50 protein-coding genes (2 of these 50 cut by a window edge) are annotated in these 57,098 nt (G+C 74.7%); 30 read left to right on the top strand and 20 right to left on the bottom strand.

Features of this window, described 5'->3' with window-relative positions; all coding sequences use genetic code 11:
* Positions 1 to 89, top strand: the 3' end of a protein-coding gene (locus KPL57_RS32380) for a hypothetical protein (protein WP_226354426.1). It extends 388 nt beyond the left edge of the window; the window shows 89 of its 477 coding nt (coding positions 389–477); its start codon lies beyond the left edge, outside the window; its stop codon occupies positions 87 to 89.
* A 669-nt stretch (positions 90 to 758) separates the two neighbouring features.
* Positions 759 to 1,994 (top strand): D-arabinono-1,4-lactone oxidase, encoded by a 1,236-nt coding sequence (locus tag KPL57_RS32375; protein ID WP_226354425.1) that lies wholly within the window; start codon positions 759 to 761, stop codon positions 1,992 to 1,994.
* 16 nt (positions 1,995 to 2,010) lie between these two features.
* Here KPL57_RS32375 and KPL57_RS32370 read toward each other — a convergent pair whose 3' ends face one another.
* Together KPL57_RS32370 and KPL57_RS32365 are read right to left on the bottom strand one after the other, a co-directional pair.
* Positions 2,011 to 3,336 carry an amidohydrolase family protein gene (locus KPL57_RS32370; protein ID WP_226354424.1) on the bottom strand — a complete coding sequence of 442 codons (1,326 nt, stop codon included), beginning with the start codon at positions 3,334 to 3,336 and terminating at the stop codon, positions 2,011 to 2,013.
* A 1-nt stretch (position 3,337) separates the two neighbouring features.
* Positions 3,338 to 3,982 (bottom strand): NYN domain-containing protein, encoded by a 645-nt coding sequence (locus tag KPL57_RS32365; protein ID WP_073576110.1) that lies wholly within the window; start codon positions 3,980 to 3,982, stop codon positions 3,338 to 3,340.
* Between the two features lie 67 nt (positions 3,983 to 4,049).
* Between KPL57_RS32365 and paaI the strand changes: the two genes are divergently transcribed.
* Positions 4,050 to 4,499, top strand: coding sequence for a hydroxyphenylacetyl-CoA thioesterase PaaI (gene paaI, locus KPL57_RS32360; protein WP_374203818.1), 450 nt, complete (start codon positions 4,050 to 4,052; stop codon positions 4,497 to 4,499).
* Positions 4,500 to 4,506: 7 nt separating this feature from the next.
* Here the strand turns inward: paaI and KPL57_RS32355 are convergent, their stop codons facing one another.
* The 4 genes from KPL57_RS32355 to KPL57_RS32340 form a co-directional block, all read right to left on the bottom strand.
* The gene (locus KPL57_RS32355) at positions 4,507 to 5,598 is read right to left on the bottom strand and encodes a nitric oxide synthase oxygenase (protein ID WP_308016892.1); all 1,092 of its coding nucleotides are present in this window, start codon (positions 5,596 to 5,598) and stop codon (positions 4,507 to 4,509) included.
* An 823-nt stretch (positions 5,599 to 6,421) separates the two neighbouring features.
* On the bottom strand, positions 6,422 to 7,234 hold the full coding sequence (gene trmB / locus KPL57_RS32350) for a tRNA (guanosine(46)-N7)-methyltransferase TrmB (RefSeq protein WP_226354423.1): 813 nt from the start codon (positions 7,232 to 7,234) through the stop codon (positions 6,422 to 6,424).
* Positions 7,227 to 8,225: a glycosyltransferase family 2 protein gene (locus KPL57_RS32345; RefSeq protein WP_226354422.1), complete on the bottom strand. Its 999-nt coding sequence runs from the start codon at positions 8,223 to 8,225 to the stop codon at positions 7,227 to 7,229. Before KPL57_RS32345 ends, trmB begins: the two co-directional genes overlap by 8 nt.
* 65 nt (positions 8,226 to 8,290) lie before the next feature.
* On the bottom strand, positions 8,291 to 9,256 hold the full coding sequence (locus tag KPL57_RS32340) for a glycosyltransferase family 2 protein (RefSeq protein WP_226354421.1): 966 nt from the start codon (positions 9,254 to 9,256) through the stop codon (positions 8,291 to 8,293).
* Positions 9,257 to 9,508: 252 nt separating this feature from the next.
* On the opposite strand from KPL57_RS32340, the gene KPL57_RS32335 reads away from it, so the two are divergent.
* Both KPL57_RS32335 and KPL57_RS32330 read left to right on the top strand, forming a co-directional pair.
* Positions 9,509 to 10,234, top strand: a complete 726-nt coding sequence (locus KPL57_RS32335) for a hypothetical protein (RefSeq protein WP_226354420.1) — start codon at positions 9,509 to 9,511, stop codon at positions 10,232 to 10,234.
* The gene (locus tag KPL57_RS32330; protein ID WP_226354419.1) at positions 10,224 to 10,502 is read left to right on the top strand and encodes a DUF6802 family protein; all 279 of its coding nucleotides are present in this window, start codon (positions 10,224 to 10,226) and stop codon (positions 10,500 to 10,502) included. The genes KPL57_RS32335 and KPL57_RS32330 overlap by 11 nt, the downstream gene beginning before the upstream one ends.
* 9 nt (positions 10,503 to 10,511) lie before the next feature.
* On the opposite strand, the gene KPL57_RS32325 is transcribed toward KPL57_RS32330, so the two are convergent.
* Together KPL57_RS32325 and KPL57_RS32320 are read right to left on the bottom strand one after the other, a co-directional pair.
* Entirely contained in the window at positions 10,512 to 10,964 is a 453-nt protein-coding gene (locus KPL57_RS32325; protein ID WP_226354418.1) for a hypothetical protein, read from the bottom strand.
* Positions 10,965 to 11,052: 88 nt separating this feature from the next.
* A complete protein-coding gene (locus KPL57_RS32320) occupies positions 11,053 to 11,637 on the bottom strand; it encodes a TetR/AcrR family transcriptional regulator (RefSeq protein WP_226354417.1) in 585 nt (194 codons plus the stop codon).
* Between the two features lie 148 nt (positions 11,638 to 11,785).
* On the opposite strand from KPL57_RS32320, the gene KPL57_RS32315 reads away from it, so the two are divergent.
* From KPL57_RS32315 to KPL57_RS32285, 7 genes are all read left to right on the top strand, one after another.
* Entirely contained in the window at positions 11,786 to 13,405 is a 1,620-nt protein-coding gene (locus tag KPL57_RS32315; RefSeq protein WP_226354416.1) for an MFS transporter, read from the top strand.
* Positions 13,406 to 13,609: 204 nt separating this feature from the next.
* The gene (locus KPL57_RS32310) at positions 13,610 to 13,963 is read left to right on the top strand and encodes a hypothetical protein (protein WP_226354415.1); all 354 of its coding nucleotides are present in this window, start codon (positions 13,610 to 13,612) and stop codon (positions 13,961 to 13,963) included.
* Positions 13,964 to 14,350: 387 nt separating this feature from the next.
* Positions 14,351 to 16,177, top strand: coding sequence for a phosphoenolpyruvate carboxykinase (GTP) (locus KPL57_RS32305; RefSeq protein ID WP_226354414.1), 1,827 nt, complete (start codon positions 14,351 to 14,353; stop codon positions 16,175 to 16,177).
* A 202-nt stretch (positions 16,178 to 16,379) separates the two neighbouring features.
* Positions 16,380 to 17,750, top strand: a complete 1,371-nt coding sequence (locus KPL57_RS32300) for an MFS transporter (RefSeq protein WP_226354413.1) — start codon at positions 16,380 to 16,382, stop codon at positions 17,748 to 17,750.
* Positions 17,751 to 17,935: 185 nt separating this feature from the next.
* Positions 17,936 to 20,110, top strand: coding sequence for a carbon starvation CstA family protein (locus KPL57_RS32295; RefSeq protein WP_226354412.1), 2,175 nt, complete (start codon positions 17,936 to 17,938; stop codon positions 20,108 to 20,110).
* Entirely contained in the window at positions 20,107 to 20,286 is a 180-nt protein-coding gene (locus KPL57_RS32290) for a YbdD/YjiX family protein (RefSeq protein ID WP_073576102.1), read from the top strand. Before KPL57_RS32295 ends, KPL57_RS32290 begins: the two co-directional genes overlap by 4 nt.
* A 347-nt stretch (positions 20,287 to 20,633) precedes the next feature.
* Positions 20,634 to 22,727 (top strand): hypothetical protein, encoded by a 2,094-nt coding sequence (locus KPL57_RS32285; protein ID WP_226354411.1) that lies wholly within the window; start codon positions 20,634 to 20,636, stop codon positions 22,725 to 22,727.
* 3 nt (positions 22,728 to 22,730) lie between these two features.
* Here the strand turns inward: KPL57_RS32285 and KPL57_RS32280 are convergent, their stop codons facing one another.
* Positions 22,731 to 23,069: a hypothetical protein gene (locus KPL57_RS32280; RefSeq protein ID WP_208822755.1), complete on the bottom strand. Its 339-nt coding sequence runs from the start codon at positions 23,067 to 23,069 to the stop codon at positions 22,731 to 22,733.
* Positions 23,070 to 23,191: 122 nt separating this feature from the next.
* Here KPL57_RS32280 and KPL57_RS32275 point away from each other — a divergent pair, with 122 nt between their 5' ends.
* The 6 genes from KPL57_RS32275 to KPL57_RS32250 all read left to right on the top strand — a co-directional run bounded on the left by KPL57_RS32275 (position 23,192) and on the right by KPL57_RS32250 (position 29,923).
* Positions 23,192 to 25,171, top strand: coding sequence for a serine hydrolase domain-containing protein (locus KPL57_RS32275; protein ID WP_226354410.1), 1,980 nt, complete (start codon positions 23,192 to 23,194; stop codon positions 25,169 to 25,171).
* Between the two features lie 35 nt (positions 25,172 to 25,206).
* Positions 25,207 to 26,520 (top strand): sensor histidine kinase, encoded by a 1,314-nt coding sequence (locus KPL57_RS32270; RefSeq protein ID WP_226354409.1) that lies wholly within the window; start codon positions 25,207 to 25,209, stop codon positions 26,518 to 26,520.
* Positions 26,517 to 27,176, top strand: a complete 660-nt coding sequence (locus KPL57_RS32265) for a response regulator transcription factor (protein ID WP_226354408.1) — start codon at positions 26,517 to 26,519, stop codon at positions 27,174 to 27,176. Before KPL57_RS32270 ends, KPL57_RS32265 begins: the two co-directional genes overlap by 4 nt.
* A 26-nt stretch (positions 27,177 to 27,202) precedes the next feature.
* Positions 27,203 to 27,784: a peroxidase-related enzyme gene (locus KPL57_RS32260; RefSeq protein ID WP_226354407.1), complete on the top strand. Its 582-nt coding sequence runs from the start codon at positions 27,203 to 27,205 to the stop codon at positions 27,782 to 27,784.
* A gap of 136 nt (positions 27,785 to 27,920) precedes the next feature.
* Complete coding sequence (locus tag KPL57_RS32255; RefSeq protein ID WP_226354406.1) at positions 27,921 to 29,384, top strand: hypothetical protein; 1,464 nt, start codon at positions 27,921 to 27,923, stop codon at positions 29,382 to 29,384.
* Positions 29,381 to 29,923, top strand: a complete 543-nt coding sequence (locus KPL57_RS32250) for an SCO family protein (protein ID WP_226354405.1) — start codon at positions 29,381 to 29,383, stop codon at positions 29,921 to 29,923. The genes KPL57_RS32255 and KPL57_RS32250 overlap by 4 nt, the downstream gene beginning before the upstream one ends.
* Here KPL57_RS32250 and KPL57_RS32245 read toward each other — a convergent pair.
* The 4 genes from KPL57_RS32245 to KPL57_RS32230 are packed head-to-tail and all read right to left on the bottom strand — an operon-like array spanning position 29,859 to position 33,460.
* The gene (locus tag KPL57_RS32245) at positions 29,859 to 30,812 is read right to left on the bottom strand and encodes an AraC family transcriptional regulator (RefSeq protein WP_226354404.1); all 954 of its coding nucleotides are present in this window, start codon (positions 30,810 to 30,812) and stop codon (positions 29,859 to 29,861) included. The two genes, KPL57_RS32250 and KPL57_RS32245, sit on opposite strands and share 65 nt — an antisense overlap.
* Positions 30,813 to 30,853: 41 nt before the next feature.
* Entirely contained in the window at positions 30,854 to 31,606 is a 753-nt protein-coding gene (locus KPL57_RS32240; RefSeq protein WP_226356612.1) for an amino acid ABC transporter ATP-binding protein, read from the bottom strand.
* A gap of 5 nt (positions 31,607 to 31,611) precedes the next feature.
* Positions 31,612 to 32,532: an amino acid ABC transporter permease gene (locus KPL57_RS32235; protein WP_226354403.1), complete on the bottom strand. Its 921-nt coding sequence runs from the start codon at positions 32,530 to 32,532 to the stop codon at positions 31,612 to 31,614.
* Positions 32,525 to 33,460, bottom strand: coding sequence for an ABC transporter substrate-binding protein (locus KPL57_RS32230; RefSeq protein WP_178373119.1), 936 nt, complete (start codon positions 33,458 to 33,460; stop codon positions 32,525 to 32,527). The genes KPL57_RS32235 and KPL57_RS32230 overlap by 8 nt, the downstream gene beginning before the upstream one ends.
* Positions 33,461 to 33,669: 209 nt before the next feature.
* Between KPL57_RS32230 and KPL57_RS70470 the strand changes: the two genes are divergently transcribed.
* From KPL57_RS70470 to KPL57_RS32200, 5 genes are all read left to right on the top strand, one after another.
* Positions 33,670 to 34,035 (top strand): antitoxin, encoded by a 366-nt coding sequence (locus KPL57_RS70470; protein WP_308016865.1) that lies wholly within the window; start codon positions 33,670 to 33,672, stop codon positions 34,033 to 34,035.
* 226 nt (positions 34,036 to 34,261) lie between these two features.
* Complete coding sequence (pdhA, locus tag KPL57_RS32220; RefSeq protein WP_226354402.1) at positions 34,262 to 35,449, top strand: pyruvate dehydrogenase (acetyl-transferring) E1 component subunit alpha; 1,188 nt, start codon at positions 34,262 to 34,264, stop codon at positions 35,447 to 35,449.
* Positions 35,450 to 35,464: 15 nt separating this feature from the next.
* Complete coding sequence (locus tag KPL57_RS32215) at positions 35,465 to 36,430, top strand: alpha-ketoacid dehydrogenase subunit beta (RefSeq protein WP_178373126.1); 966 nt, start codon at positions 35,465 to 35,467, stop codon at positions 36,428 to 36,430.
* Positions 36,431 to 36,439: 9 nt separating this feature from the next.
* Positions 36,440 to 38,350 carry a dihydrolipoamide acetyltransferase family protein gene (locus KPL57_RS32205; protein WP_374203817.1) on the top strand — a complete coding sequence of 637 codons (1,911 nt, stop codon included), beginning with the start codon at positions 36,440 to 36,442 and terminating at the stop codon, positions 38,348 to 38,350.
* Between the two features lie 91 nt (positions 38,351 to 38,441).
* On the top strand, positions 38,442 to 38,951 hold the full coding sequence (locus tag KPL57_RS32200) for an FxsA family protein (protein ID WP_226354401.1): 510 nt from the start codon (positions 38,442 to 38,444) through the stop codon (positions 38,949 to 38,951).
* A gap of 171 nt (positions 38,952 to 39,122) precedes the next feature.
* Here the strand turns inward: KPL57_RS32200 and KPL57_RS32195 are convergent, their stop codons facing one another.
* The gene (locus tag KPL57_RS32195; protein ID WP_179761509.1) at positions 39,123 to 39,302 is read right to left on the bottom strand and encodes a hypothetical protein; all 180 of its coding nucleotides are present in this window, start codon (positions 39,300 to 39,302) and stop codon (positions 39,123 to 39,125) included.
* Between the two features lie 263 nt (positions 39,303 to 39,565).
* Here KPL57_RS32195 and KPL57_RS32190 point away from each other — a divergent pair, with 263 nt between their 5' ends.
* From KPL57_RS32190 to KPL57_RS32175, 4 genes are all read left to right on the top strand, one after another.
* Entirely contained in the window at positions 39,566 to 40,756 is a 1,191-nt protein-coding gene (locus KPL57_RS32190; RefSeq protein WP_226354400.1) for an ATP-binding protein, read from the top strand.
* Between the two features lie 196 nt (positions 40,757 to 40,952).
* The gene (locus tag KPL57_RS32185) at positions 40,953 to 41,273 is read left to right on the top strand and encodes a co-chaperone GroES (protein WP_062398895.1); all 321 of its coding nucleotides are present in this window, start codon (positions 40,953 to 40,955) and stop codon (positions 41,271 to 41,273) included.
* A 125-nt stretch (positions 41,274 to 41,398) separates the two neighbouring features.
* Entirely contained in the window at positions 41,399 to 43,882 is a 2,484-nt protein-coding gene (locus KPL57_RS32180; protein WP_226354399.1) for a VanW family protein, read from the top strand.
* Between the two features lie 95 nt (positions 43,883 to 43,977).
* Entirely contained in the window at positions 43,978 to 44,403 is a 426-nt protein-coding gene (locus KPL57_RS32175) for a CBS domain-containing protein (protein ID WP_226354398.1), read from the top strand.
* A 66-nt stretch (positions 44,404 to 44,469) separates the two neighbouring features.
* On the opposite strand, the gene KPL57_RS32170 is transcribed toward KPL57_RS32175, so the two are convergent.
* On the bottom strand, positions 44,470 to 46,296 hold the full coding sequence (locus tag KPL57_RS32170) for an acyl-CoA dehydrogenase (RefSeq protein WP_226354397.1): 1,827 nt from the start codon (positions 46,294 to 46,296) through the stop codon (positions 44,470 to 44,472).
* A 254-nt stretch (positions 46,297 to 46,550) separates the two neighbouring features.
* Between KPL57_RS32170 and KPL57_RS32165 the strand changes: the two genes are divergently transcribed.
* A complete protein-coding gene (locus KPL57_RS32165) occupies positions 46,551 to 47,732 on the top strand; it encodes an N-acetylmuramoyl-L-alanine amidase (RefSeq protein WP_226354396.1) in 1,182 nt (393 codons plus the stop codon).
* A gap of 62 nt (positions 47,733 to 47,794) precedes the next feature.
* Positions 47,795 to 48,982 (top strand): class I SAM-dependent methyltransferase, encoded by a 1,188-nt coding sequence (locus KPL57_RS32160; RefSeq protein WP_226354395.1) that lies wholly within the window; start codon positions 47,795 to 47,797, stop codon positions 48,980 to 48,982.
* A gap of 32 nt (positions 48,983 to 49,014) precedes the next feature.
* On the opposite strand, the gene KPL57_RS32155 is transcribed toward KPL57_RS32160, so the two are convergent.
* Positions 49,015 to 49,647 carry a 2-C-methyl-D-erythritol 4-phosphate cytidylyltransferase gene (locus tag KPL57_RS32155; RefSeq protein ID WP_226354394.1) on the bottom strand — a complete coding sequence of 211 codons (633 nt, stop codon included), beginning with the start codon at positions 49,645 to 49,647 and terminating at the stop codon, positions 49,015 to 49,017.
* Between the two features lie 107 nt (positions 49,648 to 49,754).
* On the opposite strand from KPL57_RS32155, the gene KPL57_RS32150 reads away from it, so the two are divergent.
* On the top strand, positions 49,755 to 52,355 hold the full coding sequence (locus KPL57_RS32150; RefSeq protein ID WP_226354393.1) for a helix-turn-helix transcriptional regulator: 2,601 nt from the start codon (positions 49,755 to 49,757) through the stop codon (positions 52,353 to 52,355).
* A 3-nt stretch (positions 52,356 to 52,358) separates the two neighbouring features.
* Here the strand turns inward: KPL57_RS32150 and KPL57_RS32145 are convergent, their stop codons facing one another.
* The 4 genes from KPL57_RS32145 to KPL57_RS32130 all read right to left on the bottom strand — a co-directional run.
* Positions 52,359 to 53,837 (bottom strand): dynamin family protein, encoded by a 1,479-nt coding sequence (locus KPL57_RS32145; RefSeq protein ID WP_226354392.1) that lies wholly within the window; start codon positions 53,835 to 53,837, stop codon positions 52,359 to 52,361.
* Complete coding sequence (locus KPL57_RS32140; protein WP_226354391.1) at positions 53,834 to 55,663, bottom strand: dynamin family protein; 1,830 nt, start codon at positions 55,661 to 55,663, stop codon at positions 53,834 to 53,836. Before KPL57_RS32140 ends, KPL57_RS32145 begins: the two co-directional genes overlap by 4 nt.
* Positions 55,664 to 55,829: 166 nt before the next feature.
* Positions 55,830 to 56,621 carry an IniB N-terminal domain-containing protein gene (locus KPL57_RS32135; RefSeq protein ID WP_226354390.1) on the bottom strand — a complete coding sequence of 264 codons (792 nt, stop codon included), beginning with the start codon at positions 56,619 to 56,621 and terminating at the stop codon, positions 55,830 to 55,832.
* A gap of 123 nt (positions 56,622 to 56,744) precedes the next feature.
* Positions 56,745 to 57,098: the final stretch of a hypothetical protein gene (locus tag KPL57_RS32130; protein ID WP_226354389.1), read on the bottom strand. The gene runs 462 nt beyond the window's last position; only the last 354 of its 816 coding nucleotides appear in the window; its start codon lies beyond the right edge, outside the window — the gene reads right to left on this strand; its stop codon occupies positions 56,745 to 56,747.

Raw genomic sequence — 57,098 nt, 5'->3', positions numbered from 1 at the left:
GTCGCGACGCCGAGCGCGCCGCGGACCGGGCCGCGATCGCCCACCTGCTGGGCGGTGCCGGGCGGCACCGGCTGACCCGCACGGCCTGAGCGGCGTCCGAGCGACCGGACGGGCATCCGGCCCGGTCGCTCCGCCGGCACGGGCAGCGCGGTACGGCCGTTCGGCGCCCTTTCGGGACCGGATCGGCACGCGAGGCAACCACGACACCCCCGGAGCGTCCCGGGGAGTAGCCGCACGCCACAGGCGTACGGCCGCACGGCAGGACCGGTGGGGACCGGGAGCGCCGAGGACGCACCAGAACATCCCGCGGACACACCTTGGGACCGCGGGATGAGGTGACGACCGGCTGGGGAGCTGGGTCGTCAGCACGCAAGGCGAGGGCCGGGGCGATGGTCGGAGGGAGCCGACCACCGCACCCGGCCCTCGCGCGTGCGGAGGCCACCGGCGTGGCGCGCGCGACGCCGGTGACGCCGTCGGAGCCGACCGGAGCCGTGGGGAGCGCGGTTCCGGGCAGTACGACGGGGCCGAGTGCGGGACACCCTCGTCCCGGACTCGCGTGGCGACATGATCGCCACGGAGTGTGACCGTATCGGGCGGCCGTCCGGGTCACAAGAGGGCATTCGACGCAGCTTGCGCCGTCCCGTCCGGCACACCCGTCACCACGTTCACCGCTGTCCCACCGGACGGCCGTACGACGCGCCGCGACGCGTGCTCGAATCGTTCCGCACGGTGACCCACGGCGTTCTACCCTGCGAGGGATGAGCACCGATCCCGCCGCGACCGGCCCCCGGCGCACCGACCGCCCGCTCGACGAGGCCGGCGTCGTGACGGCCGTGCGACGGGCCGCGGAACGGGGCGCCACCGTCCGCCCCACCGGCGCCGGTGGCCGCGCCCCGGGACCCCTCGTCCGGACCGAGGACGTACTGCTCGACGTGTCCGCGCTGACCGGCGTCGTCGAGATCGGCGAGGACACCGTGCGGGTGCGGGCCGGGGAGACCGTCGCGGACCTCTGCGTCGCCCTCGCCGCCGCCGGCCGGGCGCTGGCCACCGTGCCCGACGCGCCCCGCGCCACCATCGGCGGCGCCACCGGGCTGGGCATGTACGGCGGCGCCCCCGCGGAGGGCTCGCTGTCCGACCAGGTCCGCGCCGTCCGGCTGGTCGACGGCCGCGGCACCGTCCGCGACGTCACCGGACCCGACCTCGACGCCGCCCGCTGCGGGCTCGGCGCACTGGGCATCGCGACCGCGCTGGAGCTCCGCACCGTCCCGCTCACCCGGCTGCAGGTGCACGAGCGCGCCGTCGGCATCGACGAGGTGCTCGGCGAGGACCTGCTCGGCGAGCACGCCTGGACCGAGTGCGACATCGCGGTCGGCCCGTCGGTGCACGCCGGGTCCGCGGTGCTGCGCTGGGCCGAGCCGGAGCCCGAGGCGACCGGTCCGGTCGAGCGCGCCGGCTGGGGGCAGGCGGTGTCGCGGCTGGCGTCGTCGTGGTGGTCCTCCGGGGTGGGGCTGCGGTCCGGGTGGCCGCCGCCGCAGCGCTGGGCGCCCGGGACGGCCGGGCCGCCGCACGAGGTCCTGCCGGACCCGCAGCCGTGGGACCCGGACCTGTCCGAGTGGGCCGTGCCGCGTGCCGCGCTCGGAACGGTCCTGCGTGAGCTGGGGGCCGCCGTCGCCGCGCGGGGGCGGGAGCTGCGTCCCGTGCGGGTGCGCACCGGACGGGCCGAGACCGGTCTGCTGCACCCGGCGTCCGGCCGGGACACCGCCTACCTGCGGCTGCGGACCCGCGGACCGGCCGAGGAGCCGGTCCGCCGGCTCGCGGGCGCGGTCTGCGAGGACGCCGACGGACGGCCCTGCTGGACCACCCGGCACGCCTGGGGGCCGGACGAGCTCGCCGTCGCCTACCCGGGGTGGGAGGCGTTCCGCGCCGTCCGCGACCGGTTCGACCCCGACCGCCGCTTCACCGACCCGCACCTCGCGGCCGTACTCGGCCGCTGACGGGGCGCGGGACCGCTCAGACCTGCCCGCGCAGCCGCGCCGAGATCGACCGCACCGCGGCGAGCGACGCCCGGCGGTCGGCCCGGGTCGGCTCGCCGGCGTCGATGACCTGCTCGCCGCCCACCCACACGTCGTGGACCAGGCGGGAGCCGCCCGCCCACACCAGGTTCGACACGAGTTGCGCGTCGTCCGACGGCGCGACGAACGCGGAGTCGTCGGTGTCGACGTGCACGACGTCCGCCCGCCGCCCGGCCTCCAGCGCGCCGAGGTCGTCGCGGCCGATCGCGTGCGCGGCGTCCGCGGTGCCCATGAGCAGCACGTCGGCGGCGGTGAGGGCGGCTGCGTCGTCGGCCCCGACCCGCGCCATCAGCCCGGCCAGCCGCGCCTGGTGCCAGAGGTCCAGGTCGTCGCAGGAGGCGGGACCGTCGGTGCCCAGTCCCACCCGGACCCCGGCCCGGCGCAGGTCCAGCAGCCGGGCGGTGCCCGCCGCGAGCTTCGCGTTCGAGCCGGGACAGTGCGCGACGGCGACGCCGTGCCGGGCGTAGACGGCGATGTCGTCGTCGGACAGGTGCACCGAGTGCGCGGCCAGCACCCGCCCGCCGAGCGCGCCGCCGGCGTCGAGCATCGCCGGGACGGAGCCGTGGGCCTCGCGCACGTGGGTGTCCTCGCCGCGGGACTCCGCGACGTGGGTGTGCACCAGCGCGCCGCGCTCGCGGGCGGCCGCGGCGACCGACTCCAGGGCGCCGGGCGGCAGTGTGTAGGCCGAGTGCGGGCCGTAGCCGAGCTCGATGCGGCCGTCGTCGTCGGGGATCACGCCGCGGGCGTCGATCCGGGCGGAGACGTCGTCGCGCATCTGCTCCCAGGTCCCGAGCCGGTCCCAGCCGGGCGCGGCGATGATCCCCGGGGTGAGCACGGCCCGCGAGCCCGCGGTGCGGACGGCGTCGGCCAGGGCGTCGGTGAAGAAGTACATCTCGACGCTGGTGGTGCAGCCGGTCCGCAGCAGGTCCAGGCACCCCGCGAGCATCCCGGTGTGCACGTCCTGTTCGGTCAGCAGGCCCTCCGCGGGCCACATGACCTCGGTCAGCCACGGCATCAGCGGCAGGTCGCCGCCCATCCCGCGCAGCAGCGACATGGGGGTGTGGCAGTGCGTGTTGACCATGCCGGGCATGAGCAGCCCGGGCAGCGGCCGCACCACGGCGTCGGTCGCCGGCGCGTCGGAGGCCGTGCCGAAGAACGCGATCCGGCCGGTGTCGTCGACGTCGAGGACCGCGTCGCGCACGACCGGGAAGCCGGGCGTGCAGGGCAGCGCGACCGGGGCGGTGAGCCGCTGGAGGACCGTCATGTCAGCGGCGGTCGAGCAGCGAGCGCAGCGACCGGAACGGCGGCAGCCAGGCGCCCTCGTCGGGCAGGGTCTCCAGGGAGACGCGCGGCAGCGGCTCGCGGAACACGCCGTCGATGTCCTCGAGGTCGAGGAACGACAGCGTCTCCGAGGCCAGCGCGAACCCGGCGTACTCGCGGAAGCCGATCACCGTGACGTCGGTGCCGACCTCGATGAGCTTCTCCAGCGGCTCCCGGAACGCCCGCCCGTCCCCCGAGGCGACGACGACGTGGCGCAGCCTGCCCTCGGCCGAGCGCATGCCGATGTGGGCGAGCATGTCGTCGTCGACGTCGGAGTCCTCGCTGGTCTTCGGCTTGGCGAAGACGGCGAAACCCACGTTGCGCAGGGCCTCGACCCAGGGCCGGACGATGTCGATGCTGCCCGGGGCGACGTTGGTGAACACACAGGCCTCGGCCTCGGCCTCGGGGCCGGCGAGGTCGAGCAGCCAGCGGCCGACGGCGTCGAACCGCGGGCGGTAGGCCGAGGTGGGGCGGGCACCGAGCAGCGAACCGAGGCTCATGTCCATGTTGGGCGCGTCCCACACCAGCAGCACGCGCTCCTGCGGGCCCGTCGGAACGCCGCGTCCGTGTTGCCCCGTCCCGCTGCTCATGCCGGGGAGCCTAGCCGCCGTCGCCCCGCCCGCCCGGCCCGGCGCCCACGCGGGTGAGACTGTCCCCATGGAGAACCCACCGGCCGCGCCGGACCAGGTCGCCGCCCGGACCGCCGCGATCATGCGCGACGGCGACCGGGCGAGCCGTGCGGCGGGCGTCGACGTCGTCGCGGTCGCCCCCGGACGGGCGACGGCGACGATGACCGTCCGCCCCGACCAGGTCAACGGGCACGGGGTCTGCCACGGCGGCTACCTGTTCCTGCTCGCTGACACCGCGATGGCCTACGCCTGCAACTCCCACGGCGTCTCCGCGCTGGCCAGCGGCGCCGACATCGCGTTCCTGCGCCCGGCCCGCGAGGGCGACGTCCTCACCGCCGAGGCCGTCGAGCGCGCCGCGAGCGGCCGGTCCGGGCTCTACGACGTGACCGTCCGCACCGCCGACGGGACGGTCGCCGCCGAGTTCCGGGGACGCACCCGGCAGGTGCCGGGCCTGAGCCCGGTCGCCGCCCGGCCCTGAACGGCCCTCAGCCCTGGTCGTCGCGGGGCCGCAGGCCGTGCGGCTCCAGGAACGCCGGCCGCAGCTCAGGGTCGGGCTCGTCGTAGTAGCGGTGGAAGACCGGGGTCTGCGAGCCCGACATCGGCGGCACGATCCAGCTCCAGTCGGCCGGGCAGCGCCGTCCCGCGGCCTCCTCCTTCGCCAGGAAGGTCATGAACCGCTCGGCCTCGCTGTGGTGGTCGGCCATGGTGACGCCGTCGGCGTCGAAGGAGTAGGTGACCGCGCGGACCAGCTCGACCATCGCCCGGTCCCGCCACATCGTGCGCACCGACCGGGTGTCGAGCCCGAGCCGCTTCGCGATCTCGGGCAGCAGGTCGTAGCGGTCGGTGTCGGCGAGGTTGCGGGCGCCGACCTCGGTGTCGAGGTACCAGCCGTTGAACGGGGCGGCCGGGTACACGACCCCGCCGATCTCCAGTGGCATGTTGCTGATGGCGGGCACCGAGTGCCAGCGCAGCCCGAGCCGGGCGAACCACGGGTGCTCGGGGTGGCGCAGCGGGACCTCGTGCACGGCGTCCGGCGGGACGTCGAACAGCCGGGACCGCCCGTCCGGGCCGGTGATCAGCAGCGGCAGCACGTCGAACCGGCCCGCCGGCTGTGGCCGCGGCCACCCCATCCCGACGACGTGGTCGGTGAAGTCGGCCTGCCCCGGGTCCCCGGTGACGGTGCCGTCGGGGTTGCGGTGCCCGGCGTAGCGGACGAGCTGGTCGTTGCGGATCCGCGGGCCGGGACGCCCCGGGGCGTCCGGCGCGAACACCGTCATCGTCGAGCGGATCTTCCCGCCGCGGGTGGCGGCGCGCAGGTGCCCGACGCTCTCCTGCGCGATGTCGGCCGGGTCGTGCAGGTGGCGCAGGTCGCGGACCTGCAGCGACTGCCAGTACAGGCGCCCGATGCAGCGCGCGGAGTTCCGCCACGCCACCCGGGTGCCGAAGACCAGCTCGTGCGTGGTGTGGGTGTAGGTGCCGACGCGGTCGATCTCGGCGCGGACCTGGCGCAGCCGCTCCGGCAGCGGGACGCCCGGCTCGGTCTCGGCGTACACCTGGCGCAGGAACTCCTCGGCCACGGCCGGGTCGACCGGGGCGGGGTCCCGCTCGTCGGCGACGCCGGGGGGCGGCGGGTGTCCGCCGGAGCGTCCGTGCCCGGTGACCGGGCAGCCACCGGTGCCCTCGGCCGGGGGCGCGACACGGCTCCCGGTCGACGGCGCGCTACGGCCCTCCACCGGCGGTGCGGTGCGGCCCTCCACCGGCGGTGCGGTGCGGTTCTCCCCCGGGGGCGCGACGCGGACGACCGTGGTCGCGGCGCCCGGGCCGTCGACCCGGGTGAGGAGGTGCTCGCGGCTGCCGGCGGCCGGGCGCTGCGATCCCGGGGCCGGGGTGGTGCCGGAGCCGGGGGTGGCTCCGGGGGCCTGGGCCGTTCCCGGGACCGGGGTCGCGACGGTCGCGCGCTCCGGCAGCGGCGTCGCGACCGTGGCCCGCTCGGCCGGGGCCTGCGGGTCCCGCAGCGGCCCGGACCCGCCCGGCCCCTGCTCCCGCGGCTGCCCCTGCTCCCGTGGCGGAGCCTGCCGCACCCGCGACCGGTCGACGACCGTCGTCGCCTCCACCCCGGGTCGCGCCACGGCGGTGGTGGCCTGCACGGGGCCTTCGACCGGACCGACGAGCGGGACCATCGACACCGACCGGCCGGACCGCTCCGCGCCGGACTCCCCGGACACCGGGCCGGGACCCTGACCCGGACCCGACGGGGCGCCCGGCGGCGGGCCCGTCATCGGGCGGGGCGTCGGGCTCGGCCGGAAGCCGGGCGGTCGGTCGACCGGCCGCTTCGGTGCCGCGGGAGCGGGGTGCGAGTTCTTGCCGTGCTCCACCGTCGTCACGGGCGTCCTTCGGGGGTCACTCGGGTGGGGATCCGGGTCGGGGATGCTCCCGACCGTAGTCGGTCACTCTCCGTGTGTCACCGGTGCCGGGGGCGTGGTCGGCGACGTACAGCAGGTCACGAACCGGTCGTCCCTCCAGCCGGGCCCGGTCCTCGAACTTGGTGACCGGACGCCACGACGGACGGTCCTGCCAGCCGTCCGGACGGAGCGGGAAGCGGTCGTCTGGGCGCAGCGACGGCTCCGCGGAGACCACCCGGCGCATCTGCTCGGCGTAGTGCGGCCAGTCGGTGGCCAGGTGCAGCAGCCCGCCCGGGCGCAGCCGTGACGCGGCCAGCGCGGCGAACTCCGGCTGGATCAACCGGCGCTTGTGGTGCCGCCGCTTGGGCCACGGGTCGGGGAAGAAGATGCGCAGCCCGTCCAGCGACGCGGGCGGGACGACCCGGGTCAGGAGCTCCACGGCGTCGCCGCGCAGCAGCCGCTGGTTGGACAGATCGCCCTGCTCGATCCGCATGAGCAGCTGGGCCAGGCCGGGCTCGAAGACCTCGACGGCCACGTGGTCGACCCCCGGCTCGGCCGTCGCGAGCGACGCCGTCGTCTCGCCCATGCCGGACCCGATCTCCAGCACGAGCGGCGCGGTCCGGCCGAACGTCGCCGCCGGGTCCCACACCCCGGACGCCACGACGTCGTCGACCTCGGAACCCCACGTCGACCACAGCCGGTCCCAGGCGGACTGCTGGCCCTCGGAGAGCCGGACACGCTGGTGGACGTAGGAGCGGATCCGGGTGTCGTGCGGGTGCGGGGTCTCCGGGGCGGTGGCCCGGTCAGGCACCGGTGTTCCGGCCCGCGGGCAGCCGCACGTGGGCGGTCGCGCCGGGCAGCCGGCCGCGGACGTAGCCGGCGGCGGTGACGCCGAAGCAGGCGACGATCGCGGCGGCGGAGGCGGCGTTGCGCTCCTTCGCCTCGCGGATCACGCCCGCGGGCAGCACCTTCATCGTGTAGCTGCTCTCGGTGGACAGCGAGTCCCCGGTCCCGACGACCTTGGACACGGCGGCCTTGGAGATCCCCTCGGCCCAGCCGCGGCGCAGCAGGTAGCGCCAGGAGACGCGGTCGTCGGACACCCGGTGGTCGACGGCGGCGCGCGGCTCGAACAGGATGCGCGGGTTCCGGCCGTCGGCGACGTAGGCCTGCCGGGCCCGGATGCAGAGCTCGGTCTCCTCGCAGCCCAGCGGGTTCTTGCCGATCCGGCCCATGTCCTCGGCGAACCCGCCGACGCGGGTGAACACCTCGGCGCGCAGGGACATGTTGCAGCCCATGAGGTTGCGCATCTCGGCGCGCTCGGTGGGCTGGCCGGTGTAGGTGCAGCCGACCACCCAGTCGAGCTCACCGGTGGCGTTCGGGTCCCCGGGGGCGGCACCGGGCAGCGTCCGCGGACGCCCGTCGGGCCACTTCGGGTGCGCGACCCCGCCGACGCCGATGACGTCCGGGTCCTCGTACGGGGCGAGGAGCGCCTGCAGCCAGCCGGGGCGGGCCGCGGCGTCGTCGTCGAGGAAGACGACGACCTCACCGGAGGCCAGCTCGACCGCGGTGTTGCGGGCGCCCGACAGGCCCTGCTTCTTGTCGTTCGCGACGACGACCACCCCGAGCGGCCCGAACTCGCGTTCGGCCCGCTCGCGCAGGCGTTCGTTGTGGTCGACGACGACGATCGTCTCCAGCGGGGTCACGTCCTGGTCGAGGACCGAGTCGACGGCGGCCTTGATGTCGAACCAGCGCTTCTCGGTGTAGACGCAGACGACCACGGTGGCGGTCGGCAGGGCGCTCACGGCGTTCGGGCTCCTCATGCTGCGGGATCCGGCGGGGGCGGCCGGAACGGGCGGCGCCGTGGGGCCTAGCGGGCGTACCCCGAGGCCTTGCGACGCTGCTCCATGCGACGGTGCTCGGCCATCAGGGTACGCAGCACGCGCGTGCCGTCGGCGAAGGTCCGCAGGTTGGTCTCGCCGAACATGCGCTCGCGCTCGACCGACGGCACCTCGGTGATCGTCAGGTCGGCGGCCGCGACGCGGCAGTTGAGCACGGTCTCGATCTCGAAACCGTCGCCCCAGAGCATCGAGCCGTCCTCGGGCTGCGGCGCCGCCGGGTCCGGGAGCTCGAGCTGCGGGAGCAGGTCGGCCCAGAAGGCGTTGTAGCCGTAGCAGAGGTCGGAGTACCGGGTGCCGAACAGCCGGTTCGCGACGGTGTTCAGGCCGGCGTTGCCGGACTTGCGCAGCAGCGTGATGTCGTCCGAGCCGCCGCCCTTGCAGAACCGGCTGCCCTTGGCGAAGTCGGCGCCCTTGACCAGCGCGTTCACGAAGGCCGGGATCTCGTTCGGGTCGGCCGAGCCGTCGGCGTCGAACATGACGATGACGTCACCGGTCGCGGCGGTGAAGCCGCAGGCCATCGCGTTGCCCTTGCCCTTGCGGGTCTGGGTGATGACGCGCGCCCAGGGCAGCGTGCGCCGTGCGACGGCGACCGTGTTGTCGGTCGAGTTGCCGTCGACGACGATGACCTCGTGCACGGCCGGGCGCACCGCGGCGATGGCCGGCAGCACGATCTCCAGGTTCCGGGCCTCGTTGCGGGTCGGCACGATCACCGACACCGCCGGGTTCGCGCTGCGGCGCGGAGCCGGGCGGGGCCGCGGGCGACGGAAGCCCTCGGGTCCCTCCGGCTGCGGCGCCAGCGGAGCGCGCCCGCCGGGTCGGGCAGGGCTCGCCGGGAACGGCGACTGTCCGGCACCGGCACCGTTCTGACGCCCGGGGCGCGCGGGGGCGCTCGCATCGGGCGTGACGGTCGGGCGGGCGGGCGTAACGGCGCTCACACTTCCTCCATACAGGTCCGCTTACTCGTCCAACGACGCGATCACGGTCCGGTTGCGGTTCTGGTGTCGGGCGTCTTCGGTATTGCCCGATCAGTGGACGTCCCTGGAGCCCGTGGGGTTGCCCCGGTCGGCTGATTCGTCCGTGTCCACGCTGCGGTTCAGCCTTGCCCATGAGAAGGGACGACGATCACCCGGGTCCGCTGCGCAGTCCTACGGATCCGTCCCGGACCGGTCCCTCCGACACTGTCCGGCATGGACCGGGAACCGCTGTCGGGCAGCATCGGACCGCCGCTGCGCACCGCGCTCGACCAGGCCCGCGCCGATCTTCTGGCGACGTTGTCGGTGCAGGTCGACGGCCTGGCGGCGGACGCGGCCCGGCGCGCGGGGCGGGCCGGCGACGTCCGGTGGTGGACGGCCGCGCTCGACGGTCCCGCCCGCACCCTCGACGACGCCTGGGCGCGCCGCAGCGGACCGGTCCTGCGCCGCCGTGCGGCCGCGGCCGCGCTACGACATCAGGGCGCACACGTGACGCATGTCACTCACGGTCCGTCACCGTCGTGTGGCGGGGCTCTCGTCGCCGCGGCGGCCCGGGCGCTCGCCGTCGCGCCGGGCCGGGAACGCGGGGCGTGGTCCGGGGCGGTCCTGTCCGGATCGGCGGTGTCGGTGCTGTCGCTCCTCGTGGCCGGCGCGCGGCTGCTCCCGGCCGCGGGCCCCGGGGTGCTGCCCGCCCTCGCCGGGCTCGTCCTGCTGGTGGGCGCGCTCGTCGCGGCCCGGGTGCGGACGGTCCGCTCCACCCGGGACCGTGCGCTGGCCCGGCGGGTGCGCGACGCGGTGCTCGTCGCCGCGGACCGCGAGCTGCTGCGGTGGATCTCGGACGCGGAGCGGTCGCCGACGGGGTGGGCCCTGCCGCAGCGGGCGCCGCACCCCATGCGCCCCACGGAGGAGCGCCCCACCGGGGAGCCGGCCCGTGCGTGCTGAGCCGCCGGTACCGGTCGGGAGCACGGTCCTGGCGGGCGCGGTGGTCGCGGCGGCGCTGCCCGTGCCCTGGTGGATGCGGGTGCCGCGGGCCCGCTCCGGCGTCGTGGGGTCGGTCCCGGTGTCCGGGCCCGCCGCCCGCGACGCCGACGGCGACGGCGTGGCGGAGACGCTCGTCGTCGACACGGTGCGAGGTCCGGAGTTCTGGACCGACCTCGACGGCGACGGTCTCGCCGACGCGGTGACCGGTCTTCCCGGCGACCCCGGTTGAGTCCCGGGGTCAGTCCTCGGGCTGGTCGGCCGGGGCGCGGCCCTCGCCGTCGGTGCTCGCGCCGCGCCGGAACCGGCCGACGCCGCGGCGCTGCTCGGCGATGGAGCGGTCGATGTCCGCGGACACCTTCTGCTGGCGGCGCCGCTCGCGGATGCGCAGCAGCACGAGCATCGAGACGCCGTAGGCGATCCCGACGATCAGCAGCACGGCGCCGATCTTGAACACGATCTGCTGCACGCCGGTGATGCTGTCGATGTCGATCACCGAGATCATGCCGAGGACGCCGAGGGTCAGCAGGTGGAACAGCACCACCAGCAGCCGGTTGATGGAGTGCGACGTCTCCGTGTTCTGGAAGACGTCCTCCAGGAACGGCTGCCCGGTGCGCAGCAGGATCTGGCCCACGACCACCGTGATCGCCACTCCGACCACGACCAGTGCGAGATAGCCGCCGGTTCCCTCCACAGTGGGCCCCTCCCCGTGCGTGTGCAGGGTTGGAGACTACCCCGCGCGACCGGTTCGACGCGCTCTGCGCGCGAGGTGTTCATCCGTTTCAGGAGCGGGCGGCGAGCAGCTCCCGCAGTGTGTCGAGCAGCTCGTCGGTCGACACCCCGCCGGTGAGCGGCGCGCCGGTCAGCGTGCGCAGGTAGAGGCCGTCCCCGACGAGCTGCACCAGCCAGGCCACGACCGGGTCGTGGATCTCTTCGCCGAGCGCGGCGAGCCCGTCGGCGTCGACGTCGGCCAGCGCGCTCCGTGCGGCCTCCCCGGAGGTGGTGCCGTCGGCGATGCGCAGGGTCGCGAGGTAGGTGCGGGTCAGCCCGACCGGCGAGGTGTTGCCCGGCATCGAGGTGCGCAGGTAGTAGGCCACGGTGCCCGCCGCGTCCGAGCGCATGAGCTCCGCGTCCCGGGCGCTGCGTTCGCGCAGCCGCTCCAGCAGGCCGCCGACCAGCGACTCCTTGGAGTTGAAGTGGTATAGCAGCCCGCCCTTGGACACCTCGGCCGCCGCCGCCACCGCGTCGAGGGTGGCGCCACCGGGCCCCTGCTCGATCAGCAGCGTCTCGTACGCGTCGAGGACCCGGTCGCGGGCCGAGCCCGGTCCCCGTGTCCCCGCGTTCCGTCGTTCGGAGTGGGACGCCATGGGCGAAGCCTAGTGCCCGTGCCCCGCCTCACAGTCCTGGCCGGGAATGGACTGTACCGTCTGGACGGTATAAAGATGTACCGTCCGGACGGTAAAGCTGCGTCCGGATCAGGGCACCACGGGACGACGAGTACGAGGGAGAACGGCGATGTCACGGCCGGAGGTCGGCGCAGGGGACGCGGCGATGGACAGGGGCGGGCCGGACGTGGCGCCGCGACCCGGGCCGCGCGCCTGGCTCGCGCTCGCGGTGCTCGCCATCCCCACGCTGCTGGTGTCGATCGACAACACGGTGCTCGGCGTGGCGCTGCCGGAGCTCTCGGCCGCGCTCCGCCCGGACGCGGCGACGCTGCTGTGGGTCGTCGACATCTACCCGCTGGTGCTCGCCGGCCTGCTGGTCACCATGGGCACCCTCGGCGACCGGATCGGCCGCCGCAGGCTGCTGATGATCGGCGTCGCCGGCTTCGGTGCGGTCTCGCTGCTCGCCGCGTTCGCCACCTCGGCCGCCCAGCTCGTCGCGGCGCGCGCCCTGCTCGGCGTGTTCGGCGCGATGCTGATGCCCTCCACGCTGGCGCTGCTGCGGTCGGTGTTCCTCGACCGGACCCACCGCAGGCTCGCGCTGGCGATCTGGGCGACCGGGTTCGCCGCGGGCGCGGCGCTCGGCCCGATCGTCGGCGGGCTGCTGCTCGAGCACTTCTGGTGGGGCTCGATCTTCGTGATGAGCGTGCCGCCGATGGCGCTGCTGCTCGTCGTCGCGCCGCTGGTGGTGCCCGAGTCGCGGGAGACCGAGCCGGGCCGGCTCGACCTGGTCGGTGTGGTGCTGTCGCTGCTGACGATGGGACCGCTGGTCCTGGCCCTCAAGCTGGCCGGGTCCGCGGGCGGGGTGACGCCCGCCGTCGTCGCGTCGGTGCTGGTGGGTGTCGGCTCCGGGGCCGCGTTCGTCGCCCACTACCGGCGACGCGTGCGGCGCGGCCTGGACCCGCTGATCGACCTGGAGCTGTTCGCCCGCCCCGTGCTCCGGCACAGCGCGCTGGCCAACGCCACCACCATGTTCGGGCTCACCGGGCTGCTGTTCTTCTCCGCCCAGTACCTCCAGCTGGTCGTCGGGTACTCGCCGCTGCAGGCGGGCCTGCTCCTGCTGCCGGGCTTCGTGGTGACGGTCGTGGCCGGGCTCGCCGCCGCGCGGCTGGCCCGCCGGTTCGCGTTGCACCAGCTCGTCGCGACCGGGCTCGCGCTCGTCCTGACCGGCTACGTGGTCTGTCTGTTCCTGCAGGTGGACTCGGCGGTCGTGCTGCTGATGACGGCCGCGGTGCTGATCGGCGCGGGGATCGGGCTGTCCGAGACCGTCACCAACGACGCGATCCTCGCCGCCGCCCCGCCGGAGAAGGCCGGCGCCGCGGCCGCGGTCTCCGAGACCGCCTACGAGGTCGGCGCGGTGCTCGGCACCGCGCTGGTCGGCGGGGTGCTGTCCGCGGTGTACCGGGCGGGTGTCGTGCTCCCCGACGGGACGCCGTCCTCGGCCGGGGAGACCCTCGGCGGGGCGGCGGACGTCGCGACGACGATGCCCGCCGACACCGCGGCGGCCCTGCTGGCCTCCGCGCGGGAGGCGTTCGTGCACGGGGTGGACGTCGCGTCCGGGGTGGCGGCGGTCGCCGTCGCGGTGGTGCTGGTGACGGCCGGGCTCGGTCTGCGCCGCGCGCACCGGGACGTCCTGGCGGCCGGTGCCTCCGCAGTGGACGCCGACGCCGGGCACGCGGTCGCGCGCCGCTGACCGCTCGTCGCGGGGTGTGAGCATCGGGTGACCACCCGTGACGGTCACGGGTGACCGTCCGGCCGCCCGGACGGGTGGTTCCGGCGACGCGCGGCCCCGTCGGACGCTCGTTCGGCGGATCCGGTGTGCCCCGGCTGGTTCACTACGGCTCGTCCGCGGCGACCGGTGCCGGTTGCCGGTGCCGACTCCACACGGGAGACAGCCGTGCCGTACGAGGTGGTCAGCGCCTACACCCTGGTGCTCGGGGAGCACCCCGGTGACTCCGTGGACCGCGACGCCGGGGATCCCGGCACCGAGGACCACGACGCCGTCCCGGCCCGCCCGGAGGTCTCGGTCCACACCACCGCCGAGGACGCCTGGCGTGCGCTCGACGCCGGCGTCCGTGAGCGCTGCGGGATGCGGCCCCGGCCGCGCCGGCGGATCGACCCGGACGCCGTCGTCCGGCTCGCCGACGCCTGGCGGGCCGGTGATCCCGGCACGCGCTACTGGCAGGTGACCGCGCACCGGCTGCCGATCATGGTCCCGGAGCTCGCGCGCGCCGTCGCCTCCGTGCGCTGACCACTTCCGTTCCTGAAAGCCCTAAGTGGGTTCCGGGAATGCGTTGAAACGGTCGCTTCCGGCCTGCGGGTGAATTTCCGCGACGCTTCTCCCGGAATGTGCGTGCCGATGTCACGGATCGTCGCCGAATCGGTCACCGGGAACAGGTTGCGTTCGTGTGACATGCCTGTCACCTGGGCGGACATTGCCGTCCTCCGTCGGCTACTGGATCGATTTACATGATCGGTGCTGTGCCTGACCTCTCAACTCCACCCATGGGTGGCGCACTATTTCGCAGGTAGCCTCGGAAACCACCTTTTCCCGTCTGGGCCCGTTGCCGACTCCGGTCGCGGGCCCGTCGTAGTTCCCCCGGTGACGGGCCGGGGCCGGCGAGGAGAACAGGACGACATGACTGCAGCGACCGTTCCGGGCACCGACAAGGCACCGACCACCAACCAGGGCGTCGCGGCCTGGGTCCAGGAGATCGCCGAGCTGACCGCCCCGGACCGCGTCGTGTGGTGCGACGGTTCGGACGAGGAGTGGACCCGGCTCACCGACCAGCTGGTCGAGCAGGGCACCATCGTGCGGCTCGACCCGGAGAAGAAGCCGAACTCCTTCTACGCCGCGTCCGACGCCGGCGACGTCGCCCGCGTCGAGGAGCGGACCTTCATCTGTACCGAGACCGAGCGCGGTGCCGGGCCGACCAACAACTGGGTCGCGCCCGCCGAGATGAAGCGGACGATGACCGAGCTGTACCGCGGCAGCATGAAGGGCCGGACCCTCTACGTGGTCCCGTTCTGCATGGGCCCGACCGACGCCGAGGACCCGAAGCTGGGCGTCGAGATCACCGACTCCGAGTACGTCGTGATCTCCATGAAGATCATGACCCGGATGGGCGCGCACATCCTGCCGCTGCTCGACGAGGCCGGTGACCGCTGGGTCAAGGCCCTGCACTCGATCGGCGCCCCCCTGGCCGAGGGTCAGGCGGACGTCCCGTGGCCGCACAACGAGGACAAGTACATCAGCCACTTCCCGGAGACCCGGGAGATCTGGAGCTACGGCTCCGGCTACGGCGGCAACGCCCTGCTGGGCAAGAAGTGCTACGCGCTGCGCATCGCCTCGGCCATGGCGCACGACGAGGGCTGGCTCGCCGAGCACATGCTGATCCTCAAGCTGATCAGCCCGGAGGAGAAGGCCTACTACGTCGCCGCCGCCTTCCCGAGCGCCTGCGGCAAGACCAACCTCGCGATGCTGCAGCCGACCGTGCCCGGCTGGCGCGCCGAGACCGTCGGCGACGACATCGCCTGGATGAAGTTCGGCGAGGACGGCCGGCTCTACGCCACCAACCCCGAGTTCGGGTTCTTCGGCGTCGCGCCGGGCACCAACTGGAAGACCAACCCGAACGCGATGCGCACCATCGAGGCCGGGAACGCGCTGTTCACCAACGTCGCGCTGACCGACGACGGCGACGTGTGGTGGGAGGACCTCGAGGGCGACCCCCAGCACCTGACGGACTGGAAGGGCAACGACTGGACGCCCGACTCGGACGCCAAGGCCGCGCACCCCAACTCCCGCTACACCGTGCCGATCGACCAGTGCCCGGTCGTCGCGCCGGAGTGGAACGACCCGAAGGGCGTGCCGATCTCGGCGATCCTGTTCGGTGGCCGTCGCAAGACCACGGTCCCGCTGGTCACCGAGGCCCGCAGCTGGCAGCACGGCACCTTCATGGGCGCGACGATGTCCTCGGAGAAGACCGCGGCCGCCGCCGGCACGGTCGGTGAGGTCCGCCGCGACCCGATGGCGATGTTGCCGTTCCTCGGCTACAACGTCGGCGACTACTTCGCGCACTGGGTCAACACCGGCAAGGGCGCGGACGCGGACAAGCTGCCGAAGATCTTCTACGTCAACTGGTTCCGCCGCGGCGAGGACGGCCGCTTCCTGTGGCCCGGTTTCGGTGAGAACAGCCGCGTCCTGAAGTGGTGCATCGAGCGACTGGAGGGCAAGGCCGCCGCCGTCGACACCCCCATCGGGTTCGTGCCGACCGCCGACCAGCTCGACCTCGACGGTGTCGACGCCGAGCGCGCCGACGTCGAGGCCTCGCTGGCCGTCGACGTCGAGGAGTGGAAGGCCGAGATCCCGCTGATCGAGGAGTGGTTCGCCAAGATCGGCGACGACAACCTCCCGACCTCGATCCGCGACGAGTTCGAGGCACTGAAGCAGCGCCTCGGCGCCTGACCCACCGCGGCCCCGGCCGCGCGAGACCCACGGAGCCCCCGCACGCCGTCCGGTGTGCGGGGGCTCCGTGCTGCGTGCCGACCACACCGGCGTCGTCAACGAAAGTGTTGATTCGTGCGCTGCGGTGTGGTTTGTTCGTCGCGTCCGTTTCCGGAGCCCGCGGGTGGCTCCGACCGGCTCGACCACAAAGGAGTGGCACGGCATGGACGGGACCCCTGCCCCGGGCGCGACGACGCTCGGCACGCAGCCCTCGGGCACCGCCACCTCGACGCGCGCCGCCGCAGGTAGCTTCATCGGCGGCGTCGTCGAGTGGTACGACTTCTTCATCTACGGCACCGCCGCGGCGCTGGTGCTCAACGACGTCTTCTTCCCCGACGCCGACCCGGCCGCGGGGACCCTGCTGGCGCTCGCGACGTTCGGGATCGCCTACCTCGCACGACCCGTCGGCGGCATCGTCTTCGGTCACATCGGCGACCGGATGGGCCGGCGGGCGGCCCTCGTGGCAACACTGATGTTGATGGGCGTCGCGACGTTCCTCATCGGTGTGCTCCCGACCCATGCGGCGATCGGGGTGTGGGCGCCCGCGATCCTCGTCGTGCTGCGGCTGGCCCAGGGCCTGGCCGCCGGCGGCGAGCTCGGCGGTGCGTCGGCGCTGGCCGTCGAGCACGCGCCGCCCGGGCGTCGCGGGTTCTTCGGGGCGTTCGCGATGTCCGGCTCCTCGGCCGGGATCGCGCTGGGCTCCGGGGTGTTCGCCCTGGTGCTGACCCTGCCCGAGGACCAGTTCCTCGCCTGGGGCTGGCGGGTGCCGTTCCTGCTCAGCGCGCTCGTCGTGGTGGTCGGGTTCGTCATCCGGCGCAAGGTGCCCGAGCCCGAGGTCTTCGTCGACGCCGTCGCCGACCCCGCCGCGGGCCCCGCGGCCACGGCGCCGGTGCAGGCCCGCCTGCCGCTGCTCGGCGTCCTGCGCACCTACGCCCGGCCCGCGCTGGTCGCGGTGGTCGTCTACTCGGCCCAGGTCATCGCGTTCTACCTGGTCACCGTGTACTCGGTCTCCTACGCCCGGGCGAACCTGGACGTGTCGGTGCCCGCGCTCGTCGTCTCCGCGGTCACGCTGACCACGCTCGCCAACATCGCCATGAACCTGGTGTGGGGCGCGCTCTCGGACCGGGTCGGCCGCCGTCCGGTGCTCATCGGCGGGGCGATCGTCCAGGCCGTCTTCCTGTTCGCGTTCTTCGCGGTGCTGCCGAGCGGGAACTTCCTGCTGATCCTGGCCGCGATGCTCGGGACGCTGTCGTTCGGGCAGGCCGCGATCGTCGGGGTCGTGCCGGCCTACTTCTCCGAGATGTTCGGCACGACGGTGCGGGTCACCGGGATCGGGCTCGGGGTGGGGGTCGCGTCGATCGTCGGCGGGTTCACCCCGCTGGTCGCCGCGGCCGTCGCCGGTGCCGGGGGTGGCTGGGTGCTGATGTCGTCCATCGCGGCCGGGGTCTGCGTCGCGGCCTGCGGCGCCGTACTGCTCCTGCGGGAGACTCGCGACCTCGACATCACCCGGATCGGGGAGGACTCCCGGGGCTGAGCGGCGCACCACGTCACGGGGTCCCGTCCGCCGTCCCCCGCGGACGGGACCCGGGTCGAGACTCGGTAACGGCGTTCCCACGACCGGTGACAGCGAACGTTGCTCGACGTAACGTGCCCGACCGGGCCGGCTCCACGACGGCGTCGGTCGCGCACGGTGCACGAGCAGGGGGCGGCATGGTCACGATGGAGCGACCGGGAGAGCCAGGGGCCGGGGGGACGGGCACGGCCCGTCGTCGCGACCCGAAGCAGATCGCGATCTGGGTCGCGGTGGCGGTGGTGGGGGCGATCGCCTGGTCGATCGTCGCGTTCACCCGCGGCGAGCAGATCTCCGCGGCCTGGCTGGTGTTCGCCGCGGTCGCCTCCTACGCGATCGCCTACCGCTTCTACTCCCGCTTCATCGCCCATCGCGCGCTGCGCGTGGACGACACCCGGGCCACCCCGGCCGAGCGTCTCGACGACGGGCAGGACTTCCAGCCCACCGACCGCCGGGTGCTGTTCGGCCACCACTTCGCGGCCATCGCCGGCGCCGGCCCGCTGGTCGGCCCGGTGCTCGCGGCGCAGATGGGCTACCTGCCCGGCACGATCTGGATCATCGTCGGTGTCGTGTTCGCGGGCGCGGTCCAGGACATGGTCACGCTGTTCTTCTCCACCCGCCGCAGCGGGCGCAGCCTCGGCCAGATGGCCCGCGAGGAGATCGGGCCGGTCGGCGGGACGGCGGCCATCGTCGCCGTCCTCGCGATCATGGTGATCCTGCTGGCGGTGCTGGCGCTGGTCGTCGTGCAGGCCCTGGCAGACTCGCCGTGGGGCACGTTCTCGCTCGCGATGACGATCCCGATCGCCCTGTTCATGGGCTTCTACCTGCGCTACCTGCGACCGGGGAAGATCATCGAGGTCTCGGTGGTCGGCGTCGCGCTGATGCTGCTGGCCATCGTCGGCGGCGGCTGGGTGCAGAACTCGTCGTGGGGCGAGGTCTTCCACTTGACCGCGAACCAGCTGACCCTCGCGCTGGTGGTCTACGGCTTCGCCGCCTCGGTGCTGCCGGTCTGGATGCTGCTCGCGCCGCGCGACTACCTGTCGTCGTTCATGAAGGTCGGCGTGGTCGTGCTGCTGGCCGCCTCGATCCTGCTGGCCTGGCCGTCGCTGCAGATGGACGCGCTGACCCGGTTCGCCTCCGACGGGCAGGGCCCGGTCGCGGCGGGCTCGCTGTTCCCGTTCGTCTTCATCACCATCGCCTGCGGTGCGCTGTCCGGGTTCCACGCCCTGGTCGCCTCGGGCACGACGCCGAAGCTGATCCAGAAGGAGTCCCAGATCCGGGTCATCGGCTACGGCGCGATGCTCACCGAGTCCTTCGTCGCGATCATGGCGCTGGCCGCGGCCTGCATCCTCGACCCCGGCCTGTACTTCGCGATGAACATGCCCGCGACGGTGCTCGGGCCGACCGTCGAGACCGCCTCCGCCGCGGTGCAGCAGATCGGATTCACCATCTCCCCCGCCGACCTGACCGCGGCCGCGCAGGCCGTGGAGGAGCAGACCCTGGTCGGGCGCTCCGGCGGGGCTCCGACGCTCGCCGTCGGGCTGTCGACGGTGTTCTCCCAGGTCTTCGGCGGCGATGCGATGCGCGCGTTCTGGTACCACTTCGCGATCATGTTCGAGGCGCTGTTCATCCTCACCACGGTGGACGCCGGCACCCGCGTCGGGCGCTTCATCCTGCAGGACACGATCGGCAACGTCTGGCCGCGCTTCCGCGACACGAGCTGGCGGCCGGGCGCCTGGATCTGCAGCGCGGTCATCGTCGGGGCCTGGGGCTACCTGCTCTACGCCGGCGTCAACGACCCGCTGGGCGGGATCTACCAGCTCTTCCCGCTGTTCGGCATCGCGAACCAGCTGCTCGCGGCGGTCGCGCTGGCCGTCTGCACGACGCTGCTGATCCGCACCGGCCGGGCCCGCTACGCCTGGATCACGCTGGTGCCGCTGGTGTTCGACGCCGTGGTCACGCTGACCGCGAGCTACCAGAAGATCTTCTCCGACAACCCCAAGCTCGGGTTCTGGGCCCAGCGCGACCAGTACCAGGCCGCCCTCGACGCCGGGAAGACGAGCCTGGGGACCGCCAAGACCGTCGAGGCGATGCAGAAGGTCGTCGTGAACACGACCGTCGACACCGTGCTCACCGCCCTGTTCGCGGTGCTCATCGTGATCGTGCTGGCCGACTCGGTCCGGGTGTGGGTCGCCGCGCTGCGCGGACGCCCGCTGCCCGGCGGCTCCGAGGACCCGTACGTCGAGTCCCGGATCCAGGCGCCGGCCGGGCTCATCGCCACCCGCGAGGAGCGCGAGCTCGCGCGGACCGGGGGCTCCGGATGAGCCGGGTCCGGGCGTTCTGGACGTTCCTGCGCGAGCTCGCCGGGGAGCGCGACTACGAGCGGTACCTGGCCCATCGGGCGGCCCACCATCCGGGTGCGCCGGTGCTGGGCGAGCGCGAGTTCTGGCGGGAGCGGACCGACCGTCAGGACCGCGTCCCGTCCGCCCGCTGCTGCTGACCCGGGTATTTCACTCCGATGGAGCAGTGCCCGGACGGACTCGGTCACCCACTGTGGACGGCGGAGGGTGCCGAAGGGGGCGTCGTTGCACGGTGTCGACGAGATCGGCCCAGCGTGGCGCCCCAGCAGGTAGCCTCTCGCGGGAACCGGGGACGTCCGAGTGGACGAACCCGCACCCGTCGTGTGCCCCGAACGGGACCCGGCTCCGTCGCTCGTCGTGACGGTGGCCGACCGGTCCCGGCCGGAAAGTCGCGGCGGAGGCGGAACACCGGGCCGTCCACGGCGATACACACCGTGAACGTCGTCCCCGGGGCGACGACACAGGTACGGCGGAGGTGTGAGGCGAGATGCTGGACGTCCGGGTGTCCGAGGACACGGACATCGACGCGCTCGTCGCGTTCGTCGAACGGCTGGCGTCGGCCGGCCGCGGCGGCGCGGCACCGCGGACGGCGGCGGCGCGGATCACCGGCGACGTGCGCGCCGGCCGGGTGCCCGCCGGTCTGCGGACCCTGTCGACCGCGCTGGGGGCCGCGGCCCCGCCGCGCCCCGAGGAGGACCCCGCCCACCCGTCGACGCTGCTCGGCGTGGTGGCCGAGGAGCCGCTCGTCGTGCTCTCCGACACCAGCCCCGGCGAGCTCGCCAGGGCGCTGGCCGAGCTGACCGGCTACGGCATGCGCGTCCTGCTGACCGGTGCGCCCGCCGAGCGCGTCGCCGCGGTGCACGACGCGCTGCCGGCGAGCGTCGCGGGCCGCGTCGCCACGTCGTTCCCGGAGCTGCCGGTCCCCGAGCTGCAGCGGCTGCGCCGCCTGCTCGCCCGGGTCGGCGCCGACCGCGCCGCCCGGCGCGGCCAGCAGCTCCCCGACGCCGACGGCATGCCCGACCCGGCCGACGTCGCGGGCTGCTGCGAGCGGGCCGGACGGGTCGTGGCCGGAGCCGAGACCGGTGAGGCCCGGATCGTCCCCGGCCTGCTGCGCGACCTCGACGCCGACCGGCGCGGGGCCGTCACCCAGGTCGCCCGCTGCGTGCTGCGCTCGCTGGAGTCCATCGCCGCGGCCCCGGACGCCGACCGGCTGCGCGAGGTCGTCGGCCGCCTGGTCCACCAGGGTCTGCGCGCCGAGTTCGAGGCGCTCCAGGGCCACTCAGCCCGGCAGCGCGACGACCGCGCCCGCTACGCCGCGGGCCCCACGGTCGAGATCGTGGAGCCGCTGCCCCAGGGCGGCGCCGACGTGGTCCGCCGCTACCTGGACTTCCTCGACTCCGGCGGCCGGACCCGGTCCTACTTCCGCCCGCAGGAGCAGAAGGACGCCGAGCCGCACCTGCGCCGCTTCCGCGTCGCCGGTGAGGCCCCGCAGAACTACGACCACGTGGTCGCGATCGTCCACCACCTCGACCTGGCCCGCCGCGACGACGAGATCGCACGGCTGTGCTCGGTGCTGGGGCTGCCGATCCCGCGGGACCCCTCCGAGCTGCCCGCGCTCACCGACACCCTGGACCGGGTGGCGGCGACCGCACGGTCGGTCGGCGCGCTCCGCCACGACGTGCTGTTCCTGCAGCAGGACTCCCCGGTCTCGGTGCCGGACCTGGCCGCCGCGGAGCGGGTCGCCCGCGCGATCGTCGACTACGACGAGCACGGCGACCCCGCCGAGGCCGCCGACGAGCTGGAGCGCCTGGCCGCCACCTGCGCCGACCGGGTGCCCGACGGGGCACGGGCCCCGGAGCACGAGGCCGTCGTCGCGGCGCTGCGGGCGCACGACCCGCAGGCCTACACCGACGCGTGCGAGGAGCTCGACCGCGCCCGGCGCGAGGTCGCCGACCGCGACGAGCTGGACCGGCTGCTCGGCGAGCTCGCCGGGACCCATCCGCAGCTCGCCGAGACCTGGGCGGCCGACGCGGGCCGCGGCGTCCCGGGCTTCGGCCTGGTCGTCGCCGAGCCCGTCGACGACGTCCTCGGCACGCTGCCCCCGGCGGACACCGCCGACCTGGTGGTCGTGCTGGGTGCGGGTGCGATGCAGGCCGACGGGCTGCTGCTGACCGCGGCGGCGCCGCGGATGCTCGCCGTCGTCGGGGACGAGCCGCGGGCCGCCTCGTCCGGGACGACCCTGCTCGAGGTGCTGAACCAGGCATCGGCGCGGTTCCTGCGCGGCACCGGGGACCGCACCGCCGCCGTGCGGCCGGACCCCGCGGTCCCGGTCGTCCCGCCGCTGTCGTCGGTGCCCGCCGCCCGTACGGCCGCGGAGGCACCGGAGGTCCCGGTCGCCGTCCCGGCGCAGGCCGGACCGGTCACCGCCCGCGAGGCGGTCGAGACGCCGGTGCCCGCACCGCGCCCGGCCCCGCGCGGGTCGGACACGGCGCCGCGTGACGACGCGCCGTCCCGCCCGTCGACGCCGTCGGCGATGGCCCCGGGCCCGCGCCCGGCCGTCACGGGCGGCCGGGAGGACTGAGCGTCAGCTGCTCGCGCGGATCCCGTCGGCGACCTGCGCGAGCAGCACGAACGGGTCGGTGTCCGGCGGCCCCGCCGGCTGCCAGCGCTGCCCCGAGCCGGGGTCGGCGACGCGGTACAGCGTCCAGCTGCCCGGCCCGGGGTCGTCGGCCCGCAGCTGCGCCAGCGCCGTCGACGACCACGCCGCACCCAGCTCCGGGAACGCGGGCGGCCGCCGGTCGAGGATCGTGACGGTGCTGCCGGCCGTGGTGTAGGCGATCCGGCGCCGGTCGCTCTCGCCGTCGGGTACCTGCTCGGTGCACCAGGTCGCGAGCTGCGTGCGGACCTGCTCCGGGACTCCCATGGCGCGACATGGTCCCCGATCGGGCCTCGCGCGGGGAAGGGCGGCCTCCGTCGGAGGTCGTAGGCCGCAGTGCCGACCTGCGCCCGATGTGCCGGGGACCCGTTCCGGCGAGGCTCGACGGCATGATCACCGCACGCCGGACCGGCGGCCCGCCCCGCCGCGGCCCCGCCGCCATCGCCCTGCTCGTCGTGCTGGTCGCGGCCCTGGTCGGCGGCTGCACGGCCCCGGCCGCGCCGGCCCCCGACCCGGCCCCGCGGCCGGCCGTCCCGACCGCCCCGCTCACCCCCGCCGACGTCGACGCCTGGCTGGACGGCCTCGTCCCCGCCGCGCTCGACCGGACCGGGATCGCCGGGGCCGCGGTCACCGTCGTCCGCGACGGGCAGGTCCTCACCACCCGCGGCTACGGCTCGGCCGGACCGGGCAGGCCGGTCGACCCCGACCGGACGCTGTTCCGGGTCGGGTCGGTGTCGAAGGTGGCCACCGCGGTCGCCGTGCTGCAGCTCGCCGACCGCGGCCTGGTCGACCTCGACGCCGACGTCCGCCGCTACCTCGACATCGACGTGCCGATGCCCCGCGGCCCGGTGACCCTGCGGAACCTGCTGAGCCACACCGCGGGCTTCGAGGAGCAGATCCGCGGCCTCATCCGCACCGCGCCGGGTGGTCCGTCGCTGCGGGAGTTCCTCGCCACCGACCCGCCCGAGCAGGTCGGCACCCCCGGCACCGTGCCGTCGTACTCCAACTACGGCTACGGCCTGGCCGGGCACGTCGTCGAGCGGGTCACCGGGGAGCCCTTCGAGCGCTACGTGCAGCGCGAGGTGCTCGACCGTGCCGGCATGACGACCGCGACCTTCGACCAGCCGCTGCCCGCGGCCGCCGCCGGGGCGATGTCGGAGGGCTACACCAGTGTCGACGCCCCGCCGGCGCCGTTCGAGATCGTCAGCCCGGCCCCGGCCGGGTCGCTCAGCGCGTCGGCCACCGACATGGGCCGGTTCGCCTCCGCCCTGCTCGGCGCGCCGGGCTCGACCCCGCTGCTCTCCCCCGCCGCGTGGGCGCTGATGCAGCGCCCGGCGCTGGGCCCGGACACCCTCGGCGCGCTCGCCGACGGCCCGCGGATGACACCCGGCCTGTTCGACGAGAGCCGCAACGGCCACCTCGTCCTCGGCCACGGCGGCGACACCCAGTGGTTCCACTCGCACCTGCAGCTCTACCCGGCCGAGCGGATCGGCGTGTTCGTCACGACGAACAGCAGCGGTCGCGGCGGCGCGGACACCCTGGAGCTGCGGCGCGCGGTGACCGAGGGGTTCACCGACCGCTACCTGCCCGGCACGGCGGGCCCGGCGCCCGCCCCGGACGCCGGCACCCCGGCCCGGGCGGCCGCGATCGCGGGCACCTACGAGTCGGCCCGCCGGTCGGCGAGCACCTTCATGGGGGCGATGAACCTGTTGGGGCAGATGCGGGTGGCGGCCCGCCCGGACGGCACGCTGCTGGTCTCGCCCGCCCCGAACGACGTCCGCCCGGCCGCCTACGCCGAGGTCCGGCCCGGGCTGTGGCGGGAGGTCGGTGGCCAGCGGCTGCTGACCGTGCGCACCGACGCCGACGGCCGGGTCACCGCGCTGGGCCACGACGCGGCGTTCACCGAGCTGCCGGTCGGCCCGCTGCGCGACGCGGCGCTGCTCGGCACGGTGCTGGCCGGCTCGGTCGTGGTGCTGCTCGGCGCGCTGGTCGCCTGGCCCGCGGGGGCGCTGTGGCGGCGCCGGTACGGCGTGGTCGTCGCGGCGCGGCCGCGGACCGACCGGGTCCTGCACGGCCTCACCCGGGCCGCGGCGGCGGCCGCGCTCGTCGCCCTCACGGGCTGGGTGGTCTCGGTGCTCGCGATCGCGTCGCTGGGCGACGTGCCGCTCCCGGTGCTGCGCGGGCTCCAGGTGCTCCAGTGGATCGGGCTGGCGGGCGTGCCCGTCGCGGCGGCCGGGGTGGTCACCGCGCTGCGCGCCCGGGCCGGCGCATGGCCGGTGACCGGCCGGGTGCTGCTGCTGGTCGCGCTGGCCGGCGTCGCGGTGGTGGCGGTCGTGGCGGGCCTGCTGCTGCCGAGCCTCACCTACTGAGCCCTACGATCACCCCACCCGAGGCCGGAGACCCCATGCACCCGCACCCCGAACCGCCGCCCCGCACGGGCGCGGAACGGCTCGACGCCCGGCTCACCGCGCTCGGCCTGGCCGGACCGCGACGCCGCGACGCCGCCCTGGCCGTGCTCGTCGCGGCCGGGACGCTCGCGGTGGTCGCCCCGGTGGTGCTGGCACCGGGACCGGCCGCGGAGCTGGGCCTCGCGCCGGGCACGGCGGCGCTGGCACTGGGGGTGGTGACCGTGCAGAACCTGCTGCTGGCGCTGCGCCGCACCGCCCCGGCGGCCTGCCTGGCGCTGACGGTCGGGCTGGAGCTGGTGAACGTCGTCCTGCTGCCGGTGGGCGCGGCACTGCGCGGCCCCGCGACGGCGGTCGCCGCCGGCACCTGCGGGTCCCGGCTCCCGACGTGGCGGGCCGGGGTGCTGGTCGGGGTCGCGGCGGTCGTCGAGACGGCCGTGGTGCTCACCGGGATCGCGGTCCGCCCGTCCGGCGACGCGCTGTTCGGCGCGACCGGGCTGGTCGTCGCCCAGGTGCTGTCGGCGGTCCTGGTCTACGGCGGCCCGCTGCTGCTGGGCGTGTACCTGCGGACCCGGCGTCGCTACGCCGAGCTCGACCGGGTGCACACCGCCGGTGTCGTCGCGGCGTACCGGGAACGGGCGGACGCCGCCGTCGCCCGGGAGCGGGCCCGGATGGCCCGCGAGCTGCACGACGTCGCCGCCCACCACCTGTCGGCGATGGTGGTGCAGGCCGCGGTGGTCGAGCGGCTGGTGGACCGGGACCCGGACGAGGCGCGCCGGACGGCGTCCCGGCTGCGGGAGCAGGGTCGCCGCACCCTGCACGACCTGCGTCTGGTGGTCGGGGCGCTGCGGGAGCCGGGCGCGGGCGGTGCCGAGGCCGACGCCCCGGTCCCCGGTCTCGCCGAGCTCGACGGGCTCGTGGAACAGGCCCGGGAGCTGGGCGGGCCGGTGGAGCTGGTCCGGCGCGGGGACCCGGGCGAGCCGTCCCCGGTCGCCGACGTCACCTGCTACCGGGTGGCGCAGGAGGCACTGGCCAACGCCCGTGAGCACGCCCCCGGCGCCCCGGTCCGGGTGACCGTGACCCACGCCGACGGCCGGGTCGCCGTCGAGGTGGTGAACGGGCCCGCACGCGGCACCCCGGCACCGTCCGCGGGTGCCCCGGGTACCCGCGGGTTCGGGCTGGCCGGGATGCGCGAGCGGGCGCAGCTGGTCGGCGGGACGTTCGAGGCGGGCCGGACCGGCGACGACGGCTGGCGGGTCCGCCTGGTCGTCCCGCACGATCCCGGCCCGGAGACCGGAGGGGGACGCGCGTGATCAGGGTGGTGCTGGCCGACGACCAGGCGGTGGTCCGGGCCGGGTTCCGGATGTTCCTGGAGCTGGCCGGTGACGTCGAGGTCGTCGGCGAGGCGTCGAGCGGGCCGGAGGCCGTCGCGCTGGTGCGCGCGCACCGGCCCGACGTGGTCTGCATGGACGTCCGGATGCCCGGCGGCAACGGGCTCGTCGCGACCCGGGAGATCACCGGCCTCGACGACCTGGTCCCGGCGGTCCTCGTCGTCACCACCTTCGACCTCGACGACTACGTGTTCGGCGCGCTGGAGGCGGGCGCGAGCGGGTTCGTCCTGAAGGACACCCACCCCGACGACCTCGTGGACGCCGTCCGCCGCCTCGCCCGCGGCGACGGGCTGATCGACCAGACCGTCACCCGCCGGGTGATCGCCGAGTTCGCGCGTCGCCGCCCGGCCCCGGACGCCGCACCGGACGGCGGGGTCGCCCCGCTGACACCGCGCGAGACCGAGATCGTGCGGATGCTGGCCCGCGGGCTGTCCAACGCCGAGATCGCCGACGAGCTGGTCGTCGAGACGTCCACGGTCAAGTCGCACCTGGGCCGGGCGATGGCGAAGATCGGGACGCGGGACCGGCTGCAGACCGTGGTGTGGGCCTACCGGACCGGCGTCGCCGCTCCCGGTTGACGGCCCGGACGGCTAGCGTCCGCGTCATGGCACAGCACGAGGTGAGCAGGTTCGGGCACGTCGACCCCGACGGGCTCCCGCCGGACCTGGCGGAGCGGATCGGCGCGATCGCGGAGCGGTCGGGGTTCGTCCCGAACGTGTTCCGCGCACTGGGGCGGCGCCCGCGGGAGCTGCGGGCGTTCCTGGACTACCACGACGCGCTGATGGACTCCGACGACGGACTGTCCAAGGCCGAGCGCGAGCTGGTCGTCGTCGCCACCTCGGGGGCGAACAACTGCACCTACTGCGTCGTCGCGCACGGCGCGATCCTCCGGGTCCGCTACAAGGACCCGGAGATCGCCGAGCGCGTCGCGACCAACCCCTACGCCGTCGAGCTGTCGGAGCGCGAGCGCGCGATCGTCGACCTGGCCCTGCTGGTCGCCCGGAACTCCGAGGCGCTCACCGAGGCCGACCTCGACGACGCCCGCGCCGCGGGGCTGTCCGAGGACGAGATCTGGGACGTCGGCGCGATCACCGCGCTGTTCGCGATGTCGAACCGGCTCGCGCACCTGACCGCGCTGCGCCCGAACCCGGAGTTCTTCCTGATGGGGCGCATCCCCCGCAGCTGAGGGCCCGGTCCGCCGCCGCGGCCGGTGTTCCCGGAACGCCCTGCCCGGGTTCCGGGAACGACGGCCCGGCGGCCGGGGACCGGCCTAGGGTCCGGCGCGGCGGACCGCGTGGGCGGCTGCCGGAGGGAGGACGACGGTGTCCCACGGGATCCTGACCCGCGAGCAGCTCGGCCACCTGCGGCACTGGGACAACCTGTCCCGGCAGCTGCCCAACGACTGGTCGCTGATGCACGGCAAGGGCGTCAGCCAGGACGACTTCGGCGGCTACCGCTTCCAGCTCGCCTACATGGTCTACGGGCTCGCCCTCACCCACCGGCACCGGCTGCCCGCGGCGCCCGGCCTGTTCGCCCCCACGATCCGCCGGCTGGTCGAGAAGCTGCTCGAGCCCGAGGTGTGGCTCTACTGGCGCGACGTCTCGCGCGGCGGCTCGGTGTTCAACGCCCACCTCTCCGACGGCTACACCGAGCAGTGGGACCCGGTGGTCCGGGACAACATCATGTACTCGGCGTACGTGCAGTCCTGCGCCACGCTGCACGACCAGCTCTTCGGCTCGGACCACTTCGCCGCCCCCGGCTCGCTCACCTTCCGGCACTGGTCGTTCTTCTGGGGCGGGGAGGAGAAGCGGTTCGCCTACGACCGGGACTCGCTGACCGAGCACCTGTACTGGCAGATGGTCGAGACCGGCTACCTCGGCGTCGCGTGCGAGCCGAACTGCGTGTTCCAGATCTGCAACCAGCCCGCGATCCTCGGGTTCCGGCTGCACGACCAGATCACCGGCGGCACCCGCGCCGACGAGGTCGTGGCCGGCTACGAGAAGGCGTGGGCCGACTTCGGCCGTCTCGACGAGGGCGGCCACTACGCCATGATGATCTCCGAGGACACCCGTGAGGTGCGGCCCAACGACCTCCCCTCGCCCTGGGCCGACGCGTGGTGCGGCGCGCTGATGAACACCTGGAACGGCGACTTCGTGCGCCGGCACTACCGGCGGCAGGTCGCCGACTTCCTCGAACCCGGTCCCGACGGCACGTTCTCGGTGCCCTCCGCGCCCGCCCGTCAGGTCATGGGACAGGAGATCGTGTCCGACACCTGCGACTTCGGCTGGGTCGCGGCCTGGGCCTCGGAGATGGGCGACCGGGAGACCCTCGACGGCCTGCTCGCCCACGCCGACCGGTTCATGGCCCCGACCGAGCGCGACGGCGGCCTGTACTACCCGCGCAACGACACACCCCACGACGCCGACGGGCGGCGCACCGAGATCGAGCCGATGACCGGCAACGTCCTGCTCGGCTACGCGCGGCTCAACGTCGAGGACGGCCTGCGGGGCCTCTACCGCGACCCCTGGCCGGCCGGGCACCACGACGCGCCCCGGCTCGCCGAGGTGGACCGCGACGTCGAGGTCAGCCGGGCCGAGGTCGTCGACGGCGTGCTGCACGCCCGCCTGCGCCGCGACCGGAGCGTCCCCGGCGGGGGCACCGTGACCCTCGCCGGCCTCGCACCCGGGACCCGGCTGCGCCTGGACGGCACCGAGGTCACCCCGCGCACCCCGTCGGTGCTGGCGGTGCCGGACGGCGCGGCGGTCGACCTGGTGGCCGCGCCGTGACCGCGCCGCCGATCCGCGCGACCTACTCGCTGGTGGACCACCACGGCGTCCCGGTCACCGAGGCGACCTACCGTGGGCGCTGGCAGCTGGTCCGGTTCGGGTTCACCGCGTGCCGGGTGGTCTGCCCCCGCGCACTCGACCTGCTCGACGACGTGCTCGACCGGCTGGGCGCGGCGGCCGCCGAGCTGGTCCCGCTGTACGTGACCGTCGACCCCGGCCGGGACACCCCGGACCGGCTGCGGAGCCACCTCGCGGCCACCCACCCCCGGTTCACCGGACTCACCGGGACCGCGGAGCAGACCGGCGACGCGGCGGCGGCCTTCCGCGTCTTCACCCGCCGCCGCGACACCCCGGACGGCTACGACGTGCAGCACACCGCGATGACCTACCTGCTCGACCCCGCCGCCGTCCCGGCCCGGTTCTGGCCGGACACCCGGGACGCGGCGTCGATCGCCGCCGACCTGGCGGCCGTACTCACGGCCGCGGGGACCCGACCTGCCGGTCGGACGCCCCCGGACGGCCCCACGCCCCCGGGGTGACCCCGTAGCGGCGCCGGAAGGCCCGGGTGAACGTGGTCGTGTCGGCGAACCCGCACCGCGCGGCGACGGCGGCGACCGTCGGGCGGTGCTCCCCGTCGAGCAGCCGGACGGCCCGCCGCAGACGCTCCTCGCGCAGGAACGTGGCGGGTGGCGGCCGGCCCGCGTCGGCGAACACCCGTGTCACGTAGCGGCCGGAGACCCCGAACCGCCGGGCGACGGCGTCGACGGACAGGCCGGGGTCGGTGAGGTGGTCCAGGACGAACCGTTGCATCGTCGCGGCGAGGGCGACCGGGCCGGTCGGGAGCGCCTCGGTGCCGTCGAGCGAGCCGAGCAGGGCGTCGAGCATCTGCAGCACCGCCGACGACATCCGGGCGGCCGGCACCGGGTCCAGGCCGTCGGCGGTCTGCTCGAGCGTGGCGAGGGTGGCGGCCAGTACGCGCAGTGCCGGTGTCGAGGCCGGGATCGTGCGCGCGAGTGCCGCGGCGACGGCCGCCCCGTCGAGCTCCGCGCACTCCTCCGTCACCTGGAGGGTGAGGCAGGTGGTCGGCTGCTCGCACACCAGCGACAGCCGGTCGCGGCTGCGGTACAGCACGGCCTCCCCGGCGACGGCCCGGGCGACCCGCCCCGCCTGCGACACGCGTACCGAGCCGCTGCCCTGGATCGAGAGGAACAGCGTGTCCGGCGCGTCGTCGAGCGACCCGGAGCGGGTCATGCGGCACGGGTCGGCGGTGATCCGGGAGACGTCCAGGCGGGCGTCGAGCCCGCGCCCGACGAGCTCGCCGCGGAAGGCCGCGGGCCGCCCGCCCGGTGGCTGCACCCGGAGTGGGACGAAGCCGGTCTCGGCGATCGCGCTCCACTCGTCGAAGGAGGAGGCCGTCGCGGAGTACATCCCGCGATGCTAACTCCGCGACGCCCCCCCGGACCGTCGCCTCAGAGCACCTTCGACAGGAACGCGCGGGTGCGCTCCTCCTGCGGGTCGGAGAGCACCGCGCGCGGGTCGCCGGACTCGACGATCCGGCCGTCGTCCATGAACACCAGCGCGTCGCCGACCTCGCGGGCGAAGCCCATCTCGTGGGTCACGACGATCATCGTCATGCCCTCGCGGGCCAGCTCGCGCATCACGTCGAGCACCTCGCCGACCAGCTCCGGGTCGAGCGCCGAGGTCGGCTCGTCGAACAGCATCAGCTTCGGCTGCATGGCCAGTGCCCTGGCGATCGCCACGCGCTGCTGCTGCCCGCCGGACAGCTGCGCCGGGTAGGCGTCGGCCCGGTCGGCCAGCCCGACCCGGCCGAGCAGCTCCACGGCCCGCTTCCGTGCGGTCGCGCGGGACTCCCGGCGGACGACGACCGGCGCCTCCATCACGTTCTCCGCCGCGGTGCGGTGCGGGAACAGGTTGAAGCGCTGGAACACCATGCCGATCTCGCGGCGCTGCCTGCCGAGCGCGGAGTCGCGCAGCCGGTACAGCTTCCCGTTCTCCTCGCGCAGCCCCATGAGCTCGCCGCCCACCCACAGCCGCCCGGTGTCGATCGTCTCGAGGTGGTTGATGCAGCGCAGCAGCGTGGACTTGCCCGAGCCCGACGGCCCGATCACGCAGCAGACCTGCCCGGGCTCGACGACGAGGTCGACGCCGCGGAGCACCTCGACGTCGCCGAAGCTCTTGCCGACCGTCTCGGCCCGGACCATCGGGGTCACGAGGTCTTCCCTCCCGTCCGGAACGAGAACAGCCGCACCAGCGGGGTCGCCTCGGTGACGGCACCGGCGACACCGCGGCCGTAGCGGCGTTCGATGACCCGCTGACCGGCGGTGAGCAGCGAGGTCAGCAGCAGGTACCAGGCCGCGGCCACGATCAGCAGCGGGATGGTCTGGAAGTTCGTCGAGTAGATCCGCTGCACCGAGGTGAGCAGCTCGGTGTAGCCGATGACGACGACCAGCGACGTCGTCTTCAGCATGCCGATGGTCTCGTTGCCGGTCGGCGGGATGATCACCCGCATCGCCTGCGGGAGCACCACCCGACGCAGCGTCTGCGCGCGGGTCATGCCGAGCGCCCCGGCGGCCTCGCTCTGGCCCTGGTCGACCGACTGGATGCCGCCGCGCACGATCTCGGCCATGTAGGCGGCCTCGTTCAGCCCGAGGCCCAGCAGGCACGCCAGGAACGGCGTGATCAGCGAGTTCGTGTCGAACACGACGAACTCCGGGCCGAACGGGACGCCCAGCGACAGGTTCGGGTAGAGCGCCGACAGGAAGCTCCAGAACAGCAGCTGCGCGATCAGCGGGGTGCCGCGGAACAGCCACAGGTACACCCCGGCCACCCCGGAGAGCACCGGGTTCGGCGACAGCCGCATGACGGCCAGTCCGACGCCGCCGACGATGCCGATCAGCATCGACAGCACGGTCAGCACCAGGGTGTTGGCGAGCCCGTTGAGCACCGGTGCGGAGAACAGGTACTGCGCGACGACCGGCCAGCCGAAGTTCTCGTTGGTCAGCAGCGTGTTGACCAGCATCGCGCCGAGGACCGCGAGCACCGCGATCGCGACCCACCGTCCGGGGTGCCGGACGGCGACCGCGTCGCGGGGCTCGGGTCGGGCGCCGGTGGTCGCCGGCTCAGCCACCGTTGATCGAGGACGTGGCGATGGCGCCGTTGGCGACGTTCCACTTGTCGAGGATCTTCTTGTAGGTGCCGTCGTCGATCAGCGACTGGACGGCGCCCTGCACGGCCTGGGCGTACTGGCCGTCGTTCTTCTTCAGCGCGACGCCGTACGGGGCGGTGTCGTAGGGCTGCCCGACGACCTCGACGGCGCCGTTCGTGGTGGTCTGTGCGTAGGCCGCGACCGGGGAGTCGGCGAGCATCGCGACGATCCGGTTCGAGTTCAGCGCGAGCGTCACGTCGGTCTGGGCCTGCAGCTCGGTCACCTGGATGGCCGGCTTGCCCTCGTCGGTGCACTTCTTGGTGCGGGCCTGCACGTCCTCGACCTGCACGGTGCCCTGCTGGACGCCGACGGCCTTGCCGCAGAGGTCGTTCGGGTCGATCCCGTCCGGGTTGCCCTTGCGGGTGGCGAGGCTGGTGCCCGCGGAGAAGTAGCCGACCATGTCGAGCACCTTGGTGCGCTCGTCGTTGATGGTGAACGACGAGATGCCGGCCTCGTAGCGGCCGCCGGTGATGCCCGGGATGATCCCGGAGAACTGGCTCTGCTCGAACTTCGCGGTCAGCCCCAGCTTCTGGGCGATGGCGTTGCCGAGGTCGACCTCCATCCCGATGATCGTGGTGCCGTCGGGCGCGGTGAACTCGTTCGGCGGGTAGGTCGGGTCGGTGCCGACGACCCACGTGCCGTCCTGCCGCACCTCGGCCGGCACCATCGCCGCGAGCCGGTCGTCCTTGGCGACGGCCGGGATCGGCGCGTCGGTGCCGGTGGCCTCGGCGGAGCCGCCTCCCCCGCTGCCGTCGCCGCCGGCCCCACAGCCGGTCAGGACCAGTGCGGTCAGTGCGGACAGTGCGATCCCGGTCAGGGAGCGGACGCTGCGGGTCCTCGCGGTCGTCATGCGGTTGCCTTCCAGGTGAGGCGGGGTCGAACGGCGGGGATCCTGCCACTTACCGGCGGGTCACCGCCGCACGCACGACCGATCCGTTACGTGCTCGTCGCACGCCGGTGGAACGCCGCGCCGGTCCGTGCCCGTTCGCCTACTGTTGGTGCGACGACCGAGTGCCGCGGGATCGACGCGGTGCCGCACCGTCACGGAGGTCCTCGAAGATGTCGCTGTTCCGCAGACTCACCGTCCTGGCAGGAGCGGTCGAGGCCGCCCGCCGCTACGCCCGGTCCAACCCGGACAAGGCGGGCAAGGCCCTCGACTCCGCCGCCCAGTTCGTCGACAAGCAGACCAAGGGCAAGTACACGAACCAGATCGCCGGGGCCGCCCGCAAGGCGAAGGACGTCGCGGGCATCCCGCAGCCCGGCTACGGCTACGGCGCGCCGGGCACCACTCCGCCCGCCCCGGGCCGCCCGGCCGCCGGGAACCCGCCGTACCCGGCGGGCGGTGCGGACGCGCCGACGCAGCGCACCCCGCAGCAGCCCCCGGCGTTCCCGCCGCCGAACCCGGAGCGTCCGCACGGCGCCTGACCCGCTCCCGCGGCGGTCCCGGCCGGGTGCCGGGACCGTCGTATGTGGACGTCCGACGGTCCGTCGTCCACCCGTCGACCTGCGGGGCACCGGTTCTCCTCGGGGCCGGTGACGTGCCAGGATCGGTGGTGACGCGCCTGCGCGTCCCGGGTCCGCACCACCCGCACGGGCCCGGAGCCGACGCTCCCGGGCGTGACCCCGCCCGGTGCGACCGAGGAGGTCTGCCGTGGACGTACCCCAGGCGTGGATACCGACCGATCCGCGGTCGCGGCCCAGCCACGACCAGGTCGTCGCCGGGCTGAAGGGCGTCGACGAGGGCGGGCCGGAGCTCGTCCAGCTGCTCACCCCCGAGGGCGAGCGGGTGCCCGACGAGCGTTTCGACCGCTACGCCGCCGACATCACCGCCGAGGACCTGCAGTCGCTCTACCGCGACCTCGTCCTGGTCCGGCGGGCCGACCGCGAGGGCAACTCCCTGCAGCGTCAGGGCGAGCTCGGCCTCTGGGTGCCGCTGCTCGGCCAGGAGGCCGCGCAGGTCGGCTCCGGCCGCGCGCTCGCGCCCGAGGACATGTGCTTCCCCAGCTACCGCGAGCACGGCGTCGCCTGGTGCCGCGGGGTCGACCCGACCGAGCTGCTCGGCATCTTCCGCGGCACCGACCACGGCACCTGGGACCCGGTCGCGACCCGGTTCCACCCGTACACGATCGTCATCGGCAACCAGTGCCTCAACGCCGCCGGCTACGCGATGGGCCAGCGCTTCGAGTCGAAGGTCGGCGACCGGGACACCGGTGAGGCCACCATCTGCTATTTCGGCGACGGCGCCACCAGCCAGGGCGACGTCCACGAGGGCTTCGTCTGGGCCGCCGCCTACGACGCGCCGCTGGTCTTCTTCTGCCAGAACAACCAGTGGGCGATCTCGGTGCCGGCCGAGCGCCAGACCCGGGTGCCGCTCTACCAGCGCGCCCGCGGCTACGGCTTCCCCGGCGTCCGGGTGGACGGCAACGACGTCCTCGCCTGCCTCGCCGTCACCCGCTGGGCGCTCGACGAGTGCCGCACCGGCAACGGCCCGGTGCTGATCGAGGCGTTCACCTACCGGATGGACTCCCACACCACCTCCGACGACGCGACCCGCTACCGGCTCGCCGACGAGGTCGAGCTGTGGAAGCTCAAGGACCCGATCGAGCGGGTCCGGGTGCACCTGGCCCGGCGGCACGGCGTCGGCGCCGACTTCTTCGACGCCGTCGAGGCCGAGGCGGACGCGCTGGGCGAACGGATGCGGGCGTTCTGCCGGGCGATGCCCCAGCCCGGCCCGGAGCGGATGTTCTCCCAGGTCTACGCCGAGGCGTCGCCGACGGTGGAGCGCCAGCGCGAGGAGTTCCTGGCCTACCACGCGTCGTTCGCGGACGAGGAGGGCTGAGCCGTGCCGACCACGATGGCGAAGGCGCTCAACGACGGCCTGCGTGCCGCGATGGAGCGCGACCCCAAGGTGCTGGTCATGGGTGAGGACGTCGGCCGGCTCGGCGGCGTCTTCCGCATCACCGACGGGCTGCAGAAGGACTTCGGCGAGCAGCGCGTGCTCGACACCCCGCTGTCGGAGTCCGGGATCATCGGCGCCGCGATCGGGCTCGCGGTGCGCGGGTTCCGCCCGGTCTGCGAGATCCAGTTCGACGGGTTCGTCTTCCCCGGCTACGACCAGATCGTGTCCCAGCTGGCGAAGCTGCGGTACCGGACGCAGGGCCGGGTTCCGGTGCCGGTCGTCGTCCGGATCCCCTACGGCGGCGGGATCGGTGCCGTCGAGCACCACTCCGAGTCGCCCGAGTCGCTGTTCGCGCACGTCGCGGGCCTGAAGGTGGTCACCTGCTCGACCCCGTCGGACGCGCACTGGATGATCCAGCAGGCGATCCTCTCCGACGACCCGGTGATCTTCTTCGAGCCGAAGCGCCGGTACTGGGAGAAGGGCGAGCTCGACGGCGCCGACCTGGCGTCGGCGTACCCGCTGCACGCGTCGCGGGTGGTGCGGCCGGGCTCGACGCTGACCGTCGCCACCTACGGGCCGATGGTGCGGACCTGCCTCGACGCGGCCGCAGCGGCCGCCGAGGAGGGCCGCGAGCTCGAGGTGGTCGACCTGCGGTCGCTGTCCCCGCTCGACCTCGGCCCGGTCGCGGACTCGGTGCGACGCACCGGACGGCTGGTCGTGGTGTCCGAGGCGCCCGCGGAGTCGTCGGTGACCTCCGAGGTCGCCGCCCGGATCCAGCAGGAGTGCTTCTTCTCGCTGGAGGCGCCGGTGCTGCGCGTGACCGGTTTCGACACGCCCTACCCGCCGTCGCGGCTGGAGGACGAGTACCTGCCGGACCTGGACCGGGTGCTCGACGCCGTCGACCGTTCCCTGGCCTGGTGAGGACCGCACATGCGTGAGCACTTCAAGCTGCCCGACGTCGGCGAGGGGCTGACCGAGGCCGAGATCGTCACCTGGCGGGTGGCGCCCGGGGACACGGTCGCGGTGAACGACGTGATCGTGGAGATCGAGACGGCGAAGGCGGCCGTGGAGCTGCCCTCGCCGTGGGCCGGGACGGTCGGGGAGCTTCTGGCCGAGCCGGGCGCGACCGTCGCCGTCGGGACGCCGATCATCGCGATCGACACCGGTGGGGCAGCGCCCGACGCCGACGCCGTCGCCGACACCGGCGCGAAGATCGGTGAGGCGGGCAAGGACGGACGGATCGCGACGCTCGTCGGGTACGGGCCGCGGCAGGGCTCCGCCCGGCGACGGCCCCGGCGTGAGCCCACCGCCTCCGCTGCGCCCGCCGCCCCGTCCGGGTCGTTCGCGGCGGGGCACCCCGGCGCCGGTGGCTCCGGGGGCCCGGATTCACCGGGGCCGGGCGCGGCCCCCGTCCCGTCGCCCCAGCAGTCGCTCGGGTCGCCCGAGCAGGCCGCTCCCGGGACGTCCACCGGGGCCGACCCGGGGGCCGGGGGCTCCGACGGGCAGGCCGGGGGTTCCGACGGGCGGGCCGGGGGCGACGCGGTCGGACCGCGGGCCGCGCAGGTCCCGCTCGCCCCGCCGCCGGTCCGCCTGCTCGCACGGGAGCTGGGCGTCGACCTGCGGGCGGTGACGGGGACCGGGCGGGACGGCCGGATCACCCGGGAGGACGTGCACGCCGCCGCGTCGGGGGCCGGGGGTGCGGGCGCCGGACTCACGGGCGCCGGGCTCGCGGGGGCCGGGAACGGCGCTGCGGCCGACGGCCGGGGCGCCGGAGCGGGCGCTGCCGGGACGTCCGCTGCCGGGTCGCCGGTCGCCGGGGGCCTCGCCGCGGCGGGTGCCGCTGCCGGGGGGCTCGCCGGCGCCGCGACCTCGGGTGCCGCGCCGGACGACTCGGGCCCCGGCGATCCGGGGCCCGCCGCCGGGCGGGGCACCGCCGCCGCCCAGGGCGCGGCCGCCGGACCGGGTACCGCCGCGGGTCAGGGTGGGGCCGCCGGGCCTGGCTCCGCCGCCGGGCCGGGCACCGCCGCGGGTCAGGGTGCGGCCGCTGGACAGGGCGCTGCCGCTGGTCAGGGCACCGGGGCCGCCGGGGCTCCGGCCGGATCGGCCGTCGCCGCCGTGGCGGGCACGACCACCGCCCGGCCCACCGAGGACCGGCGCGAGCCCATCCGCGGCGTCCGCAGGGCCACCGCCGCGGCGATGGTCGCGAGCGCGTTCACCGCGCCGCACGTCACCGAGTTCCTCGACGTCGACGTCACCGAGATGATGGCCCTGCGCGACCGGCTGCGGGCCTCGCGCGAGTTCGCCGGGGTCAAGCTGACCCCGCTGGCGTTCGTCGCGAAGGCCGCCTGCCTCGCCGCCGCGCGGACCCCTGCGGTCAACGCCAGCTGGGACGAGCGCGCCGGCGAGATCGTCTACTACGCCCGCGTCCAGCTCGGCATCGCCGCCGCGACGCCGCGCGGGCTCGTCGTCCCCAAGATCCGCGACGCGGACACCCTCACTCTGCGCGGCATGGCCGACGCGCTCACGACGCTCACCGACACCGCCCGGGCGGGCCGGACCGCCCCGGCCGACCTGGTCGGGGGCACGTTCACGATCACCAACGTCGGCGTGCTCGGCGTCGACACCGGGACGCCGATCATCAACCCCGGCGAGGCCGCGATCCTCGCGGTCGGGTCGATCAAGCCCGCCCCCTGGGTCGTCGACGGCGAGCTGGCCGTGCGCACCGTGTGCCGGCTGGCGCTGTCGTTCGACCACCGCCTCGTCGACGGGGCCGAGGGCTCGCGGTTCCTCGCCGACGTCGGCGCGCTGCTGCACGACCCCGGGGTCGCCTTCACCTGGTGACCTGGGGAGATCATCCGAGGGCCCCGGGAGATCGATCCGGGGAATTCGGGCGATCCGGGAGCAGAACGGCGTGCCCGTGCGTTGTACGGGCATGCCGTTCGTGCTGCTCTACGTCGTGCTCGAGATCGTCGCGCTCGCCGGGCTGATCGCGTGGATCGGACTGGGCTGGACCCTGCTGGTCCTGCTCGCCGGGTCCGTGGTCGGACTCCTGCTCGCCCGCCGGGAGGGCGTCCGCGCCGCCCGCGCGCTCGCCACCGCGGTGCAGCGCGGGAAGCTGGCGCACGAGGAGGCGACCGACGGGCTGCTCGTCGCCGCCGGTGGCATCCTCATCTTCCTGCCGGGCCTGATCACCGACGTGCTCGGTCTCGCCCTGGTGTTCCCCCCGACGCGGGCCCTGGTCCAGCGTCGCATGGTGAACGCCGCCGAGCGGGCCGCACCGAGCCTGCGCACCGCGCGGATCCGCTACGGCGCCACCGTGGTCGAGGGCGAGACCGTCACCGAGCCGCGCACGGCGACCGCGTACCCGCGCATCACCGGCCCCGCCGCGGGCACCGGCCCGGTCGTCGACGGCGAGGTCGTGGACGGCCCCGACCGCACCTGACCCGTCACCGGGCCCCGCGATGCGTGGTCGCCCGGCGCACCCCGCACGCGGTCACCGCACCCCGTGCGGAGGGTGCGACGGCGGCACCAGGGGTGCGACGGCCGGGCGCGGCAGGTCCGGGACGGGGTGGTGGACGGCGGGAGCGTTCGGGGGTCGCCCCCGCCGTCCTTCTCACCAGCCGGGGCGCGCTCCTGCGAGCAGGCTGCGCAGGCTCTCCAGCCGTCGGCGACGCAGCGTGATCGGCTTCATCCGCAGCGTCGAGTGATGCATCCGGTCGGCGCGGTGCCGTCCGCGGTGTCGGCCCACAGCGCTCTCCTCCCGGGCGTAGTCACGTGCGACAGGGTGGTGCACGCCTCAGAGTGTCGCTGGTCAGCCGCGGTCGCGGAAGGTCACCGGGCGCGGGCCACCGGATCGTGACGACAACACTGTCATTCACCGGTCCCGCTCGCACGGTGCGTTCGCGGCGGACCGCACGAGCGACGCCGGAGCCGGCCCGGACGGGCATCGCGACCACGCTGGGTGACCGACGTCGTCGCTGGGCCGCCCGGGTGGCGGGGCCGCGACACGCCGTCGTCGTCTACGGAATTCCGAAGAGCGGCGGATACCGTCCTCGCATGGACCCGGTGCGCAACCCGTTCGCCCCCGGCGCCGGGCAGCGCCCGCCGGAGCTGGCCGGCCGGGACCGCGAGGTGGACGCCTTCGAGATCGTCCTGGAGCGGGTCTCCCGCGGTCGCCCGGAGCGGAGCCTGGTGCTCACCGGGCTGCGCGGCGTCGGCAAGACGGTCCTGCTCGGCGAGCTGCGCTCGATGGCGATGCACGCCGGCTGGGGCGCCGGGAAGATCGAGGCCCGCCCGGACGCCGACCTGCGCCGTCCGCTGTCCGCGGCGCTGCACCGCGCGATCCGCGACCTCGCCGTCCGGCACCGGGCGCCCGAGCGCATCGACGAGGTGCTGGGCGTGCTCAAGGCGTTCGCGCTGCGGTCGTCGCCGGAGGGCACCAAGCTGCGGGAGCGCTGGCAGCCCGGCATCGACGTCCCGGTGAAGAACGGGCGCGCGGACTCCGGGGACATCGAGATCGACCTCGTCGAGCTGTTCACCGAGGTCGCCGAGCTGGCCCAGGACGTCGGCTCCGGCATCGCGCTGCTGATCGACGAGATGCAGGACCTGCGGCCCGAGGACGTCTCCGCGCTCTGCGCCGCCTGCCACGAGCTGTCCCAGGCCCGGGTGCCGCTCGTCGTCGTCGGGGCGGGACTGCCGCACCTGCCTGCGGTGCTGTCGGCGTCGAAGTCCTACTCGGAGCGGCTGTTCAAGTACTCGCGGATCGACCGGCTGGACCGCAAGGACGCCGACTTCGCACTGATCGCCCCGGCCGAGCGCGAGGAGGCGACCTTCGACCAGGAGGCCCTCGACGACCTCTACGTCCGCTCGGGCGGCTACCCCTACTTCGTGCAGGCCTACGGCAAGGCCGCCTGGGACGCCGCGCCGACCAGCCCGATCGGCGTGAAGGACGTCGAGATGGCCGCCCCCGAGGCCGAGGCCGAGCTCGCGGTCGGCTTCTTCGGCTCGCGCTTCGAGCGGGCGACGCCCGCGGAGCGCGAGTACCTGCGGGCGATGGCCGAGCTGACCGACGGGGAGGACCACCCCGTCGAGACGTCGCTGGTGGCCAAGCACCTGGACCGGCGCGCGTCGTCGCTGTCCCCGGCGCGCGACAGCCTGCTCAAGAAGGGGCTGGTGTTCTCCGCCCAGCGCGGCCAGATCGCCTTCACCGTGCCGCACTTCGGGCGGTACCTGCTCGCCAACACCTGAGCCCCGCTGCTCCGGACGAGTGAAAACTGTTTGCGGTGTAACAGGTCGTCGTGTCGGCGCGAAACCCCTGCTGAGCCCCGCGGCGCCACCCGACCCCCGACTCGGTAGCGCCGCGGGGCGTTCCACGTTCGGGGCATGCTCTCGCCTGCGCCGGGCGCCGCCGGGGGCGTCAGGGGTCACCCGTAGCATCGGCCCGGTGGTCGAGCCCAAACTCGAGATCCAGATGCTCCATGACCGGGTCATGATCAAGAGGGTCGAGGGTTCCGGCGAGCGACGGAGCTCGGCCGGAATCGTGATCCCGGCAACCGCACAGGTCGCCAAGCGTCTGGTCTGGGGAGAGGTGGTCGGGGTGGGACAGCACGTGCGCACGGTGAAGGCCGGCGACCGCGTCCTGCTCGCCCCGGAGGACCAGTACGAGGTCGAGATCGCCGGCGTCGGGCATCTGGTCATGCGTGAGCGGGACCTGCACGCGGTGGCCTCCGAGGCCACCCAGCACGGGACCGGTCTCTACCTCTGAATCCCCGGGTCGCGCCGGTCCGCACGGACCCGCGGCCCACCCGGTTCGACAGCGGTGTCGACGCAGGCGACGACGCCGGTCTCGATGACAGAGTCGATGGCAGTGCGGAAAGGAAGTCCCACGTCATGCCCGAGCGCCCTCCCTCGTCCGACGACGCGGACGAGCAGCCGGTGACGTCCGCGCCGGAGCCGGGAGACCCGCAGAACGGCGACGCCGCCGGTGCCGGTCGCCCCGTGATGCCCGCCCGCCGTCCCTCGCCCGGTCCCGCCGCCCCCGCCGCGCCGCAGGGAACGCCCGCGCCGCAGGGCGCCACCGAGGTCCCGGCCGCCGAGGTGTCCGGTCCCGCCGACCCGGCCGAGGCCGCCGAGCAGGCGCCGCCGGAGTCCCCCGCGGCCCGCACCGTCGTCGGGCAGGCGACCACGGCGGACGGCCCGGCCGCGCCGTCGCCCGCCCCGCACCAGCCGTCCCCCGCGCCGCAGCGCCCGGACACCGGTGCCCCGCAGCAGCCCGGAACGCCGCCCCGCCCGGAGTCCGGCACGGCCGCCCCGCAGCCGTCCGGCGGCGCCCCGGCCCCCGCGGGCCCCGCCGCGCCGCAGCCCGGCCCCCGGCCGTCCGGCGCGCCGGACGCGACCCGCCCGGTCCCCGCCGCCCCCGAGGGGCAGGACCAGGACACCGTCCGCGTCGCCCCGCTCAGCGAGCAGCGCACCCAGGTCCTGCCCCGGGTCACCCCGGCCGCCGAGCAGACCGCCCGCATCCACACCGGCGGCCCGGGCGCGGGCACCGCGGTCCTCGGCGCCGGCGCGTTCGGTGCCGCGGGCGCGACCGGCCCCGCGGGCGCGACCGGTCCGGGTGGGCCGGGAGGCCCCGGTGGGCCCGGCGGCCCCGGTGGTGGCGACGGTGACGGGCACGGCGACGGCGAGGGCGGTGACGGCCCGCAGCGCAAGCGCCCGGTCGGCCTGATCGTCGCGGCCGCCGCGCTCGGCGTGCTCGTCCTCGGCTACGTCGGCGACCTCGCGCTCAGCTCCGGCAGCGTGCCGCGCGGCGTCGTCGTCGCCGGTCAGCAGATCGGCGGCATGTCGCGCGCCCAGGCCACCGAGACGCTGCAGACCGCGATCGAGCCCCGCTCCTCCGCGCCGGTGCCGGTCCAGGCCGGTGAGGTCCGCTCCGAGATCGACCCGAAGGCCGCGGGCCTGCAGGTCGACTACGCGCGCACCCTCGACGAGGCGGGCGAGCAGCCGCTGAACCCGATCACCCGGATCTCCTCGTTCTTCACCACCCGCGAGGTCGGGGTGGTCAACTCCGCCGACGACCGTGCCGTGCGCACCGCGCTGGAGCAGATGGCCCCGCTGGTCATGAAGGAGCCCAAGGAGGGCTCGGTCCAGTGGCAGGGCGTCACCCCGACCCCGGTCGCGCCGGAGCCGGGCCAGCAGCTCGACGTCGACGCGGCCGTCGGCGTCGTCGAGGAGCAGTGGGCCTCCGGCGAGCCGGTGCAGCTCCCGCTGATCGTCGAGCAGGCCGTCACCACCCCGGCCGACGTGCAGAAGGCCATCGACGAGGTCGCCAAGCCCGCCGTCGCCGGCCCGCTGACGATCACCGGAGAGGGTGCGAACGCGACCATCACCCCCGAGGACATCACCACCGCGCTCAGCTTCACCGCGGACCCGGAGGGCCCGGTGAAGCTGAAGCCGGTGATCGCGAACAAGACCCTCGAGGACGTCGCGCAGCCGCAGCTGGCGAGCACCGAGAAGCCCGGCGTCGACGCCCAGCTGGACTTCGCCGCGACCCCGCCGCGGGTCGTCCCGTCGCAGGACGGGCGCGGCATCGACTACGACGCGACCTTCGCGAACGTGCTGCCGATCCTCACCGGCCAGGGCGAGCGCACCGTCGCGGCGGTCTACGCGAACAAGCCGGCCGAGATCACCACGGCCGACCTGGAGTCGCTGGGCAACGCCACCGAGATCTCGACGTTCACCACCGGCGGGTTCGCCGCCGACTCGGGGCAGAACATCAAGCGCGCCGCCGAGGCCATCAACGGCCAGATCGTGCAGCCCGGCGAGACGTTCAGCCTCAACGGCGTCAGCAACCCCCGCAACGCCGCCAACGGCTATGTCGAGGCCGGCATCATCGAGGACGGCCACCCGGCGCGCGGCGTCGGCGGCGGTGTCTCCCAGCTCGCGACGACGCTGTACAACGCGTCGTACTTCGCCGGCATGACCGACGTCGAGCACAAGGAGCACAGCTACTACATCAGCCGCTACCCGGTGGCCCGCGAGGCGACGGTCTTCAACGACCTCATCGACGTCAAGTTCCGCAACGACGGCCCGACCGCCGTGCTGATCCGGACGACGTGGACGCCCAGCAACGTCACCGTCTCGTTCCTCGGCCAGAAGATGTACGAGGTCACCTCGGCGACCGGGCCGCGGACCAACCCGACCCAGCCGCAGGTCGTCAACATCCCGGCGGGGCAGCCGTGCAGCGCCAGCAAGGGCTCGCCGGGCTTCACCGCGACCGACACCCGGACCATGCGCAACATCCAGACCGGGGAGACGACCAGCAAGACGCGGACGGTCAAGTACAACCCTCAGCCGATCGTGCAGTGCGGCGGCTGATCCGGTGATCGTTCCCGCCAGGGGATGACGAGAGCCAGGTCACATTCGTACCCTGATCCCTCCAGCCGTCGGACAGCGAGGGATCGGAGTACCCCATGCGCATCGCGGACGTTCTGAGGAGCAAGGGCAGCGCGGTCAGCACCGTGGCACCGGACGACTCGGTGAGCGAGGTGCTGCGCGCGATCGCCGAGCGGAACCTCGGCGCACTGCCCGTCGTCGACGGCGACCGGTTGGTCGGCATCGTCTCCGAGCGGGACGTGGTGCGCCGGCTGCACAGCCACGGCGCCGCACTGCTCGACGCGCGGGTGGCCGAGGTGATGACCACCGAGGTGGTCACCTGCTCGCCCGACGACGGCGTCGGCGACCTCGCCCGGATCATGACCGACCGCCGGGTGCGGCACCTGCCGGTGATCGTCGACGGGGCGCTGGCCGGGATCGTGTCCATCGGCGACCTGGTCAAGGCCCGGATGGACATGCTGGAGCAGGAGCGCGAGCAGCTGGAGAGCTACATCGCGCAGTAGGGGCACGACGAGGAAGGGCCCCGGGCGGGGAGTCCGCGCCCGGGGCCCTTCGTCATCGGAACCGGATCAGAACGAGGCCTCGTCGAGCTCCATGAGCTCGTTGTCGGCGTTCGCGATGATCGCCTTGTCCGAGGTCAGGCGGGGCAGCACGGACTTCGCGAAGAAGGTCGCGACGCCGACCTTGCCCTCGTAGAAGGCCCGGTCCTTCGCGGAGACGCCGTCGGTGCCCAGCGCGGCGAGCGCGACGGTGGCCTGGCGCAGCAGCAGCCAGCCGACGAGCAGGTCGCCGACCGCCATCAGCAGCCGCACGGTGTGCTGGCCGACCTTGTACAGCTCGGTGACGTCCTTGGTGGAGCCGTAGAGGTAGCCGGTCAGCGTGCCGAGCATCCCCTGCACGTCGGTCAGCGCGGTGCGCAGGAGCTCGCGCTCCTCCTTGAGCCGGCCGTTGCCCGCGTCGGAGTCGATGAACGCCTGGACCTCGCCCGCGACGTGCGCGAGGGCCTGGCCGTTGTCCCGGACGATCTTGCGGAACAGGAAGTCCTGGGACTGGATCGCGGTGGTGCCCTCGTAGAGGGAGTCGATCTTGGCGTCCCGGATGTACTGCTCGATCGGGTAGTCCTGCAGGAAGCCCGACCCGCCCAGGGTCTGCAGCGACTGCACGAGCTGCTCGGTGGCGCGCTCGGAGCCGACGCCCTTGACGATCGGCAGGAGCAGGTCGTTGACCTTCTCCGCGAGCGCGGCGTCCTCGCCACCGAGGCGCACCTTGTCCTGGAAGGTCGCGGTGTAGATGTAGACGGCGCGCATGCCCTCGGCGTACGCCTTCTGCAGCATCAGGCTGCGGCGGACGTCCGGGTGGTGGGTGATCGTGACCCGCGGCGCGGTCTTGTCGGTCATCTTCGTCAGGTCCGCGCCCTGCACGCGCTCCTTGGCGAACTCGAGCGCGTTCAGGTAGCCGGTCGACAGGGTGCCGATGGCCTTGGTGCCGACCATCATCCGGGCGTACTCGATGACCTGGAACATCTGGGCGATGCCGTCGTGCACGTCGCCCAGCAGCCACCCGACGGCCGGGGTGCCGTGGGCACCGAAGGTCAGCTCGCAGGTGGTGGAGGCCTTGAGGCCCATCTTGTGCTCGACGTTGGTCACGAAGGCGCCGTTGCGCTCGCCCGGCTCACCGGTCTGCGCGTCGAAGTGGAACTTCGGCACCAGGAACAGCGACAGGCCCTTGGTGCCCGGCTTTCCGCCCTCGGGGCGGGCCAGCACCAGGTGCATGATGTTCTCGGTGAAGTCCTGCTCGGCCGAGGTGATGAAGCGCTTCACGCCCTCGATGTGCCAGGTGCCGTCGTCCTGCTGGATCGCCTTGGTGCGGCCGGCGCCGACGTCGGAGCCCGCGTCCGGCTCGGTCAGCACCATGGTGGCGCCCCAGCCGCGGTCGATCATCAGCTGTGCCCAGCGCTTCTGCTCCTCGTTGCCGTTCTTGTAGAGGATCGAGGCGAAGTTCGGGCCGGCCATGTACATGAAGATGGCCGGGTTGGAGCCGCACATCAGCTCGGCGGCGGCCCACTGCACGGACGGCGGGATGCCCATGCCGCCCAGCTCGTTCGGCAGGCCGAGGCGCCACCACTCGCCGTCCCAGAGGACCTTGTACGCGTCCTTGAGCTCCTGCGGGGTGGTGACCGTGTGGTCCTCGGGGTGGAAGACCGGCGGGTTGCGGTCGATCGTGGCGTAGTGCTCGGCGAGCGGGCCGGTGCAGACGGTCGACAGCTCGGACAGCACGCCCTTGGCGGTGTCGACGTCGACGTCCTCGAAGGGTCCCGTCCCGAGGTGGTTCTGTACCTCGAACACCTCGAAGAGGTTGAACTCGAGGTCGCGCACGTTGCTCTTGTAGTGGCCCATCCGTCCTTCACCGCCGTTCGTGCCAGGGCCGATCGACTTACCGGCCGGTAACTGACTCCAGAGTATTACTGACCGGTAACCGGAGCAAGGTGCAGGTGCGGGTTCAGGGACCGCCCACCCGTGTGACGCGCTCGCCCGGCGCGCCCGCGCCGTCCTTTTCCCGTGAACCGAGAGAATGCGGAGTCGCACGGGGCGTACGTGGCGTGTGTGACGGAGGCGGTGCCGGCGCGGTGCCGCCGAGGGGGGCAGCAGCGATGGTCGAGCCGGGACAGAGCTGGAGCCGCCGCGGGCTGCTGGTCGGGGGTGCGGTCGCCGGCGCGGGCCTGGTCCTGCCCGGCCGGGCGTTCGCCGGGCCGCCGCCGACCACCGACCCCGCTCCGCCCGCCACGGGTCCGGTGCCCGGCCCGTCGGCGGTCCCGGGGCCGGACGGCATGCCCGGCCCGGCCGGTGCCGGTCCGCTCGCCGAGGGCGTGCCGGTCCCCTACATCGCGCGCTGCTTCGAGTGGGGCGCGCGCAAGCCGAAGTTCCCGCCGAAGATCTGGGACCGGCGCCCGATCCGGATCCTGGTGCACCACACGGCCGGGGCGAACACGAACGACTACAGCGTCGGGGCCGCGCACCGGATGGCCAGGGCGATCCAGAACTACCACATGGACCGCAACGGCTGGCTCGACTCGGGGCAGCACTTCACGATCTCGCGCGGCGGGCACGTGATGGAGGGCAGGCTCTGGAGCCTCGGCGAGCTCAACGGGGGCCGCCGCGTCGTCGAGGGGGCGCACTCGCCCGGCCAGAACGTCATCGCGATCGGCATCGAGAACGAGGGCACCTACATGGGGGTCGACCCGACCCCGGCGCTGTGGAACTCGCTGCGCGTCACCTGCGCCTACATCTGCCTGCGCTACGGCATCGCCCCGACCGAGCTCTACGGCCACCGCGACTACCGCAACACCCTCTGCCCGGGCGACCGTCTCTACGCCGCGCTGCCCCGGCTGCGCCGCGAGGTGGCGGGGCTGCTGGGCAGGCGGCTCTCGCGCACCGAGGCGACCAAGGCGAGCTGGCCGCTGCTGCGCACCGGCGACCGCGGCCCGATGGTCGAGGCGGCCCAGTACCTGCTGCGCGACGCCGGGTCGCTGACCGGGAAGCCCGACGGCCGGTTCGACGACCGCACCGCGGCCGCGGTGAGCGAGTTCCAGCGCGCGCACCGCGCCGACGACGTCAACGGCCTGCTCGGCGGGGAGACCTGGCCGGAGCTGGCCCGCACGGTGCGCGCGGGCACCGAGGACGACGCCGCCCGTGCCGTCGAGGTGCTCGCGGCGGCACGACGGGTGGAGAGCGTGCCCGACGTCGTCGACCACCCGCAGTGGCAGAAGCTGCTCGGGACCTCCGGCAGCGCCGTCCCGGACGCGCAGGACCCGCAGGGCGTGCTGAACCGCTGAGGGCCCGGTCCCGGGCGGAGCGCCCGCACGGACGGGTGACGGCCTGCCGCTAGTCTCGCCCGGTGCTGAACCGCTGCCCCGCGTGCGACGCGCCCGCGAGCGACCCGTTCTTCTCCGCGACCGGGCTGCCGGTGCACGGCACCGCGGTGCTGCCCGACCCGGTCTCGGCGCGTTCCGTGGCCACCGGTGACCAGGTGCTCGTGCTGTGCGAGCGCTGCGGGCTGGTGTTCAACCGCGACTTCGATCCGGGGCTGCTCGACTACACAGGCGACCACGAGGAGTCCCAGCACCACTCCCCCCGCTTCGCCGCCTACGCCGCGGAGATCACCGCGGACTGGGTCGCGCGGTTCGGGCTGGCCGGGCGGCACGTCGTTGAGGTGGGGTGCGGGTCCGGCGACTTCGCCGCCGAGCTGCTCGGCGCCGGCGTCGGCCGGGTGACCGGGATCGACCCGCACTTCGTGCCGCAGCGGGTCCGCCCGGAGCTGGCGGACCGGCTCACCGCGGTCCCCGCGGAGTTCGCCCGTGACCAGGTCGAGCCGGACACCGCCGCCCTGGTCTGCCGGCACACCCTGGAGCACATCCCCGACCTCGCCGTCTTCGGCGCGGAGCTGTACGCCGGGCTGCGTCGCGGCGGCGGCCGGGCGCTGCTCGCCGAGGTGCCCGACCTGGGCCGGATCCTCGACGAGGGCGCCTTCTGGGACCTGCAGTACGAGCACTGCTCCTACTTCACCCCGGCGACCATGCGGACGTTCCTGACCGGGGTCGGCTTCTCCGACCCGCAGGTGCGGCTGACCTACGCCGACCAGTACGTCGTCGCCGAGGCGGGCCCGGACGGGACGCCGGGCGCGCCCGAGCTGGAGCCGCACCTGCGCGAGGCGCTGCGCAGCGCCTGCCGGGACTTCGCGACCCGGGTGTCGGACCAGGTCGGACGCTGGCGGGAGTGGCTCGGCGGCCGGGCCGCGACCGGCGACGAGGTCGTCGTCTGGGGTGGCGGGGCGAAGGGGCTGACCTTCCTCAACGTCGTCGAGGGCGGGGCGGAGGGGACCGGCGCGGTCGGCGCGGTCGTCGACATCAACCCCGGCCTGCAGGGGCGTTTCATGGGCGGGCTCGGGCTGCCGATCCGCGCCCCGAAGGACCTGCTGGACTCGCCCCCGCGGTCGGTGCTGCTGATGAACCCGGTCTACACCGGCGAGGTGCGCGCCACGCTCGACGAGCTGGGGCTCGGGTCGACGGAGCTGCTCGCGGTCTGACCGGCCTGCGGCGCACGGACCGCGTGGGACCGTCAGCCGACCAGCCGCCGGACGACGGCCAGGTCCTCCGGGCTCGCGACGTGCAGGTTCGCCGGGTCCCCCGGCACCGTCACCACGCGGTGGCCGAGCGCGGCGAGCATCCCGGAGTTCTCCACCGGCCGGGGCGCGTCGGCGTGCGCGGCACGCAGCACGTCGGCGCGGAACGCCTGCGGCGACTGCGTGACCACCGCGTCCTGCTTGGGGAGGGTGTCGACGACGACGCCGTCGCGCACCCGTTGCACCACCTCCAGCAGCGGGACCACCGGCACCGCACCGTCGGCGCCCGCCCGCACGGCCTCGACCACCGCGGTGAAGATCCGGTCGGCGGCGAGCGGGTGCGCCGGGTCGGCGAGCACCAGGACCCCCGCCTCGGCGGGCACGACGGCCAGCCCGGCCCGCAGGGACTCCGACTGGTGGTCCCCGCCGACGGCGAGCGCGTCGACCGGCTCGCCGTCCCAGTCCACCCCGGACGGCAGCACCAGCGCGACCCGGTCGCAGGTGCGCCGGGCGGCGGCGACGGTGTGGTCGACCAGCCGGGACCCGGCCAGCTCGTCGAGCTGCTTCAGCCGGCCGTAACGGAGCCCCCGGCCGCCCGCCAGCACGATCGCCCACACGTGGTCACGCACTCCGGTGATCCTGCCGGGTCCGGCGGGGGAACCGGACACCGCACCCGATAGCCTCGGCCGTCCCCGATCGGGCGACCCGATCGGGCGACCGGGAGGGGCGGACGAGGATGGCGGCACCGACGACGTCCCCCACGCCCGCCGCGTCGACCGGCCCGCTCGCCGGGGCCCCCGCCGCGGTCGCGCTGGTCCGGGCCGTCGCCGAGGACCCGGCCGCACCGCGCCTGGTGGCCGTCACCGGCCCGGCGGGTGCGGGCAAGTCGACCGTACTGCGCGAGCTGGTCCGGGTGTGGACCGAGGCCGGAGCCGGGCAGGACGTGACGGTCGTCGACGACGCCCACGAGCTCGGCGACGACGAGCTGGCCGACCTGCGCGGGCGCGCGGGCCGTCCGGACGCCCGGCTGGTCGTCGCGTTCCGTCCGTGGCCGCGCAGCCGCGCGCTGGCCCGGCTCGGCGCGACGCTGGCCGCCGCCGCGCCGCCGCTGGTCCTGGGTGCGCTCGACGCCGCCGGGATCGCCGCCCGGGCCGCCCGCGTCGCCGGGGTGCGGATCTCCGACGAGGCCGTCCGGGTCGTCGCCGAGCGCACCGCCGGGGCCCCGGTGCTGGTCGACCGGCTGCTCGCCCACGGACGGGTCGGCGGTCCGGTGCCGCCGCAGCTCGCCGAGCAGATCGGCTACGCCGTCGACGCCGAGGACCCGCGGGTGGTCGAGCTGGTCACCGCGCTCGCGCTCGGCGCCCCCGTCGACGGCGAGGTGCTCGTCCCGCTGCTGGGGATCTCCGACGCGGCCGGCATCGGCGTCGGCGCCGAGATCGCCGAGCTCGACGAGCTGTCCGGCCGGGCCGTCGCCGCCGGGCTCTGCACCCCCGACGGGCGGGTCGTACCGCTGGTCGCCGAGGCGATCCGCACCCGGGTCGCGCCGGCCCGGCGGGCCGAGCTGCGCCGCCACCTCGCCGAGATCGAGCTCGACCGCGGCGGGAGCGTGCTCGCCGTCGCCCGCACCCTCCGCGGGTCCGGGGCCACCGGGGAGCGCGCCGCCGCGGTGTTCCGGGCCGCCGCGGCCGAGGCGGCCCGCGCGGAGAGCCCGGACGCGGTCCGGTTCTACGCCGAGGCCGTCGCCGCGGGGGCACCCCCGCTGACCGTCGCCGCGCACCGCGCGCAGGCCCACCTGGTCGCCGGGGACCTCGACGGCGCGCTCGGGCACGCGGACTCGGTGCTGTCCGCGACCGACGCCGTCGAGGCCGAGGACGCCGTCCGCGCCGGGTCGGTCGCGGCCGCCGTCCTCGCCCGGCGGGGGCTGCTGGCACGCAGCGCCGAGCTGTACCGGTGGACCGCGGCGGTGTCCGGGGAGCGCCCGCCCGCGGCGGCCGTGCCCGTCCTGATCGGGACCGGGGCGCTGGAGGAGGCCCGCGCCGTCGTCGGGGTCGACGGCGACGGTCCCGGGTTCGTCGCCGGCCGCGCGCCCACCCTCGTCGACGGCGCCGACGACCTCACCGCCCGCGGCATGCTCGACTCGGTCGAGGGCTCCCCGACCGCCGCGCTGTCCGGCCTGGCCCGCGCCGCCGGTCTGCTGGAGACCGCGCACGGCGCCGCGCTGCTCCCCGACACCCCGGCCGCGTTGGCCGCCCTGGTGGCCGTGCACACCGGGGAGTTCGACGTCGCCGCGTCCGTACTGGACCGCGCCCTGCGGACCGGGCTCGGCGGCGCGCCCGCCCGGGCTCGGCACCGGCTGTTGCTCGGCTGGATCGCGCTGCTGCGCGGCGCGACCGGTCCGGCGTCGGAGCGGCTCGCCGCCGTCGACGCGGGCGACGACCCCCTCGAACCGCGCGACGAGTTCCTCGCCGCCGCGCTGCAGGTCGCGATCGCCCGCCGCCAGTCCGACCTCGGCGCCCTCATGCGGTCCTGGACGCGGGCCCGGCAGGCGATCGTCCGGCACCCGGTCGACCTCTACGTGCTGCAGCCCCTCGGGGAGCTGGTGACCGCGGCGTCGCGGCTGCGGGAGGAGAGCTGGGTGGCCCCGCACCTCGCCGAGGCCGACGCGCTGCTCGACCGGCTCGGCCGACCGGCACTGTGGGCCGCCCCGCTGCACTGGGCGCGGCTGCAGGCCGCGGTGCTCACCGACGACGTCGAGGCCGCCCGCGCCCGCTCCGACGAGCTGCAGAGCGCCGCCTGCGGCAGCCGCTTCGCCCACGCCATGGCGACGGCGGCCCCGCACTGGGTGGGCGTGCTGGAGGACCGGGTCGACGCGGCCGAGGTCGAGGCCGCCGCCCGCGGGCTGCACGCCGTCGGCCTGTCCTTCGACGGCGGCCGCCTCGCCGGGCAGGCGGCGCTGCGGACCGGGGACCGGCGCGCGGTGTCGGCCCTGCTGGCCTGCGCGCGGGCCCTGCAGGCGGCGGGGACGGACCTGCGCCAGGGGACCGTCCCACCGCCGGCGGACGAGCCCGGCCCGGTCGGGAAGGAGCCCGCCGCCGCGGCCCCGGCGCCCGTCGAGACCGCCCCGGAACCGTCCGCGTCGGGTCTGCTGTCCGAGCGCGAGCTGGAGGTCGCCGAGCTCGTCGTGCAGGGGCGTACTCAGCGCGAGATCGGTGAGGCGCTGTTCATCTCGGCGAAGACCGTCGAGCACCACGTGGCCCGGATGCGTCAGCGTCTCGGGGTGGGCGGCCGCAGCGAGCTGCTCGACGAGCTCCGCCGGATCCTGGGCGACCGCGGGTAGGGCTCAGTGGTGCGCGTGCGGGCGGGACGCCTCGGCGAGCAGCCCCTCGCAGGACCGCACCACGATCCGCGCGGCCTCCGCCGACGCCCGCCCGGTCAGCGGGCTCTCGGCCCGCCGCCGCCAGCGGCGCAGCGCCTCGGAGGCGGCGTCGTGGACCTCGCGCGGGCCGGCGGCACCGTCGAGGCCGAGCCGGGCCGCCGCTGAGCCGCCCTCGCCACCGAGCAGCCGTTCGGCGTCGGCGAGTGCCTCGGGCGGGAACACGATCTTCCCGGCGCGCAGGTCGGCCAGCGCCCGCAGCTCGACGAACTCGTGCGCCCCGGCCAGGATCCGCTCCACCTCGGCACGCAGCGCGGCCGTCGCCGGGCGGGGCTCGCGGGTCAGCACGAGGTCGACGGCCAGCAGCGCGGAGCGGGCCTTGAGCAGGTCGCGCCGCTCGGAGAACTGGGTGTCGAGCACCGAGCGCAGCTCGTCGAGACCGGAGCGGCGCACCAGGTCGTCGGCCAGCGCGGTCGGGTCCTTCACACCCTGGCGGATCAGCGTCGTCCCGAGCCGGACGCCGAACAGGCCGAACCGCTCCAGCAGCGCGACCCGGGTGGCGGCGTCGGGCCGGTCGAGGTCGGTGCGCCCGAACCGGTCGGCCGAGAGCAGCAGCGCCTCGACGTCGCCCCGCGGGAGCGCGGCCAGCTCGGTGAGCGCGACGTACTCGTCCTGCCGCATCGTGCGTGCGGTCTCGGCGAGCAGCCCGGCGACGGCGACGACGGTCTGGCACAGCCCCCGCAGCTTGTCGTCGCCGCGGTAGCGCCGTGCGATCCGGCGCGCGGAGATCAGCGCGTCGAGCCGGCCGACCCCGATCTCGTCGGCGCGCGACAGCACCGCGATGGTGTTCACCGGGGTCGCGCGGGCGACGCCGCGGTCGTGGAAGGCCTCCAGGAACCGCACGTCACCGGCGTGCAGGTGACGCATCAGGTAGACGACGGCGTCGGCGGGCGACGGCGTGTCCTCCGGCGTCAGGAACTCTCCGGCCCGGCCGGCCGCGTCGGCGGTCAGCGACCCGATGCCGGGGGTGTCGATGAGGTTGGTGCGCCGCAGGTGCTGCGACGGCCAGTCGACGTGCAGCCGGTCGACGTCCTCCACCCGGGCGCCCTGCAGGTCGATCTGCAGCGCGCCGTCGCGCCGGGCCAGGGTGAGCGGGCGGTCCGCGCCGGAGCGCAGGTGCATCCGCACGCCCGGCGCGGGCGCGTCGGCGTACCAGGTGACGATGCGGGTGCACTCGCCCGCGTCGGTGGGGGCGATCCGCTCGCCGACCAGGGCGTTGAGCAATGTGGACTTGCCGGCCTTGACCTTGCCGGCGATCGCGACGCGCAGCGGCTCGTCGAACCGGTCGAGGTGGTGGCGCAGCCAGCCCGCGGCCTGCGGGGAGTCGCCGTAGGCGTCCAGCGTGCGGCGCAGCAGCGCCCGGGTCTGCTCGGTGAGCGCGCTCACGCCGACGCCCCGGTGCCCACGGCGGCGGCCAGCGCCCTGGCCCGCTCGGCGAGGCCGGTGACCCGCTCCAGCTCGGCCTCCAGGTCCGCGACGCGCTGCTGGCGCTCGGCGTCGTCCTTCAGGGCGGTCTGCGCGGCCGCGACGGACTCCTTCAGCGCCTCGGACAGCTCGTCGGCGACGGTGGTGAAGTGGTCGCGCAGGTCGCGCTGGATCCGGCGCAGGTTGTCCCGCGAGTCCTTGCCGACCTGGAAGGTCACCTCGTCGATGTGCCGGCGCACGGCGTTCTTCGAGTCGGCCTGGCGCCGCTGCTTCATGCGCTTCTTCTCGTCGCGCACGGTCTTGGCACCGAACAGCAGACCGGCGCCGACCGACAGCGGGTTCAGCAGGGCGATCCCGGCGAAGGTGGAGGCGAGACCGAACATCAGCATGCCGCCGTAGCCGCCGCGGGCCCCGACGAACAGCTTCTGCCCGATGCCGAACTTCTCGTCGGCGGGCATCTCCAGCGGGTCGACCAGTCCGGCCACCGAGCCGCCGGCGACCCGCAGCTCGGGCAGGGTCACGTCGACGGCCTCGGCGAAGTGCTCGGCGACCTGCTCGGCCAGCCAGCGGGCGCGCTCGGTCGTCCACACGAAGTTCTGGGCGACGGCGTGGGCCACCTGCTTGTGGAACCACTCGGCGAACTGCTCCCAGATGTCGGCCGGGTCGGCGTCCTCGAGGAGCTGCTCGGCGTCGCGGGAGACCGCGCGCAGCCGGTCGCGCAGGTCGTACTCGATGTCGGCGATCAGGTCGGCGACGCCGTCGGTGAGCGTGGTCTGCCAGCGCGCGGAGCGCTGGCGCAGCTCGTCGACGCGGGACCGCGCGGCCTCCAGCTCGCGGGCGAGCTGGCCGGCCTTCTCCGGGTCCTTCTGCGACATCAGCTCGGCCCGCATCGTGGCCTCGAGGGCCTGGCAGGTGACGAGCACGTCCTGGCTGGTGGAACGGCGGTCCAGGTCGTCGGCGGCACCGACGACCTTGCGCAGCAGGAAGCTGGTGAGCGCCTGGAAGCCGGACTCGGCGATGAGGTCGAGGTCCTGGGTGCGGGCCGCGTGCAGCCGCAGCGCGGAGGAGACCGGCAGCAGCTCGGCGTCGACCCGGGCGGTGCGCAGGTGGCCCTGGTCGAGGTCGACGATCCGGCGCCAGTGCGGGTACAGGTCGGTCTTGGTGACGATGCAGGCGACGTTCGGGCAGAGCTTGCGCGCGGCCTGCAGGAAATCGAGCTCGGGGGCGGTGTACTCCTGGCTGGCGTCGGAGACCAGCAGCACCGCGTCCGCGGTGGGAAGGGCCGACATCGTCGCGGCGCCGTGCGCGGACCCGAGCCCGCCGACGCCGGGGGTGTCGACCAGCGCCAGCCCGCTCTGCAGGAGCTTGCGGGGCAGCGTCACCTCGGCGCGGGTGAGGCGGGCCCGGTTACCGGGGTTGCCGGCCTCGGAGACGTGCTCGGCGAGCTGGTCGAGCCCGACGACGGTCCGCTCGGCCTGCTCGGTCGCCGCCCCGTCGGGGCCGGGGGCCTCGCGCACGAGGGTCACCGAGGTCTCCTCGCCGAAGCGCACGAGCGTCGGCACGGCGGTGGCGATGTCGTCGTCGACGGGACACACGGTGGCGTTGACCAGCGCGTTCACCAGCTGGCTCTTGCCCTGCTTGAACTCGCCGACGACCAGCACCCGCACGACCGGATCGGTCAGGCGCGCCTTCGTCTGCCGCAGCCGCGGTGCCAGGTCGGGGCGGTCGTAGGCAGTCACCGCCTTGAGGGCCAGGTCGACGAGTGCGACCGCCTCCGGCACTGCCACGACCGTTTCCCCCCGTCGCTCCGCGGATGGTGCCCCACACCACCCATCACGTTCCCGTCATGGATACACGAACGACGACGGCCCCGGTCACCCACGGGTGGGTGACCGGGGCCGGCCGGTCCGGGCGGGCGAACCCTACTGATCCGCCCGGAGCAGCGCTACCGGATCAGAGGGCCACGTCGGCGGAGACGTCGTTGTGCGACAGGAGGTCGGTGTGGCTGTGGTCGTCGGTGTGCGACTCGGCGTACTGGCTGTTGTCCGTGTTGTACGAGTCGTCGACGTCGACCGAGGAATGCGACTCGTTGTGGGTGTCGTTGAACGAGCCCGACGCGTCGTTCGAGCCGGTGGCGTCGCCACCCAGGGAGACGGCGCCGCCCTTGTCGGCGGAGATGTCGCCGGTGTTGTAGGCCGAGCCCGAGCCGAACGAGGTGGTGTTGTCGTCGCCGGACACCACCTGGTTGTCGTCGCCGACCACGTTGTGGTCGCCGGTGGTGACCGGGGCGTTGTTGTCGCCGCCGATGGCCACCGCGCCGTCGCCGGACGCGACGGTGGTCTTGGTGTCGATCGACTGGTTGAAGTCGCCGCCGCCGGTGTCGACGTTCTGGTTCACCGAGTTGTCGATGATGGTGTCGCGGTCGTCGATGTTGGTGGTGTAGTGGTTGTTGGTCACGTACTTGTCGATGTACTTGACCGGGTCCTCGCCGTGGTGGACGGGCGGCGGGGGCGGGGTGTGGTGGCCGTGACCGCCGTGGCCGCCGCCGGTGTTGTAGTCACGGTCGAACGACACGTCGTCGTTGTCCTGGGCCAGGACGAGCGCGTCCCGGACGTCGTCGGCGGAGACCTCGGACAGGCCGCACTGGGCGAGCATGCCGTGCGGGTCCTCCTTGAACTCGGCCAGAGCCTTCGGGTCCTTGAGCAGGTCCAGGATGAACTGGATCAGCGACTTCTCGACGGACATGACGTTCTCCTCATGGGATGCCGCCGGGCTCGGGCGCTCGACGGAGGGTTCGGGTGGTGCGGGAGGTGGTGACCGGGCCGGGGTCGGGGGCGTCCCGGCCCGGTCACCGGGCGGAGCGCTGGGTCAGCCGACGGACAGGTCGACGTCGTTGTGCGAGGCGATGTCGGTGTGGCTGTGGTCGTCCACGGTGGTGTGGGTGTCCACGCTGTTGTCCGTGTTGTACGAGTCGCTGATGTCGGTCGTCTGGTGCGACTCGTTCCAGGTCTTGTTGAACGAGTCGGTCGCGTCGTGCGAGCCGTTCGCGTCGCCGCCCAGCGAGACCGCGCCACCCTTGCTCGCGGAGATGTCGCCGGTCTTGTAGGCCGAACCCTCGCCGAAGGCGGTGGTGTTGCCGTTGCCGGCCACGACCTGGTTGCCGTCACCGACGACGTTGCCGTTGCCGGTGGTGACCGGGGCGTTGTTGTCGCCGCCGACGGC

This window comes from Pseudonocardia sp. ICBG601 (assembly GCF_020496245.1).
The sequence above is the reverse complement of the archived record's forward strand: the minus strand, read 5'-3'. Positions and strand labels throughout refer to the sequence as shown.

Coding starts and splice junctions, on each gene's coding strand:
- KPL57_RS32375 (WP_226354425.1), top strand. CDS start 759: ATGAGCACCGATCCCGCCGCGACCGGCCCCCGGCGCACCGACCGCCCG.
- KPL57_RS32370 (WP_226354424.1), bottom strand. CDS start 3,336: ATGACGGTCCTCCAGCGGCTCACCGCCCCGGTCGCGCTGCCCTGCACG.
- KPL57_RS32365 (WP_073576110.1), bottom strand. CDS start 3,982: ATGAGCAGCGGGACGGGGCAACACGGACGCGGCGTTCCGACGGGCCCG.
- paaI (WP_374203818.1), top strand. CDS start 4,050: ATGGAGAACCCACCGGCCGCGCCGGACCAGGTCGCCGCCCGGACCGCC.
- KPL57_RS32335 (WP_226354420.1), top strand. CDS start 9,509: ATGGACCGGGAACCGCTGTCGGGCAGCATCGGACCGCCGCTGCGCACC.
- KPL57_RS32320 (WP_226354417.1), bottom strand. CDS start 11,637: ATGGCGTCCCACTCCGAACGACGGAACGCGGGGACACGGGGACCGGGC.
- KPL57_RS32315 (WP_226354416.1), top strand. CDS start 11,786: ATGTCACGGCCGGAGGTCGGCGCAGGGGACGCGGCGATGGACAGGGGC.
- KPL57_RS32305 (WP_226354414.1), top strand. CDS start 14,351: ATGACTGCAGCGACCGTTCCGGGCACCGACAAGGCACCGACCACCAAC.
- KPL57_RS32300 (WP_226354413.1), top strand. CDS start 16,380: ATGGACGGGACCCCTGCCCCGGGCGCGACGACGCTCGGCACGCAGCCC.
- KPL57_RS32295 (WP_226354412.1), top strand. CDS start 17,936: ATGGAGCGACCGGGAGAGCCAGGGGCCGGGGGGACGGGCACGGCCCGT.
- KPL57_RS32290 (WP_073576102.1), top strand. CDS start 20,107: ATGAGCCGGGTCCGGGCGTTCTGGACGTTCCTGCGCGAGCTCGCCGGG.
- KPL57_RS32285 (WP_226354411.1), top strand. CDS start 20,634: ATGCTGGACGTCCGGGTGTCCGAGGACACGGACATCGACGCGCTCGTC.
- KPL57_RS32280 (WP_208822755.1), bottom strand. CDS start 23,069: ATGGGAGTCCCGGAGCAGGTCCGCACGCAGCTCGCGACCTGGTGCACC.
- KPL57_RS32275 (WP_226354410.1), top strand. CDS start 23,192: ATGATCACCGCACGCCGGACCGGCGGCCCGCCCCGCCGCGGCCCCGCC.
- KPL57_RS32270 (WP_226354409.1), top strand. CDS start 25,207: ATGCACCCGCACCCCGAACCGCCGCCCCGCACGGGCGCGGAACGGCTC.
- KPL57_RS32260 (WP_226354407.1), top strand. CDS start 27,203: ATGGCACAGCACGAGGTGAGCAGGTTCGGGCACGTCGACCCCGACGGG.
- KPL57_RS32245 (WP_226354404.1), bottom strand. CDS start 30,812: ATGTACTCCGCGACGGCCTCCTCCTTCGACGAGTGGAGCGCGATCGCC.
- KPL57_RS32240 (WP_226356612.1), bottom strand. CDS start 31,606: ATGGTCCGGGCCGAGACGGTCGGCAAGAGCTTCGGCGACGTCGAGGTG.
- KPL57_RS32230 (WP_178373119.1), bottom strand. CDS start 33,460: ATGACGACCGCGAGGACCCGCAGCGTCCGCTCCCTGACCGGGATCGCA.
- KPL57_RS70470 (WP_308016865.1), top strand. CDS start 33,670: ATGTCGCTGTTCCGCAGACTCACCGTCCTGGCAGGAGCGGTCGAGGCC.
- KPL57_RS32215 (WP_178373126.1), top strand. CDS start 35,465: ATGGCGAAGGCGCTCAACGACGGCCTGCGTGCCGCGATGGAGCGCGAC.
- KPL57_RS32205 (WP_374203817.1), top strand. CDS start 36,440: ATGCGTGAGCACTTCAAGCTGCCCGACGTCGGCGAGGGGCTGACCGAG.
- KPL57_RS32200 (WP_226354401.1), top strand. CDS start 38,442: ATGCCGTTCGTGCTGCTCTACGTCGTGCTCGAGATCGTCGCGCTCGCC.
- KPL57_RS32190 (WP_226354400.1), top strand. CDS start 39,566: ATGGACCCGGTGCGCAACCCGTTCGCCCCCGGCGCCGGGCAGCGCCCG.
- KPL57_RS32180 (WP_226354399.1), top strand. CDS start 41,399: ATGCCCGAGCGCCCTCCCTCGTCCGACGACGCGGACGAGCAGCCGGTG.
- KPL57_RS32175 (WP_226354398.1), top strand. CDS start 43,978: ATGCGCATCGCGGACGTTCTGAGGAGCAAGGGCAGCGCGGTCAGCACC.
- KPL57_RS32170 (WP_226354397.1), bottom strand. CDS start 46,296: ATGGGCCACTACAAGAGCAACGTGCGCGACCTCGAGTTCAACCTCTTC.
- KPL57_RS32165 (WP_226354396.1), top strand. CDS start 46,551: ATGGTCGAGCCGGGACAGAGCTGGAGCCGCCGCGGGCTGCTGGTCGGG.
- KPL57_RS32150 (WP_226354393.1), top strand. CDS start 49,755: ATGGCGGCACCGACGACGTCCCCCACGCCCGCCGCGTCGACCGGCCCG.
- KPL57_RS32135 (WP_226354390.1), bottom strand. CDS start 56,621: ATGTCCGTCGAGAAGTCGCTGATCCAGTTCATCCTGGACCTGCTCAAG.